The 56043-nt window shown below is 73.5% G+C and carries 53 protein-coding genes and 3 tRNA genes (2 of these 56 only partly in view); 30 read left to right on the forward strand and 26 right to left on the reverse strand.

The window, feature by feature from the left end; all coding sequences use genetic code 11:
• Window positions 1–1034, reverse strand: partial view of an acyltransferase family protein gene (locus HD595_RS33140; RefSeq protein ID WP_253775932.1) — the 5' portion only. 268 nt of this gene lie to the left of the window's left edge; 1034 of the gene's 1302 nt are visible here — the first part of the coding sequence; it begins with the start codon at window positions 1032–1034; the stop codon falls past the left edge of the window.
• Between the two features lie 203 nt (window positions 1035–1237).
• Between HD595_RS33140 and HD595_RS33145 the strand changes: the two genes are divergently transcribed.
• Together HD595_RS33145 and HD595_RS33150 are read left to right on the forward strand one after the other, a co-directional pair.
• Window positions 1238–2488 carry a sensor histidine kinase gene (locus HD595_RS33145; RefSeq protein ID WP_253775934.1) on the forward strand — a complete coding sequence of 417 codons (1251 nt, stop codon included), beginning with the start codon at window positions 1238–1240 and terminating at the stop codon, window positions 2486–2488.
• Window positions 2479–3126 carry a response regulator transcription factor gene (locus tag HD595_RS33150; protein ID WP_253775936.1) on the forward strand — a complete coding sequence of 216 codons (648 nt, stop codon included), beginning with the start codon at window positions 2479–2481 and terminating at the stop codon, window positions 3124–3126. Before HD595_RS33145 ends, HD595_RS33150 begins: the two co-directional genes overlap by 10 nt.
• Before the next feature lie 143 nt (window positions 3127–3269).
• On the opposite strand, the gene mihF is transcribed toward HD595_RS33150, so the two are convergent.
• Entirely contained in the window at window positions 3270–3575 is a 306-nt protein-coding gene (gene mihF, locus HD595_RS33155; protein ID WP_175594632.1) for an integration host factor, actinobacterial type, read from the reverse strand.
• A 722-nt stretch (window positions 3576–4297) separates the two neighbouring features.
• The gene (locus HD595_RS46280; protein WP_301309671.1) at window positions 4298–5617 is read right to left on the reverse strand and encodes an ROK family transcriptional regulator; all 1320 of its coding nucleotides are present in this window, start codon (window positions 5615–5617) and stop codon (window positions 4298–4300) included.
• Window positions 5618–5935: 318 nt separating this feature from the next.
• Here HD595_RS46280 and HD595_RS33170 point away from each other — a divergent pair, with 318 nt between their 5' ends.
• The 12 genes from HD595_RS33170 to HD595_RS33225 all read left to right on the forward strand — a co-directional run bounded on the left by HD595_RS33170 (window position 5936) and on the right by HD595_RS33225 (window position 18681).
• Window positions 5936–7246 (forward strand): MFS transporter, encoded by a 1311-nt coding sequence (locus HD595_RS33170; protein ID WP_253775938.1) that lies wholly within the window; start codon window positions 5936–5938, stop codon window positions 7244–7246.
• Between the two features lie 459 nt (window positions 7247–7705).
• Window positions 7706–8833, forward strand: a complete 1128-nt coding sequence (locus HD595_RS33175) for a LacI family DNA-binding transcriptional regulator (RefSeq protein WP_253775941.1) — start codon at window positions 7706–7708, stop codon at window positions 8831–8833.
• On the forward strand, window positions 8830–9750 hold the full coding sequence (locus HD595_RS33180; RefSeq protein ID WP_253775943.1) for a carbohydrate ABC transporter permease: 921 nt from the start codon (window positions 8830–8832) through the stop codon (window positions 9748–9750). Before HD595_RS33175 ends, HD595_RS33180 begins: the two co-directional genes overlap by 4 nt.
• Window positions 9747–10598, forward strand: a complete 852-nt coding sequence (locus HD595_RS33185; RefSeq protein WP_253775945.1) for a carbohydrate ABC transporter permease — start codon at window positions 9747–9749, stop codon at window positions 10596–10598. The genes HD595_RS33180 and HD595_RS33185 overlap by 4 nt, the downstream gene beginning before the upstream one ends.
• Window positions 10599–10610: 12 nt before the next feature.
• Window positions 10611–11924, forward strand: a complete 1314-nt coding sequence (locus tag HD595_RS33190) for an ABC transporter substrate-binding protein (protein WP_253775947.1) — start codon at window positions 10611–10613, stop codon at window positions 11922–11924.
• Window positions 11921–13180, forward strand: coding sequence for an ADP-ribosylglycohydrolase family protein (locus HD595_RS33195; protein WP_253775949.1), 1260 nt, complete (start codon window positions 11921–11923; stop codon window positions 13178–13180). Before HD595_RS33190 ends, HD595_RS33195 begins: the two co-directional genes overlap by 4 nt.
• Before the next feature lie 6 nt (window positions 13181–13186).
• Complete coding sequence (locus HD595_RS33200) at window positions 13187–14158, forward strand: ADP-ribosylglycohydrolase family protein (protein ID WP_253775951.1); 972 nt, start codon at window positions 13187–13189, stop codon at window positions 14156–14158.
• Window positions 14155–15354, forward strand: coding sequence for an ADP-ribosylglycohydrolase family protein (locus HD595_RS33205; RefSeq protein WP_253775953.1), 1200 nt, complete (start codon window positions 14155–14157; stop codon window positions 15352–15354). Before HD595_RS33200 ends, HD595_RS33205 begins: the two co-directional genes overlap by 4 nt.
• Window positions 15351–16697, forward strand: a complete 1347-nt coding sequence (locus HD595_RS33210) for an ADP-ribosylglycohydrolase family protein (protein WP_253775955.1) — start codon at window positions 15351–15353, stop codon at window positions 16695–16697. Before HD595_RS33205 ends, HD595_RS33210 begins: the two co-directional genes overlap by 4 nt.
• On the forward strand, window positions 16694–17575 hold the full coding sequence (gene rbsK, locus HD595_RS33215; RefSeq protein ID WP_253775957.1) for a ribokinase: 882 nt from the start codon (window positions 16694–16696) through the stop codon (window positions 17573–17575). The genes HD595_RS33210 and rbsK overlap by 4 nt, the downstream gene beginning before the upstream one ends.
• Before the next feature lie 37 nt (window positions 17576–17612).
• A complete protein-coding gene (locus HD595_RS33220) occupies window positions 17613–18329 on the forward strand; it encodes a polysaccharide deacetylase family protein (RefSeq protein ID WP_253775959.1) in 717 nt (238 codons plus the stop codon).
• Between the two features lie 58 nt (window positions 18330–18387).
• Window positions 18388–18681, forward strand: coding sequence for a hypothetical protein (locus HD595_RS33225; RefSeq protein WP_253775961.1), 294 nt, complete (start codon window positions 18388–18390; stop codon window positions 18679–18681).
• A 21-nt stretch (window positions 18682–18702) separates the two neighbouring features.
• On the opposite strand, the gene pyrF is transcribed toward HD595_RS33225, so the two are convergent.
• Together pyrF and HD595_RS33235 are read right to left on the reverse strand one after the other, a co-directional pair.
• Complete coding sequence (pyrF, locus tag HD595_RS33230) at window positions 18703–19554, reverse strand: orotidine-5'-phosphate decarboxylase (protein WP_253775963.1); 852 nt, start codon at window positions 19552–19554, stop codon at window positions 18703–18705.
• A gap of 95 nt (window positions 19555–19649) precedes the next feature.
• A complete protein-coding gene (locus HD595_RS33235) occupies window positions 19650–20048 on the reverse strand; it encodes a dihydrodipicolinate synthase family protein (protein WP_253775965.1) in 399 nt (132 codons plus the stop codon).
• 104 nt (window positions 20049–20152) lie between these two features.
• On the opposite strand from HD595_RS33235, the gene HD595_RS33240 reads away from it, so the two are divergent.
• A complete protein-coding gene (locus HD595_RS33240) occupies window positions 20153–20629 on the forward strand; it encodes a DUF2283 domain-containing protein (protein WP_253775967.1) in 477 nt (158 codons plus the stop codon).
• 22 nt (window positions 20630–20651) lie between these two features.
• Here HD595_RS33240 and HD595_RS33245 read toward each other — a convergent pair whose 3' ends face one another.
• Window positions 20652–21023 carry a hypothetical protein gene (locus tag HD595_RS33245; RefSeq protein WP_253775969.1) on the reverse strand — a complete coding sequence of 124 codons (372 nt, stop codon included), beginning with the start codon at window positions 21021–21023 and terminating at the stop codon, window positions 20652–20654.
• Between the two features lie 137 nt (window positions 21024–21160).
• Between HD595_RS33245 and HD595_RS33250 the strand changes: the two genes are divergently transcribed.
• From HD595_RS33250 to HD595_RS33265, 4 genes are read left to right on the forward strand one after another with little or no spacing between them, the layout of a single operon-like run.
• Complete coding sequence (locus HD595_RS33250; protein WP_253775971.1) at window positions 21161–22057, forward strand: ABC transporter ATP-binding protein; 897 nt, start codon at window positions 21161–21163, stop codon at window positions 22055–22057.
• Window positions 22057–22794, forward strand: a complete 738-nt coding sequence (locus HD595_RS33255) for an ABC transporter permease (protein ID WP_253775973.1) — start codon at window positions 22057–22059, stop codon at window positions 22792–22794. The genes HD595_RS33250 and HD595_RS33255 overlap by 1 nt, the downstream gene beginning before the upstream one ends.
• Complete coding sequence (locus HD595_RS33260) at window positions 22791–24002, forward strand: sensor histidine kinase (RefSeq protein ID WP_253775975.1); 1212 nt, start codon at window positions 22791–22793, stop codon at window positions 24000–24002. The genes HD595_RS33255 and HD595_RS33260 overlap by 4 nt, the downstream gene beginning before the upstream one ends.
• Complete coding sequence (locus tag HD595_RS33265; protein WP_253775977.1) at window positions 23999–24604, forward strand: response regulator transcription factor; 606 nt, start codon at window positions 23999–24001, stop codon at window positions 24602–24604. Before HD595_RS33260 ends, HD595_RS33265 begins: the two co-directional genes overlap by 4 nt.
• Before the next feature lie 70 nt (window positions 24605–24674).
• On the opposite strand, the gene HD595_RS33270 is transcribed toward HD595_RS33265, so the two are convergent.
• The 3 genes from HD595_RS33270 to HD595_RS33280 all read right to left on the reverse strand — a co-directional run bounded on the left by HD595_RS33270 (window position 24675) and on the right by HD595_RS33280 (window position 27985).
• Entirely contained in the window at window positions 24675–26675 is a 2001-nt protein-coding gene (locus tag HD595_RS33270) for a glycoside hydrolase family 71 protein (protein ID WP_253775979.1), read from the reverse strand.
• Window positions 26676–26797: 122 nt separating this feature from the next.
• Window positions 26798–27130 carry a winged helix-turn-helix transcriptional regulator gene (locus HD595_RS33275; RefSeq protein ID WP_253775981.1) on the reverse strand — a complete coding sequence of 111 codons (333 nt, stop codon included), beginning with the start codon at window positions 27128–27130 and terminating at the stop codon, window positions 26798–26800.
• A gap of 24 nt (window positions 27131–27154) precedes the next feature.
• The gene (locus HD595_RS33280) at window positions 27155–27985 is read right to left on the reverse strand and encodes a maleylpyruvate isomerase family mycothiol-dependent enzyme (RefSeq protein WP_253775983.1); all 831 of its coding nucleotides are present in this window, start codon (window positions 27983–27985) and stop codon (window positions 27155–27157) included.
• Window positions 27986–28080: 95 nt separating this feature from the next.
• On the opposite strand from HD595_RS33280, the gene HD595_RS33285 reads away from it, so the two are divergent.
• Window positions 28081–28728, forward strand: a complete 648-nt coding sequence (locus tag HD595_RS33285) for an NADPH-dependent F420 reductase (RefSeq protein WP_253775985.1) — start codon at window positions 28081–28083, stop codon at window positions 28726–28728.
• 5 nt (window positions 28729–28733) lie between these two features.
• Here the strand turns inward: HD595_RS33285 and HD595_RS33290 are convergent, their stop codons facing one another.
• A complete protein-coding gene (locus HD595_RS33290) occupies window positions 28734–29393 on the reverse strand; it encodes an endonuclease V (protein ID WP_253775987.1) in 660 nt (219 codons plus the stop codon).
• Window positions 29394–29449: 56 nt separating this feature from the next.
• Here HD595_RS33290 and HD595_RS33295 point away from each other — a divergent pair, with 56 nt between their 5' ends.
• Window positions 29450–30190, forward strand: a complete 741-nt coding sequence (locus HD595_RS33295; protein WP_253775989.1) for a sulfite exporter TauE/SafE family protein — start codon at window positions 29450–29452, stop codon at window positions 30188–30190.
• 128 nt (window positions 30191–30318) lie between these two features.
• On the opposite strand, the gene HD595_RS33300 is transcribed toward HD595_RS33295, so the two are convergent.
• From HD595_RS33300 to HD595_RS33325, 6 genes are all read right to left on the reverse strand, one after another.
• Window positions 30319–31008, reverse strand: coding sequence for a type 1 glutamine amidotransferase (locus HD595_RS33300; protein ID WP_253775991.1), 690 nt, complete (start codon window positions 31006–31008; stop codon window positions 30319–30321).
• 54 nt (window positions 31009–31062) lie between these two features.
• On the reverse strand, window positions 31063–31908 hold the full coding sequence (locus HD595_RS33305; RefSeq protein WP_253775993.1) for a bifunctional 5,10-methylenetetrahydrofolate dehydrogenase/5,10-methenyltetrahydrofolate cyclohydrolase: 846 nt from the start codon (window positions 31906–31908) through the stop codon (window positions 31063–31065).
• Window positions 31905–32510: a cyclodeaminase/cyclohydrolase family protein gene (locus HD595_RS33310; RefSeq protein WP_253775995.1), complete on the reverse strand. Its 606-nt coding sequence runs from the start codon at window positions 32508–32510 to the stop codon at window positions 31905–31907. Before HD595_RS33310 ends, HD595_RS33305 begins: the two co-directional genes overlap by 4 nt.
• A gap of 72 nt (window positions 32511–32582) precedes the next feature.
• Entirely contained in the window at window positions 32583–33218 is a 636-nt protein-coding gene (locus tag HD595_RS33315) for a hypothetical protein (protein ID WP_253775997.1), read from the reverse strand.
• Window positions 33219–33255: 37 nt separating this feature from the next.
• The gene (locus HD595_RS33320) at window positions 33256–34260 is read right to left on the reverse strand and encodes a LacI family DNA-binding transcriptional regulator (protein WP_253775999.1); all 1005 of its coding nucleotides are present in this window, start codon (window positions 34258–34260) and stop codon (window positions 33256–33258) included.
• The gene (locus HD595_RS33325; RefSeq protein WP_253776001.1) at window positions 34248–35603 is read right to left on the reverse strand and encodes a rhamnulokinase; all 1356 of its coding nucleotides are present in this window, start codon (window positions 35601–35603) and stop codon (window positions 34248–34250) included. The genes HD595_RS33320 and HD595_RS33325 overlap by 13 nt, the downstream gene beginning before the upstream one ends.
• Window positions 35604–35724: 121 nt before the next feature.
• On the opposite strand from HD595_RS33325, the gene HD595_RS33330 reads away from it, so the two are divergent.
• From HD595_RS33330 to HD595_RS33365, 8 genes are all read left to right on the forward strand, one after another.
• Entirely contained in the window at window positions 35725–37221 is a 1497-nt protein-coding gene (locus HD595_RS33330) for a sugar ABC transporter ATP-binding protein (RefSeq protein WP_253776003.1), read from the forward strand.
• 66 nt (window positions 37222–37287) lie between these two features.
• A complete protein-coding gene (locus tag HD595_RS33335) occupies window positions 37288–38316 on the forward strand; it encodes an ABC transporter permease (protein ID WP_253776005.1) in 1029 nt (342 codons plus the stop codon).
• Window positions 38313–39269, forward strand: a complete 957-nt coding sequence (locus HD595_RS33340) for an ABC transporter permease (protein ID WP_253776007.1) — start codon at window positions 38313–38315, stop codon at window positions 39267–39269. The genes HD595_RS33335 and HD595_RS33340 overlap by 4 nt, the downstream gene beginning before the upstream one ends.
• Window positions 39266–40339, forward strand: coding sequence for a rhamnose ABC transporter substrate-binding protein (gene rhaS / locus HD595_RS33345; protein ID WP_253776009.1), 1074 nt, complete (start codon window positions 39266–39268; stop codon window positions 40337–40339). The genes HD595_RS33340 and rhaS overlap by 4 nt, the downstream gene beginning before the upstream one ends.
• Before the next feature lie 94 nt (window positions 40340–40433).
• Window positions 40434–40745, forward strand: coding sequence for an L-rhamnose mutarotase (locus HD595_RS33350; RefSeq protein WP_253776012.1), 312 nt, complete (start codon window positions 40434–40436; stop codon window positions 40743–40745).
• A 28-nt stretch (window positions 40746–40773) separates the two neighbouring features.
• A complete protein-coding gene (gene rhaI / locus HD595_RS33355; RefSeq protein WP_253776014.1) occupies window positions 40774–41919 on the forward strand; it encodes an L-rhamnose isomerase in 1146 nt (381 codons plus the stop codon).
• Window positions 41919–43958: a bifunctional aldolase/short-chain dehydrogenase gene (locus tag HD595_RS33360; RefSeq protein WP_253776016.1), complete on the forward strand. Its 2040-nt coding sequence runs from the start codon at window positions 41919–41921 to the stop codon at window positions 43956–43958. Before rhaI ends, HD595_RS33360 begins: the two co-directional genes overlap by 1 nt.
• 155 nt (window positions 43959–44113) lie before the next feature.
• Complete coding sequence (locus HD595_RS33365; protein ID WP_253776018.1) at window positions 44114–45529, forward strand: L-fucose/L-arabinose isomerase family protein; 1416 nt, start codon at window positions 44114–44116, stop codon at window positions 45527–45529.
• Window positions 45530–45653: 124 nt separating this feature from the next.
• Here the strand turns inward: HD595_RS33365 and HD595_RS33370 are convergent, their stop codons facing one another.
• From HD595_RS33370 to HD595_RS33385, 4 genes are all read right to left on the reverse strand, one after another.
• On the reverse strand, window positions 45654–46427 hold the full coding sequence (locus HD595_RS33370) for a chitosanase (RefSeq protein ID WP_308211290.1): 774 nt from the start codon (window positions 46425–46427) through the stop codon (window positions 45654–45656).
• Between the two features lie 103 nt (window positions 46428–46530).
• Window positions 46531–47175 carry an FMN reductase gene (locus HD595_RS33375; RefSeq protein WP_253776020.1) on the reverse strand — a complete coding sequence of 215 codons (645 nt, stop codon included), beginning with the start codon at window positions 47173–47175 and terminating at the stop codon, window positions 46531–46533.
• Between the two features lie 84 nt (window positions 47176–47259).
• The gene (locus HD595_RS33380; RefSeq protein ID WP_253781395.1) at window positions 47260–48384 is read right to left on the reverse strand and encodes an LLM class flavin-dependent oxidoreductase; all 1125 of its coding nucleotides are present in this window, start codon (window positions 48382–48384) and stop codon (window positions 47260–47262) included.
• A 266-nt stretch (window positions 48385–48650) separates the two neighbouring features.
• Window positions 48651–49316, reverse strand: a complete 666-nt coding sequence (locus tag HD595_RS33385) for a Rossmann-fold NAD(P)-binding domain-containing protein (RefSeq protein WP_253776022.1) — start codon at window positions 49314–49316, stop codon at window positions 48651–48653.
• Window positions 49317–49895: 579 nt separating this feature from the next.
• On the opposite strand from HD595_RS33385, the gene HD595_RS33390 reads away from it, so the two are divergent.
• On the forward strand, window positions 49896–50597 hold the full coding sequence (locus HD595_RS33390; protein ID WP_253776024.1) for a hypothetical protein: 702 nt from the start codon (window positions 49896–49898) through the stop codon (window positions 50595–50597).
• A gap of 656 nt (window positions 50598–51253) precedes the next feature.
• Here HD595_RS33390 and HD595_RS33395 read toward each other — a convergent pair.
• From HD595_RS33395 to HD595_RS33420, 6 genes are all read right to left on the reverse strand, one after another.
• Window positions 51254–53080 (reverse strand): ABC transporter ATP-binding protein, encoded by a 1827-nt coding sequence (locus HD595_RS33395; RefSeq protein ID WP_253776026.1) that lies wholly within the window; start codon window positions 53078–53080, stop codon window positions 51254–51256.
• Complete coding sequence (locus HD595_RS33400) at window positions 53080–55179, reverse strand: ABC transporter ATP-binding protein (protein WP_253776028.1); 2100 nt, start codon at window positions 55177–55179, stop codon at window positions 53080–53082. Before HD595_RS33400 ends, HD595_RS33395 begins: the two co-directional genes overlap by 1 nt.
• A gap of 223 nt (window positions 55180–55402) precedes the next feature.
• Window positions 55403–55477: transfer RNA gene (locus tag HD595_RS33405), tRNA-Val, on the reverse strand.
• A 7-nt stretch (window positions 55478–55484) separates the two neighbouring features.
• Window positions 55485–55555, reverse strand: a tRNA-Cys gene (locus tag HD595_RS33410).
• 15 nt (window positions 55556–55570) lie between these two features.
• Window positions 55571–55642 (reverse strand) — tRNA-Gly (locus HD595_RS33415).
• A gap of 34 nt (window positions 55643–55676) precedes the next feature.
• On the reverse strand, window positions 55677–56043 hold the 3' portion of the coding sequence (locus HD595_RS33420) for a hypothetical protein (RefSeq protein WP_253776030.1). Its footprint extends 104 nt past the window's final position; the window shows 367 of its 471 coding nt (coding positions 105–471); the start codon falls outside the window, past its right edge — the gene reads right to left on this strand; the stop codon is at window positions 55677–55679.

Raw genomic sequence — 56043 nt, forward strand, 5'->3', positions numbered from 1 at the left:
CCGAACCAGAACGGCCACCCGGCGAACCACCCCGCACCGCCCGGCGCCGGCGTGTCCACGCCCAGCCCCACCACGACCACCCCGGTCACCACGAACAGCGCCGGCATGTGCCACAGGTACACCGTCATGATCCGCGGCCCCGCCCAGGCCAGCGGTCCGTCCAGCGGCAGCCGCAGGATCCGCCCGCGCAGCAGCAGGGCCAGCCCCACCTGCCCGAACGCCACGGCCAGCATGGCCAGCGTCGGGGGAGCCATGTTCGACATCTCGGCGCCGGGCAGGCCGATCATGCTGCCCGGGTACGGCCCCGCCCACACCAGCAGCGCCGCGGCCCCGAACCCGCCGGCCGCCATGACGCCCGGCCGGGTCAGCCGCCCCTCCGCGTACAGCAGGCCGAGCTGGTGGACCGCCAGCCACACGAACACGATGTTGAGGTAGCCCAGCGCGTCGAGGCCCGTGGAGAAGCGGGCGACGTCCGTCAGCACCGCACCGGCGGCCAGCGCCGCCGGGACCCGCCCGCCGTACCGCTCGTGCAGGCGGGCCATCAGCGGCGTGGTCGTCACGGCGACGACGTAGACGGCGAGGAACCACAGGAGCTGGCCGGTCAGCCGCGCGCCCGTCTCCAGCGGCTGGGCCGGCACGCCGAGCGCGGCGAGGGCGTGCGGGAGCGGGATCCACACGGCCGCCAGCGGCAGCAGCGGCCAGGCCAGCCGCCGCAGCCGGGCCGCCAGCCACCGCGGCGCGTCGTGCCGGGCGCGGCCGAAGCTGATCGCGTTCGCGGCGCCGCCCGCGAAGAACACCAGCGGCATCACCTGGCTGAGCCACGTGACCACCCACACCCCGGGCGTGGCCAGCGCGTTGCCCGTCGTCAGGGTCGTCCCGTCGAAGGCGAGCACGGGGATCGTCCAGTGCTGCAACACCACCAGCGCGATGCCCAGGACGCGCAGCACGTCGATGAACGGGTCCCGGGCGACGCGCGGCGGGGCGGCCGCGGCGGGGACGCCGGGCGGCGCCGGACGGTCGAGGAGGACGGTCATGGGGGAGAGCCTCGATTCAACGGCTTCGTCGGGAAGCTCGGGAGGGGATGTCCCCAGCCTCCCGGCGCGGCCGTCCCGGCACATTCCCGCGGGCCGCCGAATCGGGGTCAAGATCGCACCACCGGCCGGGGTAGGGCAGGCCCTACCCCGGTATGCCTGCGCACCGGGTCGAACCGGGGCGAGGCGCGGCATACCGTTGCGGCATGCGCTCCCTCATGAGGCGTGTCCTGCTCGACACGCGTTACACGCTCGTGGGCTTCCCCACGACGGTCATCGGCTTCGCGATCCTGGTCTCCGGGTTCGCCGCCGGGCTGGGCACCGCGGTCGTGTGGATCGGCGTGCCGATCCTGGCCGGCGTCCTCATGATCGCGCGCGGGTTCGCCGACGCCGAGCGCGGCTGGCTGTCCGACGTCCTGCGCCGCCCGCCCGTACGACCCCGTTACAAGCCCGCGCCCGAGGGGGCCGGCCGGTTCCGCCGGCTGATCAACCCGATCACCAGCGGCCAGTCCTGGCTCGACCTGCTGCACGGCATCCTGAACCTGCCGATGGCGGTCATCAGCTTCGTCATCACCGTGGTGTTCTGGGCGCTGCCCATCCTCGGCCTGACCTACCCCATCTACGGCGTCGTGACCTCGCGCATCCCGGGCGGCGACCAGGAGCTGCCCGAGCTGCTCGGCCTCGGCAGCGGCTACGGCGTCAACGTCGTCTTCAACGTGTCGCTCGGCCTGCTGGGGCTGCTGATCCTGCCGGTCATGGTGCGCGGGGCCGCGCTGATCCGCGCCGGAATGGGCCGGGCGCTGCTGACGGGCGTCGCCGAGCTGCAGGAACGCATCGACGATCTCGCCGAGGGCCGCGCGGCCGCGGTCTCCGCCGAGGCCAACGCGCTGCGCAAGCTGGAGCGCGACATCCACGACGGCCCCCAGCAGCGCCTGGTGTCGCTGGCCATGGAGCTGTCCCGCGCGCAGCGGCAGATGGCCCGGGACCCGGAGGCCGCCCAGGCCACGATCAGCTCCGCGATCACCGCCACCCGCGAGACGCTCGACGAGCTGCGCGCCCTGTCGCGCGGGATCGCGCCGCCCATCCTGTCCGACCGCGGCCTCGCGCCCGCGCTGGCCGCCCTCGCGAGCCGCTGCACGGTGCCCGTGGAGCTGGACGTGCAGGTCGTCGGCCGCTTCCAGGCCGCCGTCGAGAACGCGATCTACTTCGTCGTCGCCGAGACCATGACGAACGTCGCCAAGCACAGCCGCGCCACCGTCTGCACCGTCCAGCTCACCCGCACCGGGAACGTCCTCATGCTGACGATCGGGGATGATGGAGTCGGCGGCGCACACGTCGCCAAGGGACACGGTCTCGCCGGGCTCGCCGACCGGCTCCGCGCGGTCGACGGGGAGTTCACGGTCAGCTCGCCCGACGGCGGGCCGACAGTGATCGTGGCGGAGGTGCCGTGCGCGTAGTGGTGGCCGATGACGCGGTCCTGATCAGGGAGGGCCTGGTCAGGCTGCTGGAGGAGTTCGGCTGTGAGGTGGTGGCCACCGTGGGCGACGGCGAGGCCCTCGTCGCGGCGGTGGAGGAGCACCGGCCGGACGTGTCGGTGGTGGACGTGCGGATGCCGCCGTCGTTCACCGACGAGGGGCTGCGCGCCGCCGTCGAGGCCCGCAAGCGGGTGCCGGGGACGCCGGTGCTCATCCTGTCGCAGTACGTCGAGGTGTCGTACGCCGACGACCTGCTGGCCGACGCCCGGGGCGCGGTCGGCTACCTGCTGAAGGACCGGGTCGTGGACGTCGACGAGTTCCTGGAGGGCCTGCGGCGGGTGGCCGCGGGCGGCACCGTGTTCGATCCTCAGGTGGTGTCGCAGCTGATGGTGCGCAGGCGCAAGAACGACCCGCTGGCCCAGCTCACGCCGCGCGAGCGGGAGGTGCTGGGGCTCATGGCCGAGGGCAGGTCCAACCCGGCCATCGGGCGGCAGCTCGTGATCAGCGACGGGGCGGTGGAGAAGCACATCAGGAGCATCTTCAGCAAGCTCGGCCTCTACGCCGACGACAGCGACCAGCACCGGCGCGTGCTCGCCGTCCTGACCTACCTGCGCTCCTGACCCGCGCTCCCCGAGGTCCGGCGGGTGAGGGGGAGGTTCTTGGGGGGTCTGCGGGGGGTTCCGGGGCCGGGCGGCCGGCCGGCCCGCGCGGCGGACCCGCGCGGACCAGGCCACCCGGTCTCCAGGACCCGGCCACCCGGTGTCTAGCCGAGCGCCTCGACCAGCTTCTTGCGCTGCTGGGCGCCCAGGCCGCCGAGGCGGCGCTTCTCGTCGACGCCCGCCTCCTCCATCAGCGCGGTGGCCTTGGCCGGGCCGACACCCTTGACCGCGCGCAGCGCCTGCGACACCTTGATCTTCTTGGCGATGTCGTCGTCGCGCTCAAGGAGCTGCGAGAACGTCATCTCGCCGGCCTTGACCTTGGCCAGCAGGGCGGTGCGCGCCGCGCGGGCCTCGGCCGCCTTCTCCAGAGCCGCCTTGCGCTGCTCGGGGGTGAGAGTGGGAAGTGCCATCTCTGTCTCCTCGGGGAGTTAAACGTTCGGGGTTCTGTTACCCGTAGTGCAGTGGCTAATCATGGCGGATACCAGCGGTTCTTGGTGCGGAAAGCGTCCGCTCAGGGCGTGCGCCGCGCCCGCGCGGCCGCCTCGGCGGGTGACGCGGCCCCGCGCGGGGAGCGGGGACGGCTGGAGGGGCGCCGCCGTTGGGCACGCTCCCGCGGCGTCGTCGCGTGGGCTGGGAAAACGGCTTCCGGCCAGGGCGTGAACGGCCTCGCCGGCGGCCCGGGCGGGCCCGCCGCCGTGACCGGGGCGACGGCGCCGTCCGGCCGGCGCGCGGGCGCGGTCCCGGCCGCGTGCCGCTCACCGCGCGGGGGCCGATGAAAGCCCAGGTGGCGGCCTATGTCGGCGTTCTTGGCGGGACGGGGGCGTCCGCGCTCCCGCGCCCTCTCGGACGCGGCCGGTCCGCACGGGTCTCGGGTCCCTCTCTCGGGGCCCCTCCGGTCGCGAGCCGCTCCGCCGGACGCCGCCTCCCCTCGGGGCCGCCGGCTGACGGGGACGGCCTCACGGGCGGGCCGGGGAGGAAACGCTGGTAGATCACCGGGCAGGCGCCGGATTACGGTCGGTGGCGGCGTTTCACCCGTCTCGCGTGTTTTGCATCACATTCTGATTTTCGGGCGTGTCGCGGCCACTTTTCCGGCGCCGACCATGCGCTACGGGCGCCGGAACGCGGCCAGAGCTCAGGTGTGGGCGCGGCGCCACTGGTCCACGGCGTCCACCGTGAGGAAGGCGTCGAAGACCGACTCCATGGCGCCGATCAGCGAACCGCGCCACCCGAGGGCCGAGGGCGCGAGCCGGGGCGGCCTTTCCCGGCGGATCGCCATCAGGCCGCGCTCGAACCGCTCCGTGAGCTGCGGCAGCGCCAGCCGGTGCAGGTCCACGCCGAACCCCGACAGCGTCACCACCTCCGGGTCGTGCGCGTTCACCAGGGCGGAGACGCCGCGGCCGAGCGCCTCCGCGCAGGACGTCACGGCCCGCACCGCGCCTTCGTCGCCCACCGTGGCGGCGGAGAGCAGGCGCTCGGCGTGGTCGCGGCCCCGCCCGCCGCCGTGGGTGAGGCCGAGGTGGCGCAGCAGGGCGTTGGTGCCCACCTCCTGCCCCCAGCACCCGTACGCCCCGCACATGCAGGGCGCGTCGCCGCCGATGAGCGGCATGTGGCCGAACTCGGCGCCGACCCCGGTCGCCCCGGCCAGCGGGCGGCCGTCCACGATCAGCGTTCCGCCGAGGTCGAAGTCGACGTGCAGGTGCAGCCCCACGGCGACGCCGCGCAACTCGCCCCGCCGGGCCTCGGCCAGCCCGGCGAACGCCGTGTCGTTGCCCACGACCAGCGGCCGGGGCAGGGCATGCCGGGAAGGCGGCCGGGGTTCGAGGGCCTGGGAGGCGGGGATCCGGGGCGGTGCCTGGGGCTCGGGGGCCTGGGACGCGGGGATCCGGGGCGGCGCCTGGAGTTCGGGGGCCTGGGGGAGGGCCAGCAGGCCGGGGACGTCCACCGAGCTCCAGCGCAGGTGCGCGATGTCGACGAGCCCGCCGGGGCGCACCGGGCCCGCCAGCGCCACGCCGGTGCCCACCACCCGGGGGGCCAGCCGTTCGAGATGGCCGCGCAGCGCCGCGCCGAGGGGGACGAGCGCGCCCTCGGGCGTCCCGTCGTGCGGACGCACCTCCAGGACGGTGGCGCGCCCGCCCAGCTCGCACGCCGCGACCTCCCAGGCGTCCTCCCGCACGTCGACCGCCAGGGCGATCGGACCGCGCGGGTGCGGACCCGGGACCTGCGTGGGCCTGCCCCGACCGTGCTCGGGCGCCGGCTCCTCGTGCAGCAGCCCGCTCTCGGCCAGCTCCCCGACCAGCACCGACGCGGTGCCCCTGGCCAGGCCGAGGTCGCGGGTGAGCTGGGAGCGGGTCAGGGACGCGCCGCAGTCGTGCACCGCCCGCAGCAGCCGCGCCCGGTTGTGGGCCCGCAACGCCCCGCTGGTCGTCGCCCCCGCCTCGTGCTCCGCTCGCATCTCCGGCGCTCCCTTCCCTCCGCGCGGCGCCATCGCCGCACCCTCCGCCGCCCACACGTCTCCGCCGCGCGCCATCGCGCACACGGCTCCGCCGCGCACCGTATGCCGCGCGCACTCTGTCGCTCGCACGCCGCCGCGTCCGCACCCGTGCGCCGCCGGCACGCCACACCCTGCACCACGGCAGTGCCGCACGCCCGCGCGGGCTGGGCCGGGCGGGCGCACCGGCGCGCCACACCTCTGCGCCACACCTGCGCCCAGGAGGGCCCCACCGGGGTCCCGCCGTTGTGCCGTCCCCACACCCTTGATTATGCTCTAGCCGTGAACATAAGTCTTGCGGTGGCGCGTCGTGCCCGGATCGCGGTGTTCGGCTACTTCTTCCTGGCGGGGTTCGTGATGGGCCTGTGGGCGGCCGGCCTGCCGTCCCTCAACGACCGGCTCGACCTCGGACCGGGGCGGCTCGGCAGCGTGCTGCTGCTGATCTCCGGTGGCGCGCTGGTGTCCATGCTGGTCACCGGCCCGCTCGTGGACCGGTGGAGCAGCCGGGCCGTGTGCTGGGTGTCCGGCCCGCTGTCGGCGGCGGTGCTGCTGGGGCCGGCCCTCGCCCCCGGATATCTGTGGCTGGCCGTGCTGGCCGTGGTGTTCGGCATGGGGCTCGGGGTGACGGAGGTGGCCATGAACACCCACTCCGTCGAGGTCGAGCACGCCTACGGGCGGCCGATCATCTCCGCGTTCCACGGCACGTGGAGCCTGGGCGGCGCGGCCGGCGGCGGGCTGACGGCGCTGGCGCTGCAGACGGGGCTGGACGCGCAGGTGCTGCTCGTGGCGGCGGCGGTGGTCGTGCCGTTCGTGTACGTGCCGTTCGCGCTGCGGCTGCTTCCGTCCCGCCGGTCGCGGGACGTCCCCTCCGGCGCGGACGGCCAGGGCGGCGCGGCGGGCGCGGCGGGTGCTGCGGGCACGGATCAGGCGGTGGACGCGCGACAGGGCGACGGGGCTCCGGGCGGCCCGGTGCGGCGTGGCGGGCCCGGGCTGCGGTGGGGGCTGGTGGCGATGCTCGGGCTGGCCGCGTTCGCCGGGCACCTGAGCGAGGGGGCTGCCATCGACTGGGCCGCCCTGCACGCCCGCTGGGTGCTCGGCACCGATCCGGCCGCCGCGCCCATCGCGTACACGATCTTCTCCGTCGCCATGACCACCGTCCGGCTGCTCGGCGACCCGATCCGCGGCCGGCTCGGCTCCGTGCGCACGATCCAGCTCGCCGGCCTGCTCGCCACCTGCGGCTACCTTCTCGTGCTCGTGTCGCCGCTGGTGGGCGACGCGGCGCGGGTGGCGTGCGCGTGGACGGGATGGGCGCTGGCCGGGGTGGGGCTGGCCACGGTGGTGCCGGTCATCTTCAGCGCCGTGGGCGCCGCCGGCGGCCAGGTCGGGCGGGCGCTGTCGCTGGTGACCGCGTTCGGCTACAGCGGGATGCTGGTGGGGCCCGCCGTGCTGGGGTACGTGGCCGAGCAGTCGTCGCTGCCGGTCGCGCTGATCGTCCCGGCCGTGCTCGCGGCCGTCGTCGCGCTCGCCGGGGCCCCCGCCATCCGCTCCCTGTCGAGGGAGCACCCGCGGGTCGAGGTTCCCGTCCGTTCGTGACGTCTCCGCCGCGGCGGGCTCTTCCGAAGCCTCCTTCATGGCTTTTACGGCCGGCACGGGAGGGCCCACCCGCCGCCCGTGGCCGGTGACCTTCCAGGGGCACGCTCCTCCGCCTCACCGCTGACCCGCCGTGACGCGCGCCAAGTCACCGGGGCCGTGGCACCCGCGCGCGCCGGGACCGGCCCCGCGACCGGGCCCGCGACCGGCCCCGCGACGCCGGGGCCGGGGCTGTGGCCCGCGTGCGTTTGGGGGCGGCGTCCTGACGCGGGCACCCGTCCCGTGCCCGTTTCATGACCGTTTCCCGGCCGAAAGCCGCCCCCGGTCGCGCCCGTTATACCGTTGACCTGGTGTTATGTGATCGTGACTTGACCCGCATGGTGCCTCCAGGTTTCATGTCCGAAACACCGTAAACGTTTACAGACTCTTGCCGGAAACGTTGACGAACGCGGAAGGACGACCTTGGCACAGGGACCCACGATCACCACGATCGCCGAGCGCGCGGGCGTGTCCATCGCCTCCGTCTCGCGGGTGCTGAACGGCCTGCCCACCCGGCAGGAGACCGTGCGCAAGGTGATGGCGGCGGCCGAGGAGCTGGGCTACGTGCGCAACGCCGTGGCCCGGTCGCTGAAGTCGCGGCGCACGCATCAGGTGGCGTTCGCCATGGCCGACGTCGGCAACCCGGCGTACCTGGCCATGCTGCGCGAGATCCAGCCGGTGCTCAAGGCCGCCGGCTACCGCCTCGTGCTGCACTCCACCGGCGCCGTCGTCGCCGACGAGATCGACGTGCTGCACAGCCTCGGCGAACGCTACGTCGACGGCATGATCATGGTGCCGCTGCGCGTGACCGAGGCGCACCTGCAGATGCTGGGGGCCGCCCGCGCGCCCGTCGTCGTCATCGGCTCCGTGCCCGAGGGCACGCCCGTCGACAACGTGCGGGCCGACTCCCGCACCGGCGTGCGCCTGGCCGTCGACCACCTGCACGCGCTCGGCCGCCGCCGCATCGCGCTGGTCAACGGCCCGACCGACACCGTGCCCGGCGCGGCCCGCGGCGCCGCCTACCGCGAGGCGCTGGCCGAGCGGGGCCTGCCGTACGACGAGGAGCTGGTGGAGATCGGCGACTTCTACCGGGCGGAGGGGGCCCGCGCGGTCGCGGCCCTGCTCAACCGGGTGTCCGACGTCGACGCGCTGATGTGCGCCAACGACCTCATCGCGCTGGGCGCGCTCGACGTGCTGCGCGCGGCGGGCAAGCGGGTGCCGGAGGACGTGGCGGTGGTCGGCATGGACGACACGGACCTCGCCGCGGCCTCGTGGCCGTCGCTCACCAGCGTCTCGCTCGGGTCCGCCGAGCGCGGCCGGGTCGCCGCCGAGCTGCTGCTCGACCGGCTCCAGGACGGCGAGCACGAGCCCCGCGTGGTGACCGTGCCGCCCCGCCTGGTGGTGCGCGCCTCCACGACGCCCGAGCCGCCGGCCGTACGCGACGTCACCCAGGCAGCCGTACGGGATGTCACCCACGCGGTCGGACCGGCGGACACGCAGAGCAGGAGCACGGAAGGCACGGAAGGCACGGAAGGAGGGGGCACGTCATGACGGCGACCGCGACCAGGCCAGCGCCGCCCACCCCGCCCGCGCGGCACGCGCGGCGCAGGAGGTTCTCGCGGCAGACCCGCGAGATGTGGGTGCTCATGCTGCCCGCGCTCGTGCCGGTCCTGCTGTTCAGCGTGGGCCCGCTGCTGTACGGCATCGCGCTCGCGTTCACCGACGCGCGCAACACCCGCAACCACGAGACGAGCTTCGTCGGCCTGGAGAACCTCGGCGACCTGCTGACCGCCGAGGACTTCTGGTCGTCGTTCCGGATCGGCATGATCTGGGCGGTCTCGGTGACGGGCCTGCAGTTCCTCGCCGCTCTCGGCCTGGCGCTGCTGCTCAACCAGGACCTCAGGTTCAGGGGCGTGGCCCGGGTCCTCGCGGTGGTGCCGTGGGCCATGCCGCCGGTGGTCATCGGCCTGATGTGGAAGCTCGTCTACCACCCCGACGCGGGCATCCTGAACAGCGTGCTCGGCACGCACGTCAACTGGCTGGCCGACTTCTCGCTCGCGCTGCCGGCGATCATCGTGGTCGGCGTCTGGACCGGCATGCCGCAGACGACCGTCGTCCTGCTGGCCGGGCTCCAGAACGTCCCCAGGGAGCTGTACGAGGCCGTCGAGGTGGACGGCGCGGGCCGCTGGCGCAAGTTCTGGAACATCACGCTGCCGCAGCTCAAGCCGGTCATCGTGGCCATCACCTCGCTCGACTTCGTGTGGAACATCAACCAGTTCGGCCTGGTCTACGTGCTCACCCAGGGCGGGCCGGGCGGCCAGACGCGGCTGCCGATGCTGTTCGCCTACGAGGAGGCGTTCCGGTACCGGTTCGCCGGCTACGCCTCGATGCTCGGCCTCGCGATGGCCGTCGTCGTGCTCGCGGTGCTCGGCCTGTACCTGTGGCGCCAGATGAGGGAGGCCAAGTGACGGTCACCACCCGCGGGAGGTCCGCCGGGCTGCGGCGCGTCCCGCAGTACCTCGCCCTGCTGGCCTACGTCGTCTTCCTGGCCTTCCCCCTGCTCTGGCTGCTGTCCACGGCGCTGAAGACGCCGCGCGAGATGGCGCTGGCCGACCCCACGTGGATCCCGCGCGAGCCGACGCTGGCCAACTTCGCCGACGCGTTCGGCGAGCAGGACCTCGTCGGCGCGGCCACCCGCAGCCTGGTCGTGGCGCTGGCCAGCAGCGTCATCACGGTGGTGATCTCGCTGCCCGCCGCGTACGCGATGGCCCGCTACCGCGGCCTGGTCAACCGGATCGCCATCGGGTGGGTGCTGGTCAGCCAGGTCTTCCCGTTCATCCTGATCATCATCCCGCTCTTCATGATCCTGCGGGACATGGAGCTGGTGAACACCCTGCCCGGCCTGGTGGTCGTGCACGTGACGTTCACGCTGCCGTTCGCGCTGTGGATGCTCCAGGGGTACGTGCGTGCCGTCCCGGCCGAGCTGGAGGAGGCCGCGGCCATGGACGGCGCCGGGCGGATCCGGACCATCGTCGGCGTGGTGGCGCCGCTGCTCGCGCCCGGCGTGGTCGCGACGCTGCTGTTCGCGTTCATCTCGTCGTGGAACGAGTTCCTCTTCGCGCTCGTGATCCTGCAGGACCCCGACGTGATGACGCTCCCCCTGACGCTGGTGCGCTTCACCGGCCCGGAGGGGGTGGCCCGGCTCGGCCCGCTGGCCGCCGCGTCCCTCATGGCGACCATCCCGAGCCTGATCTTTTTCGCAATCATCCAGCGGCGACTGAAGTCCGGCCTGATGGCCGGCGCCGTCAAGGGCTAGTAGGAGGCTCTCATGCGTATGAAGTCCGCTTTGGCGGCGGCAGCGATCGTCGCGCTGGCCGCCGGCTGCGGCAGCGGTGGCGGCGGCGACAAGGGCGGCTCCAAGGCCGAGCCCGGCGAGCCGGTGAAGCTGAACTTCCTCAGCCTGGCCTGGCAGAAGGAGTCGGTCGCCGCCAACAAGCAGATCGTCGACGAGTGGAACAAGGCCAACCCCACCATCCAGGTCACCTACGTCCAGGGTAGCTGGGACAACGTCAACGACCAGCTCGTCACCCAGTTCGCGGGCGGCACCGCGCCGGACGTCATCCACAACGACTCGCCCGCCCTGTCCGGCTTCGCCTCCGACGGCTACCTGCTCGACCTGTCCGACAAGCTGCCCGCCGAGCTGAAGAGCGACATCCCGCAGAAGTCGTGGGACACCGTCACCTTCGACGACGGCAAGGGCAAGCAGGGCGTGTACGGCGTGCCGTTCCTGCAGGAGTCGCAGGTCATCATCGCCAACAAGAAGCTGCTCGACGGCGCCGGCGTGCGGATCCCCACCCCTGACAACCCGTGGACGTGGGACGAGTTCTCCGCGGCCGCCAAGAAGATGACCAAGGGTGGCACCTTCGGCGTCGCCTGGCCGATGAAGTCGCCGGTCAACAAGACCCTCAACCTGGCGCTGAACTTCGGCGGCACCTTCTTCCAGACCACCGACGGCAAGACGACCGTCAAGGTCGGCCCGGAGGAGAAGCAGGTCCTCCAGCGCATCCACGACCAGCTCTACAAGGACAAGTCGGCCGACCCGGCGGCCCTCGGCCAGGGCACGGCCGACCCGCTGCCCGCCTTCTACAGCGGCAAGTTCGCGCTGCTGCCCGCCGGCGTCTACCTGCGCCAGCAGGTCGCCGAGCAGGCGCCGAAGGGCTTCGAGTGGGTGACGCTGCCGCCGCTCAAGGGCACCACCGCCGACCAGGGCGCGGTCTCCCAGACCCTGTCGGTCGCGCAGGACAGCAAGCACCCGGACGAGGCGCTGAAGTTCATCTCGTACTTCCTCAACCCGACCAACCAGGCCAAGCTCGCCAAGGGCGACTGGCTGCTGCCGACCTCCGTCAAGGCCGCCTCCGACCCGTCGATGACGACCAAGGAGAACGGCTGGGACGTGGCCACGGCCTCGGCCAAGAACCTCGTCGTCGCCCCGTTCCTCAAGGTCAACGGGTTCGACGAGTGGAAGAGCAAGGTCGCCACGCCGGCGCTCCAGGAGTACTTCGCCAACAAGATCAGCATTGACGACGTGGCGAAGAAGCTGGTCGACGACGGCAACAAGGTGCTGGAGCGGTACCAGCGGTGACCTCTCGCGCAGCGGTGACCCGTCCCGAGGCGGCCACCCACCGCGACCGGGCCCGGGGGTGCCTGCTCGGCCTCGCGGCCGGCGACGCCCTCGGGGCCCCCGCGGAGAACCTCACCCCCGCCGAGATCCGGCGCCGCTGGGGCCGGCTCACCGAGATCGAGCGCGGCGGCACCGACGACACCGAGTACGCCATCTTCGCCTCCTCCCAGCTCGTCCGGCACGGACACGCCCTCACCTCGGCCGACGTGGCCGCCGCCTACCGGGCCGAGGTGCTGCCGCGGATCACCGGCCCCATGCGCGGGGCCGGGTTCTCCGAGCTGGGGACCGTCGAAGCGCTCCGCCGCGGCCTCGAACCGCCGATGACCGGGCTGGTCCACCAGCACGGCTGGTCGGACGGTCTGGCCATGCGGGCGGCGCCGTATGGGATCTTCTGCCCGGGCGACCCGGCCGAGGCGGCGCGGCTCGTGGAGGAGGACGGGCGGGTCAGCCAGTCGGGCGAGGGTGTCCTGGGCGGGCGCGCCGTCGCGGGCGCCGTGGCCGCCGCCATGGCGGGGCTGCCGCCGCGCGAGGTGGTGGCGGCGGCGCTGTCGGTGGTGCCGGAGGACTCGTGGACGGCCCGCGCCGTCACCCGCGCCGTCACCGTCGTCGACCAGGCCCGGCAGGACCGGCCCGCCGGTCACGACCCGTCCTCCGCGCAGGTGCGGCCGGGAGACGCGCGGGAGCCGGACGACGCCGAGGCGGCGCTGGTGGAGGCGCTGCACGAGGCCGTCGTGGTGCGCCACTACCCGTGGACCGACGTCGCGCCCGAGGCCGTGGCGCTCGCCCTGGCCGCCTACCTCGCCGGTGACGGCGACGTCGAGGCGTCCGTGACGTTCGCCGTGAGCCTGGGCCGCGACGCCGACACCATCGGCGCCATCGCCGGCGCCGTCGCGGGCGCCGGGCGGGGCGAGGGCGGCGTGCCCGCACGGTGGGCCGCCCGCATCGGCCCGGTCGCGGGCACCTGCCTGCCCGTGGTGGCCGGCCGGCACGTCCTGACCGTCGCCGACGAACTCACGGCCGCGGCGAACCACCACCGCCCGACCCCGGAAGCAGGAGACGACTCGCGGGTCTCCGCGGACGCCGTCCCGGAGACAGGCGCGGGCGACGACCGGGCGGACCTCCCGGCGCCCCCGCCGGCGGACCGGGAGACGGGCCCGCGGACGGGTGCACGAGCAGACGGACCGGGCGGCGGAAGCCGTACGGCGAAAGGACAGTAGACGACCATGTCGGGGGACAGAATCCGGGGGGCCTTCGCCGGGCTCGCCGTGGGCGACGCCGTGGGCTGGCCCGCCGGCCGGCACCGCTCCGCCCTGCACGCCCCGTGGAGCCGGCGCCTGCACCGGGAGCTCGACGCGTTCGCCGAGGAGCACCGGGTCACCACCCTGCCCGTGCCGTTCGCGCTGAACCAGCCCGTCGCCCCGCTCGCGCTCGGCCCGTCCGACGACGCCGAGTGGCTGGCCTGGACGGCGCTCACCATCGACCGGCCGCGCGCCGCGGCGTTCCGGGAGCTCCGGGAGCACAGCAAGGACCTGCGGGCGCGCATCTCGGTGGCCACCGCGCTGGACAACCTCGCCCGCGGCGTCGAGCCGCCCGCCAGCGGCCACGACAACCCGCACCACTTCGACGACGCCGCCGCCGTGCGGGCCGTCGCCTTCGGCGCGCTCGGCCGCGACCCCGCCGAGGACGCCCGGGTGACCAACGCCGGCGACGGCGTGCTCGGCGCGCTCGCCATGGCCGCCGCCGTCGCCGCGGCCGTCGCGACCGGCTCGGCGGGCCAGGCCGTCGAGGCGGCGCTGGCCGTCCTGCCCGACGACACCGCCATCGGGCACAACGCGCGCCTGGCGATCGAGACGGCGCGCGCGGCGGGCGACCCGTTCGCCGCCGTGCCCGCGCTCGACGCCGCCCTGCTCGACCACGTCTACAGCTACGCGGTGGGCGCCGCCCAGACGGTGCCCGTCGCGCTGGCGCTGGCCGAGGTGGCGGGCGGCGCTCTCGGCCGGGCCGTGCCCGCCGCCGCCTGCCTGGCGCCGCTGGCCGACTCGGCGCCCGCCCTGACCGGCGCGATCACCGGGGCGTGCGGCGGCTTCGAGGCGATCCCGGAGGGGTGGACCGCCTCGGCCCGCACGCTGGCCGGCTGTTGCCTGCCGCACCTGGCGGGAACAGATCTCATCGAACTCACGGAGGAACTCGTATGACGCCGCTCGCAGATCAGCCCGCAGACCTGCTTACCGACAAGGCGGTGGGCTGTGTGGCGGGCGCGGCGGTCGGCGACGCGCTGGGCGGCGCCACCGAGGGCTGGACGCCCGAGCAGATCACCCAGCGGTACGGGGGGCCGGTCGAGGGCATCGTGCCGCCGTACAACGAGGACTGGCGCAACGCCCGCCCCATCGCCCCGTACCACAAGGGCGACGGCCACATCACCGACGACACCCTGATGACGCACGCGCTCATCCGCGTCTACGAGAAGGTCCAGGGCCACCTGGACGCGTACGCGATGGCCGAGCACCTGGTGCCCGAGCTGATGGGGGAGCGGCGCTGGATCCCCGAGCTGGAGACCGAGGCGCTGCCGCTGCACCGGATCTTCCTCGCCGAGAAGTGGATCGTCGCCCGCCTGCACTACGGCCACGTGGACCCGCGCGAGGCCGGCGTCGGCAACATCGTCAACTGCGGCGCCGCCATGTACGTGGCGCCGGTCGGCGTCGTCAACGCCGGCGACCCCGACGCCGCCTACGCCGAGGCGATCGACCTCACCGGCGCGCACCAGTCCAGCTACGGGCGCGAGGCCGCCGGCGTGATGGCCGCGGCCGTCGCCGAGGCCATGCGCCCGGGCGCCACCCCCGACTCGGTCGTGGCCGCCTGCCTGCGGCTGGCCAAGGACGGCACCCGGGCCGCCATCGAGGCGGTCTGCGAGGCGGCGCGCGGGCTCGGGCACTGGGAGGGCTCGTTCGAGACGCTGCGCGCGGCGATGCGGCCCTACGACACGGTCGCCGACACCTACCGCGACCAGGGGCTCGGGGCGCGCCGGCCGAGCCGGGTGCACAGCATCGAGGAGCTGCCGCTGGCCCTCGCGTTCCTCGTGATCGCCAAGGGCGACTTCCGTGAGACGGTGCTGGGCGGCGTCAACTACGGCCGCGACGCCGACTCGATCGCCTCCATGGGCGGCGCCGTCGCGGGCGCGCTCGGCGGGCTCGCCGCGGTACCGGGGAAGTGGGTCGGCGAGATCGGGCGGGCCAGCCGTACGGACCTGGTCGAGCCGGGGCGGGCGATCGCGCGGGTGGCGCGCCGCGTCCACGCCGACGACCAGGCCCGCCGCCGCGCCCACGAGAACGCCTTCGCCGCCCTGCTCGCCGCGGACGCCTCCGCGAGCGGCGGCGCGGAGGGCGGGGCGTGATCCGGCTCACCTGGGTGCAGCCCGAGGACCTGGTGGGGCACGAGCTGCGCCAGGCCGCCGAGGACGGCCGCGACGTGCGGGAGATCGCCGCCCGGTGGCGGGCGGCCGGCGGCCATGACGCGCCGCCGCGCGCGGGCGCGTCCGAGCCGGGCGCGCTGCGGCTGCGCCCGCTGGCCGAGCGGCTGCTGGACGAGCTGGCGGCGATCCAATCGCCGCTGGACGAGCCCACCGACCTGGACGCGATCATCGCCGCGACCCCCGCCTGGCCCGCCCGCCGCACCGGCACGCCGCCCGGAGCCGTCCCCGCGGTGGACCCGGCGCGGCTGCTCGGCGCCTGGGAAGGGCGGGCCGCCGGGTGCGTGCTCGGCAAGCCCGTCGAGAAGATCCCGCGCGAAGGCGTCCGGGAGATCGCCCAGGCCACCGGCAACTGGCCGATCCGCGGCTGGTTCACGGCGCGGGGCCTGCCCGCCGAGGTGGCCGCCCGCTGGCCCTGGAACCGGCGCAGCGCCGTCAACTCGCTGGCCGAGAACATCGACGGCGTCCCCGAGGACGACGACCTCAACTACCCGCTGCTGGCCCTGACCGTCCTGGAGCGGCACGGCCGCGGCTTCACCACCGACGACGTGGCCAAGCTGTGGCTGGACGAGCTGCCGGCCGGGCGCACGTTCACCGCCGAGCGGGTCGCGTACCGCAACCTGCTGTCCGGCGTCGAGCCGCCCGAGACCGCCACGCACCGCAACCCGTTCCGCGAGTGGATCGGCGCGCTCATCCGGACCGACGTGTACGGCTGGGTCAACCCGGGCGACCCGGCCACGGCCGCCGAGTACGCCTGGCGCGACGCCCGGCTGACGCACACCGCCAACGGCGTCTACGGCGCGATGTTCGCCGCCGCCCTGTGCGCGCAGTCGCTCGTGGCGACCTCCGTGGAGGAGGTGGTGGCCGCCGGCCTGTCGGTGGTCCCGCCCGCCTCGCGGCTGCACGACGCGGTACGGCGGGCCGCCGAGGACGCCGCCTCGGAGCCCGACTTCGAACGCGTCCTCGACCGCCTGCACGAACGGCACGCGGGCCTGCACTGGGTCCACACGATCAACAACGCCGCCCTGGTCGCGGCCGCCCTGGTCCACGGCCGGGGCGACTTCACCGCCTCCATCGCCGGGGCCGTGGCCGGAGGCTGGGACACCGACTCGGCGGGCGCGACCGTCGGCTCGGTGGCGGGGGCGCTGAACGGCGGCGTGCCCGCCCGGTGGAAGATGAGGAACAGCCTGGCCAGCAGCCTGACCGGGTTCGACGGTATCGGGCTGGACGAGCTGGCCCGGCGCACGGGGGAGTTGATGCAGGCATGATCTCGGTGTTCGGCAGCGCGAACATGGACCTGGTCGCGTACGTGGACCAGGCTCCGAAGCGCGGCGAGACGGTCACCGGGCGGATGTTCCGCACCGTGCCCGGCGGCAAGGGCGCGAACCAGGCGATCGCGGCCGCCCGCGCCGGCACCGAGGTCTCCTTCCTCGGCGCGGTCGGTGACGACGCGTTCGGCGCGGAGATCCGCGACACGCTCGCGGTCGCCGGCGTGAACGTCGAGCGTCTGCGCCGGGTGCCGGGCCCCAGCGGCATCGCGCACATCGTCGTGGACGACGACGGCGGCAACTCGATCATCGTGGTGCCCGGCGCGAACGGCCAGGTCACCGCCCCGTCCGAGGAGGAGCGCGCGGTCATCGCGGCCTCCGCGTCGGTGCTGCTCCAGCTTGAACTGCCCATGGAGGCCGTCGTCGGCGCGGCCCGCGCCGCCCGCGAGGCCGGGGTGCCGGCCGTCCTCACCCCGGCGCCCGCGCAGCCGCTGCCGGACGAGCTGCTGGACGCCGTCGCGCTCATCGTCCCGAACGAGCACGAGGCCGCCGCCATCACCGGCGCCGCCGACCCCGGCGAGGCGCTGTCCCGCCTGCTCGAACGAGTCCCGGAGGTCGTGATCACGCTCGGCTCCGAGGGCGCCCTGTACGGCTCGCGCTCGGGCGAGCGGCTGCGCGTGCCGGCCGTCCAGGTGGAGGCGGTGGACACCACGGCGGCGGGCGACACGTTCGTCGGCGCGCTCGCCGTGGCCAGAGCGGAGGGCCGGCCGGCGGAGGAGGCGCTGCGGTTCGCGTCGGCGGCGGCGGCGCTGTCGGTGCAGCGGGAGGGCGCGAGCACGTCCATGCCGAGCCGCGCGGAGATCGACGCCGCCCTCTAGACTGCTCCCCCATGATCATGATCGTGGCGGAGGTCCCATGAGACGACGACGCCGGCTGGTCGTGACGCTGGCGGTGGCGGCCGTGCTCGCGCTGGCCGCCACCGGCCTGTACCGGCTGGTCAACTCGCGGACGTACCAGCTCGCCGGCACGCTGGTGTCGCGATTCGACACACCGGAGAAGGTGGTCGCGCTCACCTTCGACGACGGGCCGGACGAGCACGCCGCCGAGGTGCTGGCCGCCCTCGCCGCCGAGGACGTCCGGGCCACCTTCTACGTCGTCGGCTCCCAGATGGAGAGGTTCCCGAAGGAGGCGGCGGCGCTCGTCGCGGCGGGCCACGAGCTGGGCAACCACACCTACACGCACCGGCGGATGGTCTTCGTCTCGCCGGACACCGTGAAGGACGAGGTGGAGCGGACGAACGCGCTCATCCGCGCCGCCGGGCAGAGCGGCGGCATCACCTTCCGGCCGCCGACGGGCAAGAAGCTCCTGACGCTGCCGATGTACCTGGCCGACCACCACCAGATCACCGTCATGTGGGACGTCGAGCCCGACTCGGGCAAGACGCCGACGGCCCAGGAGATCGTGGCCGAGGTGCGGGCCGAGGTGCGGCCCGGCTCGATCGTCCTGCTGCATCCCTGGTACGGGAGCGGGGCGAACACGCGGGCGGCCATCAGGGGCGTGGTGGCGGCGCTGCGCGCCGAGGGGTACTCGTTCGTCACGGTCTCGGAGATGACGGCCGGGTCGCAGGCGTGATCGCATTCGCCCGGTCCCGGGCGACATCAGCGGGCCCGGGCGGGGCAGGGGAGCGGTCATGAGCGACAAGCACGACGAACGTCCCGACGACCTGCCCGACAGCGTGACCGGCCTCAACGCGGAGAGCGACGTCGTCGCCGAGCGGTCGGGCGCCGGCACGCCGCACACCGGCCGGCCCGTCCCGGCCGACCCGCCCGAGGCCCAGGCCGGCTCCGAGGCCGGCTCCGGGGCCGGCTCCGGGGCTGAGGGCGGGGACACCGATGGGGAAGCCGCCGCTGACGGAGGAGCGGACCGCGGGGGCGAGACCGGCGAGGAGCCGGAGGTCCGCCCGGACGCCGGCCCGACCGGCTGACCGCCGCCCCGGCCTCGGAGCTCAGGGGGTGGACAGGTGGTGGGCGCACTCGTCGCGGTAGCGCAGCGTCCGCTCGCGCACCCGTGCCGGGTCGGCCAGGACGGCGCCGGAGACGGCCGGCACCACCGCGTGCCGTACCGAGGGGAACAGCCGGGCGAGGTCGGCGGGTGAGACGCCGCGGGGGCCGCCGACGCCCGGCACCAGGACGGGCCCGTTGAGCCGGTCCAGCAGATCGGAGCCGAGCGGGTCGGCCGCGCCGGACACCGGCGCGCCGCCGCTCACCGAGCCGCCGCTCACTGAGCCGCCGCCCATTGAGCCCTCGGCCACGACGCCGATCGGTCCGAGCGGTGCCCGGCCCGCGTTGGCCGCCGCCACGCCCGCGAGGACCCGCGCCGCCTCGGCCCGCTCGCCGCGCGTCAGCACGAACACCCCGGCGTCGTTGGCGACGGCCGAGGTGATCGCCCCCTCCAGCGTCCCGAACCCGAAGTACGGGCTGAGCGTCACCGCGTCGGCCGCCAGCGGGCTGCCGTGGTCGAGGTACGCCTCCGCGTAGGCGGCCATGGTGGCGCCGATGTCGCCGCGCCTGGCGTCGAGCACCACCAGCGGCCCGGCCTGGCGCAGGTCGGCCAGCACGGACTCCAGCACGGCGAACCCCCGGCTGCCCCACCGCTCGAAGAACGCCGGCCGCGGCTTGGTCACGGCGACCACGTCGCCCACGGCGTCGGCCACCGTGCGGCTGAAGCGCTCCAGCCCCGCCGGCGAGTCGTCCAGGCCCCACGCGTGCAGCAGCGCCGGGCTCGGGTCGATGCCCACGCACAGCGGCCCGTACTTGTCGAGCCTGGCCCGCAGCCTGGTCCCGAACGGTTCCGTCATCGTCCCGCCCCCCACCCTCGCCGACGTTCGCAGGGTAAACCGGGCCGGAGCGGCCCGGAAAGCGTTGCGACCAGGGCGGTATGGGACGGCGCGGATCAGGTCACATCCAGGCCGTGGACCCGTCCGGGCGGGTACGCGCGGGCCCCGGCGTGCCAGTAGGCGGGCGCGTACGACTCCGCCAGGCCCGCGACCCACAGCAGGCCGTCGCCCGCCCGCGCGCGGGTCGTGGCGAACACGACCGGGTCCGGCACCGAGTGCTTCAGCCCGACGACGTTCGGCGCCCGCTCGGCGAGCCGGGCGATGTCGGCGCCGGTGACCGCCGTGGTGCTGAGGTACGGCAGCACCCCGAGGCCCGGCACGGCGGCGACGGCGACGTTGTACTCGACCCAGCCCCGCGCCGACAGGTACGGCAGCACGGGCTGGTGGATCATGACGGCGTCGGCGCCCGCCTCCCGGGCGAAGCGCGCGTCCGCGATCGCGGTGGCGACGTCCAACCCGACCCCGTACCGTATTCCTCCGCGAGGCAAGGAAACCGTCAGGTGACATGCCATAAACGTCCGCGCGGTACCAGCCGGTCGCCCATGGGTAGATCACCTGCATGTACGAGATCGCTTGCCGGACGCTGACGCTCCGCACCGAGCCGCCGAGCGAGGTCACCGTCAGCGTCGGCGTCCCCGTGGAGGAGCCCACGGGCGACTGGTCGTGCCCGTACCGGATCGACGGGCTGGCCGGATGGGAGCACGAGCGCAAGGTCACCGGCGTCGACGCGCTGGAGGCGGTGGACCTGGCGCTCGCCATGGTCCGCGCCGCGCTGGCCGGCTCGCACGAGGCCAAGGAAGGGCTGCTGAGCTGGGAGGACGAGCCGGACGGCCGGCGGCCCAAGACCGTCTACCTCACCTGGGACAAGGACAGCGACATCGCCTACATCGCGATGAAGCACGAGATCGCGCCCGGGGAGGCCGTGCGCCAGGAGACGGTGGGCGGGGCGGTCCTGGACTACGGGGCCTCGGGCGAGCTGCTGGGCGTCGAGCTGCTGGGCGCGGCGACCCGCCTGCCGTCCGAGATGCGGCTGTGACGCCCCCGGAGGTCCAGGGGGTCTAGGGCCGGCTGCCTCGCGACAGCAGCCACCGCCAGCGCGGCACCTCGAACACGACGGTCGCCACGGCGAGCGCCGACACGACGACCGCCACCGCGATGGGCCAGGCCGCCCACGAGGCGGCCACCGCGGCCACGAGCTGGAGCAGCACGAGCAGGATCGTCACGAACCCCGGCACGGGCACGATCACGTTGCGCTTGTCCCCGGGCGTGGAGAACAGCGTCGGCAGCCCGATCAGCACGATCACCGACAGGATCGCCAGCGGAACGGAGTGCGGAGCGAGGGCCCACGGGGTGGCGACCCAGGCGACCAGTTCGGTGGCGAACCTCAGCGCGGACCCGGCGGGATTGTCCTGGCGGACGGTGTCGGTCACGCGCGCACCTTATCGGCACGCGCCGGATCCGCCGCGACCGGGCCGGGACACCCACGCCTGGGGCATGACAAATGTCAGCGTGAAGGCAGGACGCACGGCACCAGGGACGCGCCCGGGCCGCTCCTAGCGTGGATGTCATGGAGACCACCCCATCCGCCTTCGCCCTGACCGGCGTCGCCAAGCACTTCGGCGACGTGCGGGCGGTCGACGGCCTGAGCGTCACCGCCGCGGCGGGAGGCGCCATCGCCCTGCTCGGCCCCAACGGGGCCGGCAAGTCCACCACCGTGTCGCTGCTGCTCGGCCTGGCCCGGGCCACGTCCGGCACGGTCCGCGTCCTCGGCGGCACCCCCGAGGAGGCCGTCGCCCGCGGCCGCGTCGGCGCCATGCTCCAGCACGGCGAGCTGATGCCCGAGCTGACCATCGGCGAGCTCGTCGGCTTCGTGCGCGGCCTCTACCCCCGGCCGCTGCCCCTGCCGGAGATCCTCGACCTGGCCGACCTCGGCCCCCTCGTCAAGCGGCGCGCCAAGGGATTGTCGGGCGGCCAGGCCCAGCGGGTCAGGTTCGCGCTGGCCGTCGCGGGCGCCCCCGACCTGCTCGTGCTCGACGAGCCGACCGCCGCGATGGACGTCGAGTCGCGGCGGCGCTTCTGGGACGGCATGCGCGCGTACGCCGCGGGCGGCCGTACGGTGCTGTTCGCCACCCACTACCTGGAGGAGGCCGACCAGAACGCCGACCGGGTGCTCGTCATCGCCCGGGGCCGGCTGGCCGCCGACGGCACCCCCGCCGAGATCAAGGCCACGGCGGGCGGGCGGCTCGTCACCTTCCGCCTCGGCGACCAGCCGGCCGCCGGCCTGGACGCCCTGCCGGGCGTCACCTCGGTCGAGATCCGCGACGGCGTGGCCCGGCTGCGCACCGACGATCCCGCCCTCACCACCGCCGCGCTCTACCGCGGCACCACGCTGGAGGTCCACGACCTGGAGGTCTCCGGCGGCCACCTCGAAGACGCCTTCCTCGCCCTCACCCGGGAGTCGTGATGCTCGCCTCGTACGTGCGGCTGGAGATCCTCCGCATGCTCCGCAACCGGCGGTACCTGATCATCGGGATCGGCTTCCCGCTCGTCATCTACCTGCTCAACGCCAACGTCTTCGGCAAGGAGACCACCGGCGACGGCGTCAGCCTCAGCGCGTACGTCATGGTCTCCATGGCCGCCTACGGCGCGATCTCCGGGGCGCTCACCAACACCGCCGGCCCGTGGTCGCAGGAACGCGCCTCGGGCTGGCTGCCGCAGCTCCAGGTCACGCCGCTGCGCGGCTGGATGATCATCGTGGGCAAGATGGCGGGCGCGCTGACGCTGGTCCTGCCCTCGATGCTGCTCGTGTGCCTGGCCGGCGCGCTCACCCAGGGGGTGTCGCTGTCCGCGGGACAGTGGGCGGCGCTGGTGGGGGCGCTGTGGGCCGGGGCCGTGCCGTTCGTCGCGCTGGGGATGATCGCGGGCTCGCTGCTGCGGCCCGACGCCGTCCAGCCCGTCACCCTGATCACCATGCTGGGGCTGGTGATCGTGGGCGGGCTCTGGTTCCCGGTCACCACCATGGGCGCGACCATGCGCTCCATCGCCGAGGCGAGCCCCGCCTACTCCTACGCCGACATGGGCTGGAGCGTCATCGCCGGGCACGGGGTGCCCCTGTCGGACGCGCTCACGACCGCCGGCTGGGCGGCGGCCCTCGGACTGCTCGCCGTCCTCGCCTACCGGCGGGCTACCGTACGCGCATGAGTGTTCCCCCCGAGCCGCCTGACGGCTTCTCGCCCGTCAGGCGGCTGCTGACCGTCTCCGTCGGGCTGGTCTACCTCGTGACGCCCGTGCTGGGGGTGCTGCAGGGGGAGGTCACCGGCACCCGGGCGGTGTGGGCCTGCGTCGCCCTCGTCGTGTTCGTCGCCGGTTACGCCGGGATCGTGCTCAGCCAGCGGACGTTCGGCCGCCCGGGCCGCTGGACGTATCCGCTGCTCGGATTCACCACGCTGCTGGCCGTCGCGCTGCCGCCGGTCTTCGGCACGGGGTGGCTCGCGCTGCCGGTCTACATGAGCGTGGCCTACGCCATGGCGCTGCCGAGGCGGGCGGCCGTGGCCGCCGTCGCCGCCATGGGCGTCACGATCATCGTGCTCGGCCTGGTCACGGACACCGACCCGGTCACCCTGATCATGTTCGTCTTCCAGGTCGCGACCCTGGCGGTGCTGTTCGCCAACGTGCGCAACATCCGGCTGCTGGTGTCCCGGCTGCGCGAGGCCCAGGGGGAGGTGGCCAGGCTCGCGGCCGGCGAGGAGCGCCTGCGCATCGCCCGCGACCTGCACGACCTGCTCGGCCACAGCCTGTCGCTCATCGCCATGAAGGCCGAGCTGGCCGGGCGGCTGGCCGAGGAGTCGCCGCGGGCGCTGCGGGAGATCCGCGACATCGAGGAGGTGGCCCGCCAGGCGCTCGTCGAGGTGCGCGAGGCCGTCACCGGCTACCGGCAGCGGGGGCTGGCCGAGGCGGTCGACGGCGCCCGCGCGGCGCTGGAGTCGGCGGGCACGGAGACGACCGTCCGGCTGACGGGCACGCCGCTGCCGCCCGCGCTCGACGGGCTGCTCGCGTGGGCGGTCCGCGAAGGGGGCACGAATGTGCTGCGCCACTCGGGGGCGCGGCGCTGCGACATCACGGTGACGTACGACGGGGCGGAGGCCACACTGGAGATCATCGACGACGGACGCGGCCAGGCGGGGGCGGCGTACGGGCCGGCCGGAGCGGGGGAGGCGGGGGAGAGGTACGGGCCGGTCGCTGAGGGGGAGGGCAACGGGCTGGCCGGGCTGGCGGAGCGGGTCGCGGCGGCGGGCGGCGCGATGACGGCGGGCCGGGTGCGCGGCGGCTTCCGCCTCGCCGTCCGCGTCCCGGCGGGCGTGACGGCCGTGACGGGCGTCCCCGGCGAGACAGGGGCGGAGCGGACGTGATCAGGATCATCCTGGCCGAGGACCAGGCCATGGTGCGCGGCGCGCTCGTCACCCTGCTCGGCCTGGAGGACGACATCGAGGTGGTCGGCGAGGCCGCCTCCGGGCCCGAGGCGGTGGCCGTGGCGCGGAAGACGGAGCCGGACGTCGCGCTGCTCGACGTCGAGATGCCCGGCGGCGACGGCATCACCGCCGCCGAGGAGATCCGCCGGGTCCTGCCCGGCTGCCGGGTGGTGATCCTGACGACGTTCGGCCGGCCGGGCTACCTGCGCCGGGCGATGGAGGCGGGCGCGGCGGCGTTCCTCGTCAAGGACAGCCCGGCGCGGGAGCTGGCCGCCGCGGTGCGCCGCGTGCGGGCCGGTGAACGGGTCATCGACCCGGGCCTGGCCGCCGCTGCGCTCAGCGCCGGCCCGAACCCGCTGTCCGGCCGGGAGCGGGACGTGCTCGCCGCCGCGGCCGACGGCTCCACGATCGCCGACATCGCCCTCCGCCTCCACCTGTCGGAGGGCACGGTACGCAACTACCTGTCGTCGGCCATCGGCAAGACCCGCACCCGCAACCGCGTCGAGGCCGTCCGCCACGCCCAGGCACAGGGCTGGCTGTAGGGCACCGGACATGCCGGGAGCCGCCCCCGGGAAGGACGGGGCGGCTCCGGCGGCACGGGGAGGAAGGGGCCTAGCGGCCGCTGCTCACCCCGTAGTACTGAAGGGTCTGCGCGTACGGCCGGGCCTTGACCTCGGCCGCCGACACGGACTTGGCGACGACGGCGGTGCCGCGCGCCGCCGACGCCGAGACGGCGCCGGTCGCCAGCGGGAACGTCCTGGCCGACACGCCCGCCGGGGCGGTGTACGTCTGCTTCTGGCCGCCCACCGTGACCGTGACGGGGGTGGACGCGGTCAGCATCGTCAGCACCTCGACCGTGTCACGCGCCGGCGTGCTGCCGGAGCGCAGCTTCATGAGCTTGGTCTGCGCGTACGTCGGCTGCGCCGCGGCCGGCTGGACGCGGTGGGTGAGGTACAGGACGTCGTTCGTCACCTTGGGGCAGCCCAGCTTGAAGCAGGTGAGGTAGTAGGAGCTGATGTCCAGGTACGTCCACCCGTTGTTCGCGGACGGGGCGAACTGGGTGCCCTCGGAGTAGTCGTTCCAGGTGGTGAGCTGGACCCAGTCGGCGCCGCCGTCGATGGCGCCCTTCCAGGTCAGGCGCAGGTTCTCGGTGTTGCCCGCCTCGTCGTAGACGCCCTGGTTCGGGCGGGAGTCCTGGACGGACACCGGCTGCATCCAGATCTTGCCCATGGTGTGGGCGCGGCTGATGTTGGCGGCCAGGCCGGCGTTGGCGGCGGGGTTGCGGTTGCCCCAGTTGGAGAAGCCGTAGCTGATGGAGGCGAAGGCGTCGCGGTTCTTGTTGAAGTCCAGGAACGTCGGCACGAGCGCGACCTTGACGCCGTGCTGGTCCCTCATGGTCGTCATCCAGGCGGACCACCAGGCGGCGGTGCGGTTCTCGGCCTTGAACGGGGCCACGACCAGGCGCCCGTCGCCCAGCTTGTACACCGACGACGACGAGGCGAGCTTGGCCAGCGCCGTCGCGAGGGTGGCGCTGTCGACCGAGGCCAGGCCGTTCATGTCCGGCATCAGGACGACCTTGAAGCCGGGGTCGACGGCGGCGGCCGCCTTGACCAGGTTCTGCACCCGCGTCCAGTTGCTGCTCGACACGGAGAGGATGTCCACGGTGAAGCCGTCCAGGCCGGCCGCGATCGCCTGCCGCACCTCGGTCTTGAGGTCCTCCAGCGCGTACTCGCCGGACAGCGGCGACCTGCCGATCGGGCGGTCGCGCAGCAGGCCGCCGTACGCGGCGTGCTTGCCGTTCTCGCCCTCCGGCTTGAGGTAGTTGCGGGCGTAGTAGTCGCTCGCCGGGGCCTGGTTGTCCAGGGAGATCGGGTACGGCGGGAAGTAGTGGGCGAACACCTTCTTGCCGGAGGCGCGCAGCTTCGCGGTGGAGGCCAGGGCGAACGGCAGCGGGCCGTCCGTGGTCGGGCCGCCCTCGTCGTCCCCGGGGGCGCCCTCCGTGTAGGTGACGGTCAGGCGGGGGCCGTCGCCGGCGGTGGCCTCGGCCGAGTGGAAGACCGCCTGCGCGCCGGCCGTACCGGTGATCGCGAAGGAGTAGGCGCCGTTGCCCGTGAACGCGGCCGAGACGTCGAGCGAGACGTCCGCGCCGGAGGTCAGGCCCTTGGCGGTGGCCAGCGTGGCGCCCAGGGCGGGGCGGTCCGACCAGGTCGTGGTGTCCGTCCAGGCGCCGTTCACCTTGCGCGCCGCCACCGAGCTGTCGGTGGTGCGGGCGGCCTGGAGCTTGAGCGTCAGCGTCACGTCGGAGGCGTTCGCCGGCAGCCCCGCGACCGTGAACCTGACCAGTGCCTGCCGTTCGGCGCCCGCCTTGCCGTCGCAGGTGCTCGGGCAGGCCGACAGCCAGGTGTGGGCCGCGTGCTCCTGCGCGGGGCTGGCCTGGCTGAGGTAGGTGTCCTGGCTCACGTCCACGGTGACGCTCTTGGGCGCGGCCTGGACTCCCCGCGCGCCGGCGACGCCCGGGTCACGGGCCTCGGCGTACGCCTGGGGCGCCGTCCCGGCTGCCGCCCCGGCGACCACCACGACGGCCGCCAGCCACGCGCGTAAACGGTTGGGCATCGAACCTCCACTGATCCACGAACCCGGCTCCGTGATCATGGGCCGGCGCATCAGTGATCAAGAGTGGAGCATGCGTGATCCGGTCGCCCGACTTTCCCGATATTTCGTGGTATTTGATCGATTCAGCGGTCCTGGGCGGCCATCACCTCGTCCACGTGCTCGGCGGCCCACTGCCCGAGCCGCTCGATCGGCTCCAGCAGCGTCACGCCCAGCTCGGTGAGCGCGTACTCCACGCGGGGCGGCGCCTCGGCGTACGCCCGGCGCGTCACCAGCCCGTTGGCCTCCAGGCGGCGCAGCGTCTCGGTGAGCACCTTGGGGCTGATGCCGCCGATCGCCGCCCGCAACTCCCCGGGCCGGCGCGGCCCGTGCCGCAGGCCCCACACGACCACGGCGTTCCAGGTGTTGGCGATCAGGTCGAAGGCCAGCCTGGCCTGGCAGTCGGCGAGGAACTCCATGAACCCTCCCTCGTCAGAGCGGTCTCACGCCACGACGGCCAGCAGTGTGGTCACGGCCTCGGCGAGCGCCGGATCGCCGGTCAGCTCCGCGCGGGCGCGGGCCTGCCCGACCGTGATCCCCCTGCTCGCCAGCCGCCAGAACGTGTCCTGGTCCATGGTGACGCGCGCGGCGGGCCGCGCGTCGCCGGGGTCCAGTGTCCACCGGCCGTCCCGCCGGACCGCGAGCCACCTCCCGCCGGCGGGTCCGGTCACCTCCAGCTCGACGGCCGTGCCCTCCGGCCGCTCCTCCGCGCGCAGCGCCCGCGGCAGGGCCCGGGCGAAGATCTCCAGGACCGGGCGGACGAGCTCGGGGTCGTCGGCCCCGGGGACGCCCACGGCGTCGCGCACCTGCTGCTGGTGCACCCAGAACTCGGTGTACTCGCGGCCGATGTCCAGCCACGCCGGGCTCGGCAGGTCCGTCGCCGCCCAGGACACGTCCAGACCGGCGGGCCCGGCCGGGTCCACGGCCGCCCACATCGCGTCCAGTCGGGGCCCGAGGTGGTCCAGCAGCTCGATCATCAGCCTCGGGCTGAGCTGCCGGGCCGCGCGGACGAACTCCTCGTTGACGCGCGCCAGGTAGGCCGGCAGCGTCTCGTCGCTCGCGAACACCGCGCCGCCGTGCCCGTCGCGGCCGCCCGACAGCCGCCGCGCGTAGTCGTTGAGGACGTGCCCGACGACGTCGTGCACGTCCCAGCCGGGGCAGACCGTCGGCCGCGCCCAGTCCGCCGGCCCCAGCCCGCCGAGCAAATCGAGGAAGGCGCGGCGCTCGCGCGGGAACAGCGGGCGCACGTCGACGGCAGGTCCGAAGATCGTCATTCTCCGACCGTACGCGAAAGGCACCGAATGGTGTGCGACGACCTCCGTACCGTCGTCCTCGTCACCACCACCCCTCCTGACGAACGGAGCACACCATGCGGATCGGCATCCTGGGCGCGGGCGACATGGCCGACGCCCTCGGCACCCGGTGGTTCGGCGCCGGGCACGAGATCATGATCAGTGGCCGCGACCCCGTGCGGACGGCGGCCTCGGCGGCGCGGATGACCGGCGCGGCCGGCGCGTCCCACGGGGCCGTGCTGGCGGGCACGTGGGCGGAGGCGGCCGCGTTCGGCGACGTCGTGATGGCGGCCGTCCGGGAGGCGGGGCTGCGCGACGTGCTCACCGCCGCCGGCCCGGCGCTGCGCGGCAAGCCGCTCATCGACGTGACCAACTCCGCCACGCCGGACTCGTACGACCCGGCGCGTCCGATCGCCCGGATGGCGGCCGACATCACAGGGGCCCACGTGGTGAAGGCGTTCAACCTGGGACACGTGGACGTCTGGCGCATGACGCCACCGGTCTTCGGCGGCCGGCCGCTGGCGGTACCGCTCTGCGGCGACGACCCGGAGGCGCTGGCGAAGGTGCGGGGGCTGGTCGAGGAGCTCGGCTGCACCGCGCTGGACGGCGGCGGCCTCGCCCGTGCCACCCTCCTGGAGGCCACGGCCGCGTTCGTCATCGGCCTCTGGTTCGCCGGCGCCGACGCCCAGGCCATCCTCACCCCGCTGGAGCACGCCGGCCCCTGACCCCGTCAGAGGGGGTGGCGGGCCAGGTGGTCGGCGTGGCGGATGGGCTCCGGGAGCCGGTAACGGGGCGTCAGGCGCAGCACCTGCTCCGTGGCCGTCTCCAGGGAGAGGCGGTGGCCGGGGGAGACGTACACCGGCTTGACCCCCTCCCGGGTGCGGACCGCCCGGCCCACCGTCCGCCCGTCCAGCGTGATCGGCGTCCACGATCCGCGCCCCGGCTCCGGAGGCGCGTGGTCGCCGACGAACGGCGTCTTGCCCACCCCCATCGCCGGAAGTCCCGTCAGCACCCCGAGGTGGCAGGCCAGGCCGAACCCCCGGGGGTGCGCCACCCCGTACCCGTCGCACACCAGCAGCTCCGGCGTGATCCGCAGCCGTTCCAGGGCCTCGACCAGCGCGGGCAGCTCCCGGAACGCGAACAGCCCCGGCACGTACGGGAACCGGGCCTCGCCCTCGGCGGTCACCCGCTCCACCACCTCCAGCGTGGCGGCGTCGAGCACGACCACGGCCGCCCGCACCCGGTCGTCACCGTGGTAGTGGACGTCCAGGCCCGCCACCACGCCGAACGAGGCCGGCCCGGTGAGCTCGACCCGCGGGCGCAGCCGGTCCTGGATGGCCTGTGCCTCCTCGACGGTGGCCGGCCACGGGTGAAGCTGGTTCACGCGCACATGATCAATGTAGCCCCACGCACAGGGACAGAACGGACGGCCCTTAGCATGTCCAGGTGATCGTGGGAGACGTGCTGGGACTTCTCGGCGTCGGGGTGGCGGCCGGGGTCGTCAGCACCGTGGTCAGCCTCGCCTCGATCGTGTCCTATCCCTCGCTGCTGGCCTTCGGCCTGCCGCCGCTCACCGCCAACGTCACCAACACGGTCGCCCTGCTGTTCACCGGCCTCGGCGCGGCGGCCGGCTCGCGGCCCGAGCTGGCCGGGCAGGGCGCGCGGGTGCTCCGGCTCGGCTGGATCGCCGCGCTCGGCGGCGCGGCCGGCGCGGCGCTGCTGCTGCTCACGCCGTCGCGGACGTTCGAGCTGATCGCGCCGTGGCTCATCGCCGGGGCCTCGCTGCTGCTCGTGCGGCCGCCGTCGGCGCGCAAGCACGAGGAGCACGGCGTGCTCGCCCGGGTCGCGCTGTTCGTCGTGGCCGTCTACATCGGCTACTTCGGCGCGGCGGGCGGCATCCTCCTGTTCGCGGTGCTGTCGGCGATGCTCGACCAGGCGCCCGCCCGGACGAACGCGGTCAAGAACGTGGTGTCCGGGCTGGCCAACGCGGTCGCGGCGATCGGGTTCGCGCTGTTCGGGCCCGTGGACTGGGTGGCGGTGGGGCCGCTCGCGGCCGGGTTCCTGCTCGGCGGGTGGATCGGGCCGAAGATCGCCCGGCGGCTGCCGGGGCAGGGCCTGCGCTACCTGGCCGCCGTCTGCGGCCTCGCCGTCGCCGCCAAGCTCGGCTACGAGGCGTACGCCTCCTGAGGCGGCGAGCCTCGCCCGGCCACGAGGCGTACGCCTCCTGAGGCGGCGGGCCTCGTCCGGCTACGAGGTGTGCGCCTCCTGAGGCGGCGGGCCTCGTCCGGCCACGAGGTGCGCGCCTCCTCAGGTGGTCAGCCGCGTTCGGCGACGAGCTTGGCGAAGCGGGTGGCGACCTCGCGCCAGATCGGCGTGGAGATCGGCTCGTCGGCCACCGCCCCCGCGTACACCTCGTCGGGGTCGAAGCCGTCCACCTCCCACGCCCGGATGCGCTCCGGCAGCACCTCGGGGTGGAACTGCACGCCCCACGCCCGCCCGCCCACGCGGAACGCCTGGTACGGGCAGCGTTCGGTCTCGGCGAGCCAGACCGCGTCCGGCGGCAGGGCGGTGATCGCGTCCACGTGGTGCTCGATGGCGGGCACCACCGGCGGCAGCCCGTGGAACAGCGGGTCGCTCGCCGTCTCGGGCCGCAGCGTGACGGGGACGCTGCCGTTCTCCGGGGCGCCCGCGTCGCCGGTCACCTCGCCGCCCGCCACCTCGGCGAGCATCTGCCCGCCCAGGCAGATGCCGAGGTACGGCACCTGACCGGCCACGGCCTCGGCCACCAGCCCGCGCGTGGGCGCCAGCCACGGCGCCCGGTCGTCCTCGCCGGGCAGGTAGCCGCCACCCATCATGATCATCGCGTCGTGGCGCAGCTCCGCGGGCACGGGCGCGCCGTCGTAGGCGTGGACGACGTCGAGCCGCAGCCCCATGTCCTCCAGCCAGCCGCCGAGCCGGCCGGGGCCGCCGCTCCTGCTGTTCTGCACGATCAGGACGTCACGCATCAGGCGTCTTCACCTTCCGGCGGGTGCGGGGGGTCGTCGTCGAGGAGGGAACGGTCACGTCAGCCCGGCCGCGGTGACGGTGTGGCGCAGCAGCAGGGCCGTCGTCACCGGCCCCACCCCGCCGGGCACCGGCGTGAGCGCCCCGGCCCGGCCGATGACCGCGTCGAAGTCGACGTCGCCGGTCAGGCCGCCGTCGGCCGTCGGGTTGGTGCCGACGTCGATCACGACCGCCCCGGGCGCCACGTGCTCCGCGCCGATCAGCCCGGCCCGGCCCACGGCCGCGACCAGCACCTCGGCGGTGGAGGTCACCGCGGCCAGGTCGCGGGTGCGGGAGTGGCAGACGGTCACGGTGGCGTGCCGGTCGAGCAGCAGGTGCGCCAGCGGCTTGCCCACGACGGTGGACCGGCCGACCACGACCGCCCGGGCGCCCTTCAGGGTGACGCCGTGCCGGTCGAGCAGCGCCATCACCGCGGCGGCCGTGGCCGGCGCGAACGCGGGCAGGCCGGCGGCCAGCCGGCCGAGCGACAGCGGGTTGGCGCCGTCGACGTCCTTGGCCGGGTCGATCGAGGCGGCCAGTTCCTGCGCGGACACGCCCTCGGGCAGCGGGGTCTGCAGCATGACGCCGTGCACCCCGGGGTCGGCGCTGAGCCGTTCGAGCGTGGCCCGGATGCCCTCCGCCTGGGCGGCCGGGCCCAGATCCACGATGTCGCAGGCGACGCCCGCTCCGGCGGCGGCCTTGGCGATGGAGCGCACGTACCACAGGGTCGCCTCGTCGCCGGTGGCGACGACGACGGCCAGGCGCGGCGTCGTCCCGGAGGACCGCACCAGCCCGGCGATCTCCTCCTTGATCGCCGCGGCGGTCTCCCGGCCGCGCAGCTCCACCCCGAGAGAATCAGTCATCGGGCCAGCCCCTTCCGCACGGCCGCCGTCACCCGCTCGGCCCGGGCGACGGCGTCGTCCACGCCCGCCAGCCGCTCGCGCAGCCCCTCCAGCACCCGCTCGTCCCGGATGCCGCCCATGTTGACCTCGACGTTGACCCGCGCCGTGGTCAGCGCGGCCCGGGCCGCCTCCGCGGCGGCGGCCACGTCGGTGACGACGTTGGGGTTGCCGATCGGCAGCAGCGTCTCGCAGAGCTCCACCAGGCGCGCGGCCGTCCCGGCGACCCGGGCGGGCGGCTCGGCCGCGCCGGCCAGGGCGGCGGCGATGGCCGCGCTCCGCTCCTCGCCCTTGGGCAGCCGGTACGCCTGCGTCACGGCCGTGAAGGCCGCCGCGTCCTCGGCGGCGAGGTCCAGGGCCCGCTCGCGCAGCGTGTCGGTCTCGGCGGTCACCGCGGCGACGGTCTCGGCGTGCCCGGCGTACCGGTCGCCGGTGGTGTACCGGGCCACCATGCCGAGCAGGGCCGCCGCCTGCGCCGCGTGCAGGGCCGCGGTGGCGCCGCCGCCCGGCGCGGGTTCGCGGGCGGCCAGCCGGTCGAGGAAGCCGCCGATCTCCATGTCGCGCATGGGCGGCATTCTGCCAGCCCGCCCCGCCGGACCGGGCGGCGGATCACCGTCAGGCGGGTGACGTCGGGCGGGTCAGTCGCGGTGCATCGGCCGCGTCGTGTCGTCGGGCACCTGCCCCTGTCCGTACGAAGGCGACGACCCGTACGACGGCGCCGACCCGTACGAAGGCGACGAGCCGTAGGAGGACGACGAGCCCCCGTACCCCTGCGACGCCCCGTACTGCGGCGCACCGTGATCCGGCGAGCCCTGCCCCTGCGAGACCTGTCCCCGCGGCCCGTACCCCGGCGTCAGCGCCGCCGGCCGCGGCCCCCGCCAGCGCGAGGGGAACGCCGACGAGACCAGCAGCACGAACCCGAGGAGCAGGAACACCCCCGTCAGCCCCAGCGTGAGATAGCCGTTGCGCACCCAGCCCGGGATGAGGGCGTCCGGCACGACCGGCCCCGACATGATCTCGATGAACGGCAGCACGCCCAGCACGACGAACATGATCCCGCCGAGCAACGAGGCGATGGGCGACATCCGCGAGGCGGCGAGGACGGCCACCAGCGCGCCGGCGGCGGCGATCAGGGCCAGGCCGGTCCAGGAGATCACGAAGTTGTGGAAGCTGCGGTTGACCTCGGTGACGCCGTACATGAGCATCACGGCGATCAACGGCGGCAGGACGATCCCCGCGACCACTCCGAGCACATGACGCACACCGTTGGACATGACGCCCCAACCCCCGTCATCTGGTCAGGGCTCCAACCTACCGCGTGGATTCCCGCACCACGAGATCCGGCTGGAACATGATCTGCTGGTGCGCGTGCGTGTCGGGGTTGTCGCACTCGTCCAGCAGCAGCTCCGTGGCCACCCGGCCGAGCTGGTAGGTGGGCTGGCGGATCGACGACAGCGACACGGTCGAGGCCGAGGCGAAGTCGATGTCGTCGTACCCGATCAGCGACACGTCGTCCGGCACCCGCACCCCCGCCTGGAGCAGCCCCCGCAGCATGCCGAGCGCCAGCAGGTCGTTGGCGCAGAACACCGCGTCGGGCAGGGCGTCGTCGGCCAGCAGCTTCTCGGCCGCCTGCTGGCCGGCCTTGGCGGTCATCGCCGGCATCGCGATCTCGCGCAGCTCCGCCGGGTCGCGCCCGGCCGCGGCGAGGGCCTGCTCGGCGCCGCGCCGCCGGTCCTGGCACTGCCGGATGGCCGCGGGCCCGGTCACGTAGCCGATGCGCCCGGCCCCGCCGCGCAGCAGGTGGCCGACCGCCATGGCGCCGCCGGTCACGTCGTTGACCGCGACCGCGCACTGGCTGGAGCGCTCGGCCGGGTGGTCGACGAGCACGACGGCGATGTCCCGCTCGCGCAGCCGTTCCAGCCGGCCCGGGTCCTCGTCGGACGGCGTGATGAGCACGCCGCGCACCCGCTGCTCGGCGAAGACCAGCAGGTTGCGCTCCTCCTTCAGCCGGCTGCCCGAGGAGTTGCCGAGGATGACCGCGTAGCCGCGCTCGCTGGCCATGTCCTCCACGCCGGCGGCGACGTCGGTGAAGAACGGGTTGCCGATGTCGATCACCGACAGCCCGATCGTGCGGCTGTGACCGGCCCGCAGCGTGGACGCCGAGCCGTGCCGGACGAATCCCAGCTCCCGGATGGCGGCCTCGACCCGCACGCGGGTGCCGCCCGCGACCTTCTCGGGCCGGTTGAGCACGTTGGACACCGTGCCGGGCGACACGCCCGCCCGGGCCGCGACGTCCTTGATGCTCACTGTGGCCATTCACGCCCCCGGGGCTCGTAGGTGCGCACGTCCGCGCTCCGCCGTACCAGATCCCGCATCTCGGCCAGGTCGCCGACCAGGCCGCGGGCCCGCGCCTGCACCAGCGCGTTGCCGAGGGCGGCCGCCTCGACCGGGCCCGCCACCACCGGCAGCCCCGTCGCCTCGGCGGTGAGCCGGCACAGCAACGCGTTGCGCGAGCCGCCGCCGACCAGGTGGACGACCTCGACGGGCCGCCCGCTGAGGCGGGCCGCGTCGTCGACGGCCCTGCCGTAGGCGAGGGCGAGGCTCTGCAGGATGCATCGTACGGCCTGCGCCCTTCCCTCCGGCGGTCGCTGCCCCGTGCGCGCGCAGTAGGCGCCGATGCGGGCCGGCATGTCGCCCGGCGGCAGGAACGACGGGTCGTCCGGGTCGATGACCGCCTCGACGCGGACCTTCCCGGCCTCGGCCAGCAGCGCCTCCAGGTCGGGGTGGTCCCAGACGCGCAGGCACTCCTGCAGGATCCACAGGCCCATGACGTTGCGCAGGTAGCGGACGGTGCCGTCCACGCCGGTCTCGTTGGTGAAGTTGGCCAGGCGGCTCTCCTCGGTGAGCACGGGCTCGGGCAGCTCGACGCCGACCAGCGACCAGGTGCCGCACGAGATGTAGGCGAAGTGCGGGCCCGCGGCGGGCACGGCGACCACGGCGGAGGCGGTGTCGTGCGAGGCGACCTGGGTGACGACGGTGGAGTAGCCCAGCTCGGCGGCCACGTCGTCGCGCACGGGGCCGGACGCGGCGTCGGTGATGGGCGGCAGGATCCGGCGGGGCAGGCCGAGCCGGTCGACGAGGTCCCACGCCCAGTCGCGGCGGGTCACGTCGTACAGGCCGGTGGTGGAGGCGTTGGTGCGCTCGGCGCCGATCCGGCCGGTCAGCCAGTAGCCGATCAGGTCCGGGATCATCAGCAGGGTCTCGGCGCCGTCGAGCCGCTCGCGCAGGAGCTGGTTCACGGTGGTGAACGGCAGGAACTGCAGCCCCGTCACCTCGTACGGGTCGATCCGCTCGGTGATGTCCGCCGTGCGCGAGTCGCGGTAGTGGACCGGGTTGCCGATCAGGCGGCCCGCGGCGTCGAACAGGCCGTAGTCCACGGCCCAGGAGTCGATGCCGGCCGACTCGGCGGGGCCCGCCTTGCGCAGGCCGTCGAGCACGCCCTGGTGGAGGGCGAGGATGTCCCAGTGCAGGGTCCCGGCGACCCGTACGGGCCGGTTGGGGAAGCGGTGCGCCTCGGTGAGCTCGATCGCGCCGGGGGTGATGTCGGCGATCATCACGCGCCCGCTCGACGCGCCCAGGTCCACAGCGGTGAATCGCATGGCCCGATTAAAACGTATCAATCACAATGGCGCCATAGCGGAGCATGCCCATTGACGCTCGCAGGCGCAACGCCTAGATTCCGGGAACATCGTGTTAAAACGTTTGTCGCGCGGAGGCTGTATGAGCGCTCACCCCACGCTCGCGCTCGCCGGCGTCAGCAAGTCCTTCGGCGCCGTCCGGGCGCTGCGGGACGTCTCCATCGAGCTGTACGCGGGAGAGGCCCACGCCCTCGCCGGCGAGAACGGCGCGGGCAAGTCCACGCTCGTCAAGACGCTCGCCGGGGTCCACCGCCCCGACCAGGGCATGATCCTGCTCGACGGCGAGCCCGTCGTCTTCACCGGCCCCGCCGACGCCCAGCGGGCCGGCGTCGCCGTCATCTACCAGGAGCCCACCCTCTTCCCCGACCTGTCCGTCGCCGAGAACATCTTCATGGGCCGCCAGCCCCGGCGCTCGCTCGGCCGCATCGACCGCGCCGCCATGCGCGCGGCCACCCGCGAGCTGTTCGGCCGCCTCGGCGTCGACCTCGACCCCGGCCGCCCCACGCGCGGCCTGTCCATCGCCGACCAGCAGCTCGTCGAGATCGCCAAGGCGCTCTCCCGCGACGCCCGCGTCCTGGTCATGGACGAGCCGACCGCCGCGCTGTCCGGTGCCGAGACGGCCCGGCTGTTCTCCGTGGTCGAGGCGCTGCGCGAGCACGGCTGCGCGGTCCTGTTCATCTCCCACCGGCTCGACGAGATCTTCGCCCTCTGCCAGCGCGTCACCACCCTGCGGGACGGCCAGGGGATCGCCAGCGAGCCCGTCGCCGGACTCACCCACGACGACCTGGTGCGCCGCATGGTGGGCCGCGACCTCGGCGCGCTCTACCCCAAGCAGGACGCGGCCCTCGGCGACGTCGCGCTCAGGGTCGAGCGGCTGACCCGCGAGGGCGTCTTCACCGACGTCTCCTTCGAGGTGCGCCGCGGCGAGATCGTCGCCCTGGCCGGGCTGGTCGGCGCCGGCCGCAGCGAGGTCGCCCGCGCGATCTTCGGCATCGACCGGTGGGACGCCGGGACCGTCACCGTGGCCGGCCGCGACCTGCCGCCCGGCAGCCCCACCGCCGCCATGGGCGCCGGCCTCGCCCTCGTCCCCGAGGACCGCCGCCAGCAGGGCCTGGTCATGGAGATGTCGATCGAGCGCAACATCGGCCTGACCGGCCTGCGCTCCCTGCGGCGCGGCGTGACCATCTCGCGGCGGGCCGAGCGCGACCGGGCGGCGGACTGGGCGGCGCGGCTGCGGCTGAAGTTCGCCCGGCTCGGCGACGGCGTCGGCGTGCTGTCCGGCGGCAACCAGCAGAAGGTCGTGCTCGCCAAGTGGCTGGCCACGGAGCCGTCCGTGCTCGTCGTGGACGAGCCGACGCGCGGCATCGACGTGGGCACCAAGGCGGAGGTCCACCGGCTGCTGTCGGAGCTGGCCGGGCAGGGCATCGCCGTCCTGATGATCTCCTCCGACCTGCCCGAGGTGCTCGGCATGGCCGACCGGGTGCTCGTCATGCGCGAGGGCCGGCTGACCGCCGAGATCCCGCGCGCCGAGGCCACCGAGGAGAGCGTGATGCACGCCGCCACGAGGAGGGCCGCATGACCGCCGCGAGGAGGACCGCCGTGAGGGGGGCCGCATGACCGCGACCGCCGCCACGAGGGGAGTGGCATGACCGCGACCGCCGCGCCGCCGGGCCGGGAGGTCGGGGCGCGCGGCGCCCGCGCCCTGGTGGACCTCGTCTTCCGCGCCCGCGAGCTGAGCCTGCTCGCCGCCCTGGCCGTGCTCGTCGCCGTGACCGCCGGGGTCAACGGCAACTTCCTGTCCGGCCAGGGCGTCGAGGACATCCTGCTCAACACCGCGATCCTCGCCCTGCTGGCCGTCGGCCAGTCGGTCGTGGTGATCACCCGCAACATCGACCTGTCGGTGGGCTCCGTGGTCGGGCTGGTCGCGTTCGTCACCGGCGACGTGCTGGCCCGCGGCGCCGGCCTCGTGCCCGCCGTGCTGCTCGGCGTCGCCATCGGCGCCGCCTGCGGCCTGGTCAACGGCCTGCTGGTGAGCTTCTGCCGGGTGCCCGCCCTCGTCGTCACGCTCGGCACGCTGTACGTCATCCAGGGCCTCGACCACTACATCGCCCACGGCAGGCAGATCAACGCCGTGGACCTGCCGCCCGCGCTGCTCGCCCTGGGTAACGGGGCGGTGCTCGGCGTGCCGTACCTGCCGCTCGTCACGCTGGCGGTCATGCTCGCGGTGGGGGCGTACCTGCGCGCCTACCCGAGCGGCCGGGAGTTCTACGCGATCGGCTCCAGCCCCGAGGCGGCCCGCCTGGCCGGCGTGCCGGTGCGGCGGCGCGTCCTCGCCGCCTACCTGCTCAGCGGGGGCCTGGCCGGGCTCGCCGGGGTGCTGTGGCTGGCCCGGTTCGGCACGGTGGTCGGCGACTCGGCCAACGGCTGGGAGCTGCTCGTGGTCAGCGCCGTCGTCGTCGGCGGCGTGGCCATCACCGGAGGGGTCGGCAGCGTGTACGGCGCCGCGCTCGGCGCGCTGCTGCTGACCACGATCGGCAGCGCGCTGGTCGTGCTCCGGGTCAACCCGTTCTGGCAGCAGGCCATCACCGGCGCGCTGCTGCTGCTGGCCATCAGCGTCGACCGGGTGCTCGCGGTCCGGGTCGCCCGCCTGCTGCGGAAGGGAGGCCGCCGATGACCCGGGTGCTGCGCTGGGACGTGCTGGTCGGCGCGCTGCTGGTCGCGGTGTTCGCCACGGGCTCGCTGACCGTGCCCGGCTTCGCAACCACCGGCAACCTGTCGTTCGCGCTGGGCGACCTCGGCGAGATCGCGCTCATCGCGCTGGCCATGACCCTGCTCGTGGTGGCGGCCGAGGTGGACCTGTCGGTCGCGTCCGTGCTGGGCCTGTCCAGCGCGCTGGTCGGCGCCCTGTGGGACGGCGGCCTGGCCATCGAGACGATCATCCCGCTGGTCGTGCTCGTCGGCGCGGTGTGCGGCCTGGTCAACGGGCTGCTCGTGACCCGGCTCGGCCTGCCGTCGCTCGCCGTCACGATCGGCACGCTGGCCCTCTACCGGGGCCTGGCGTACGTGGTGCTCGGCGACCAGGCCGTCGCCCAGTTCCCGCCCGCCTACACCGCGCTCGCCGTGGGCGACGTGCCCGGCACGCCCGTGCCGTACCCCGTCGCCCTGTTCGTGCTGCTGGCCGCCGTCACCGGCGTCGTCCTGCACGCCACCGGCTTCGGCCGCGCCCTGTACGCCATCGGCGCCCAGGAGCAGGCCGCGTTCTTCGCCGGCATCCGGGTCAAGCGGATCAAGCTGCTGCTGTTCGTGCTGTCCGGCACCGTCGCCGCGTTCGCCGGGGTGGTCTTCACCCTGCGCTACGGCTCGGCCCGCGCCGACAACGGCCTCGGCGTCGAGCTGGCCGTCATCGCCGCCGTGCTGCTCGGCGGCGTCGACTTCGACGGGGGCAAGGGCACCCTCGGCGGCGTCATCGCCGGCGTTCTGCTCATCGGGCTCCTGCGCAACCTGCTCATGCTCGGCGACGTCTCCACCGAGATCCAGTCGATCGTCACCGGGCTCCTCCTCATCGTGTCGGTGCTCACCCCCCGCCTCGTCTCCGTGGTCAGGCCCGCCCTGAAAGGAACCCCATGACCCCGATGCGCCTCACCGCCGCCGCAACCCTGCTGGCGCTGGCCGTCGCCGCGTGCGGCGGCACCACCAAGTCGAGCGTCACCTCCGCCCCCGCGCCGGCCCCCGCCGCCTCCTCGGCCGCCGCCAAGGCCGACCCGAACGCCCCCCTCAAGGAGGGCCTGAAGCTGGCCTTCCTCCCCAAGCAGATCAACAACCCGTACGAGACCATCGTCGACAACGCCGGCATCGAGGCCGCCAAGGAGTTCAAGGGCGAGGCCAAGGAGGTCGGACCGTCCGACGCGTCCGCCTCCTCCCAGATCTCCTACATCAACACCCTGACCCAGCAGGGCCACGACGCGATCCTCATCGCCGCCAACGACGCCAACGCCGTGTGCGGCCCCCTCCAGCAGGCCCGCGCCAAGGGCATCAAGATCGTCTCGTACGACTCCGACGCCGCCCCCGAGTGCCGCGACCTGTTCATCAACCAGGCCAGCTCCGAGGAGGTCGGCCGCAGCCAGGTCCGGCTCCTCGCCGACCTGATCGGTAGGAAGGGCGAGATCGCCATCCTGTCGGCCACGGCCAACGCCACGAACCAGAACACCTGGATCACCTACATGAAGGACGAGCTGACCAAGCCCGACTACAAGGACATGAAGCTCGTCAAGGTGGCCTACGGCGACGACGACGACCAGAAGTCGTTCACCGAGACCCAGGGCCTGCTCCAGGCGTACCCGAACCTCAAGGGCATCATCTCGCCCACCACCGTCGGCGTCTCGGCCGCGGCCCGCTACATCTCCGGCTCCAAGTACAAGGGCAGGATCACGCTGACCGGCCTCGGCACCCCGAACCAGATGCGGCAGTTCGTCAAGGACGGCACGGTCGAGAAGTTCGCCCTGTGGAACCCCAAGGACCTCGGCTACCTCGCCTCCTACGCGGCGGCGGCCCTGGTCTCCGGCCAGATCACCGGCGCCCAGGGCGAGACGTTCAAGGCCGGCAAGCTCGGCGAGCGCACGATCGGCGCGAACGGCGAGGTCATCCTCGGCCCGCCGTTCACCTTCGACGCCGCCAACATCGACCAGTTCGACTTCTAGGGGCTCCAGCCAGGACCGCTCGACCCGGTCCCCGCCGTCCGGCGGGGACCTCACCACGACAAGACCCAGCGATGTGAAGGCGAGGGAGGGCGGCATGCAGCGCGTGTGCTTCCTGCTGAGGGTGCGCGAGGACCGTCTCGACGAGTACCGCGAGCGGCACCGGGCCGTGTGGCCGGACATGCTCGACGCCCTGCGGACGGCCGGGTGGGGCAACTACTCGTTGTTCCTGCGCGAGGACGGCCTACTCGTCGGCTACCTGGAGACCGACGACTTCGAGGCCGCCCGCAAGCGGATGGCCGAGACGGACGTCAACGACAGGTGGCAGGCCGAGATGGCGCCGTTCTTCGAGACGGGCCGGGCGGACGAGGCGTTCGCGCCGCTGGAGGAAGTGTTCCACCTTGACTGAGTCAGGACAGAGTGAATCGGGGAAGGCATTGATCAAGGAAGAGCTGCGCCGGCAGCGCATCGAGACGCCGTCCTGGGCGTACGGCAACTCCGGCACCAGGTTCAAGGTGTTCGCCCAGCAGGGCGTGCCGCGCGACCCGTACGAGAAGCTGGCGGACGCCGCGCAGGTGCACCTCCACACCGGCGTCGCGCCGACCGTGGCCCTGCACATCCCCTGGGACAAGGTCGACGACTACGCCGACCTCGCCCGGCACGCCGCCGACCTGGGCGTGGCCATCGGCGCCGTCAACTCCAACGTCTTCCAGGACGACGACTACAAGCTGGGCAGCGTCACCCACCCCGACCCGGCGGTGCGCCGGAAGGCGCTGGGCCACCTGCTGGAGTGCGTGGACATCATGGACCAGACCGGGTCCGACACGCTCAAGCTGTGGTTCTCCGACGGCACCAACTACCCCGGCCAGGACGACATCCGCGCCCGCCAGGACCGCCTGGCCGAGGCCCTGGCCGCCGTCTACGAGCGGCTCGGCGAGGGGCAGCGCTTCCTGCTGGAGTACAAGCTGTTCGAGCCGGCCTTCTACATGACCGACCTGCCCGACTGGGGCGCCGCGTACGCCCACTGCCTCAAGCTTGGCCCGAAGGCGCAGGTCGTCGTCGACACCGGCCACCACGCGCCCGGCACCAACATCGAGTTCATCGTGGCGTTCCTGCTGCGCGAGGGGAAGCTCGGCGGCTTCGACTTCAACTCCCGCTTCTACGCCGACGACGACCTCATGGTGGGCGCCGCCGACCCGTTCCAGCTCTTCCGGATCATGTACGAGGTGATCCGCGGCGGCGGCTACACCGGCGAGACCGCGTTCATGCTCGACCAGTGCCACAACATCGAGCCCAAGATCCCCGGCCAGATCCGGTCGGTCATGAACGTGCAGGAGGCGACCGCCAAGGCCCTCCTCGTGGACCGTGACGCGCTGGCCGCCGCCCAGCGCGGGGGCGACGTGCTCGGCGCCAACGCCGCGCTCATGGACGCCTACAACACCGACGTCCGCCCCCTGCTCGCCGAGCTGCGCGAGGAGATGGGGCTGGACCCGGACCCCATGGCCGCCTACGCCAGGTCCGGCTACTTCGAGAAGATCGCCGCCGAGAGGGTCGGCGGCGCGCAGGCAGGGTGGGGAGCCTGATGCAGGCCGTACGGGAACTGCTCGAACGAGCACACGCGCTGGGCGCCGACCCGCGCAACACCAACTACGCCGGGGGCAACGCCTCCGCCAAGGGCAGCCAGACCGACCCGGTGACGGGCGAGCCGGTCGAGCTGATGTGGGTGAAGGGGTCCGGGGGCGACCTCGGCACCCTCACCGCCGCCGGCCTCGCCGTGCTGCGGCTCGACCGGCTGCGCGCGCTGACCGGCGTCTACCCGGGGCCGGAGCGCGAGGACGAGATGGTCGCCGCGTTCGACTACTGCCTGCACGGCAAGGGCGGCGCCGCGCCGTCCATCGACACCGCCATGCACGGCCTCGTGGACGCCGCCCACGTCGACCACCTGCACCCCGACTCCGGCATCGCGATCGCCACCGCCGCCGACGGCCCCGAGCTGACCACGCGGATCTTCGGCGACCGGGTCGTGTGGGTGCCGTGGCGGCGGCCCGGCTTCCAGCTCGGCCTCGACATCGCCGCCGTCAAGGAGGCCAACCCGCGGGCCATCGGCTGCGTCCTCGGCGGGCACGGCATCACCGCCTGGGGCGCCACCAGCGACGAGTGCCAGGCCAACTCCCTGGAGATCATCCGCACCGCCGAGCGGTACATCGCCGAGCACGGCCGCCCCGACCCGTTCGGCCCCGTGATCCACGAGCCGCTGTCCGAGGACGCCCGCCGCCGCCGCGCCGCCGAGCTGTTCCCGGTGGTCCGCGGGCTGGCCAGCACGGACGCCCGCCAGGTCGGCCACTACACCGACTCGCCCGAGGTGCTCGACTTCCTCGCCCGCGCCGAGCACCCGAGACTCGCCGCGCTCGGCACGTCCTGCCCGGACCACTTCCTGCGCACCAAGGTCGCGCCGCTCGTGCTCGACCTCGCGCCGGACGTCCCGCTGGAGGAGGCCGTGGCCCGCCTGCGCGAGCTGCACGCCGCCTACCGCGAGGAGTACGCCGCCTACTACGCCCGCCACGCCACCCCCGACTCGCCGCCCATGCGCGGCGCGGACCCGGCGATCGTGCTGGTGCCCGGCGTCGGCATGTTCAGCTTCGGCAAGGACAAGCAGACCGCGCGCGTGGCCGGCGAGTTCTACGTCAACGCGATCAACGTGATGCGCGGCGCCGAGGCCCTGTCCCGCTACCAGCCGATCGACGAGTCGGAGAAGTTCCGCATCGAGTACTGGGAGCTGGAGGAGGCCAAGCTGCGGCGCATGCCCGCGCCCAAGCCGCTGGCCGGCCGGATCGCCCTGGTCACCGGCGGCGGCTCCGGCATCGGCGCCGCCACCGCGCGCCGCCTGGCCGCCGAGGGCGCGTGCGTGGTCGTCGCCGACCGCGACGTGGCCGCCGCCGGCAAGGTCGCCGCCGAGCTCGGCGCCAAGGCGCTGCGCCCCGAGGACGTGGCGATCGCCGCCGAGGCCGACGTCACCTCCGAGGAGCAGGTCGCCGAGGCCGTACGGCAGGCGGTCCTCGCCTTCGGCGGCGTCGACCTGGTCGTCAACAACGCTGGCCTGTCGCTGTCGCGCTCCCTGCTGGAGACCACGCTCGCCGACTGGGACCTCCAGCACGACGTCATGGCCCGCGGCTCGTTCCTCGTCTCCCGCGAGGCCGCCCGCGTGCTCGTCGACCAGGGCATGGGCGGTGACATCGTCTACATCTCCTCGAAGAACGCCGTCTTCGCCGGGCCCAACAACGTCGCCTACGGCGCCGCCAAGGCCGACCAGGCGCACCAGGTGCGGCTGCTCGCCGCCGAGCTCGGCCAGCACGGCGTGCGCGTGAACGGCATCAACCCCGACGGCGTCGTGCGCGGCTCCGGCATCTTCGCCTCCGGCTGGGGCGCCAACCGCGCGGCCGTGTACGGGGTGGAGGAGGAGCGGCTCGGCGAGTTCTACGCCCAGCGGACGCTGCTCAAGCGGGAGGTGCTGCCCGAGCACGTGGCGGCGGCCGTCTTCGCGCTCACCGGCGGGGACCTGGCGCAGACCACCGGCCTGCACATCCCGGTCGACGCCGGCGTGGCGGCCGCGTTCCTCCGCTAGCCGTCCTCGTCTCCCTGGTGACGCGCGTAGCCGTCCTCGTCTCCCTGGAGACGCGCGGTGCCGCCGGCGGTCATCCTCCGCCGGCGGCACCGTCTTCCCTCTGTCCCCGCACCCCTGCTACCCCGAGAACCGGCTCCAAACCTCAGGAGGCAACGATGCCGCTCGAAAGGACAACCGCACCCCGGACCAAGGTCGGGCTCGTCGCCGGCGGGCTCGGCGCGTACTGGCCGCAGTTCCCCGACCTGCTTCCCCAGCTCAAGCGGTCGTCCGCGCGCGTGTCGGAGCGGATGGGGGAGCTCGGCTGCGAGGTGGTGGACGTCGGCTTCATCTCCGACGCCCAGGAGGGCGCGGTCGCCGCCGAACGGCTGCGCGAGGCCGGCTGCGACCTCATCGTCGGCTTCCTCACCACCTACATGACCGCCACCATGCTGCTGCCGATCGCGCAGCGCAGCGGCGCGCCGGTGCTGCTCATCAACCTGCAGCCCACCGAGTCCATGGACCACGACACCTTCGACACCGGCCAGTGGCTGGCCTACTGCGGCGCCTGCCCGCTGCCGGAGATGGCCAACACGTTCACGCGCGCCGGCATCCCGTTCCGGTCCGTGTCCGGCTACCTGGAGGACCCGCGCGCCTGGGAGCGTATCGAGCGATGGGTCAAGGCCGCCGGCGTGCGCGCCGCCCTGCGCAAGGGCCGCCACGGGCTGATGGGCCACCTCTACCCGGGCATGCTGGACGTCTCCACCGACCTCACGCTCGTGCCGGTCAACTTCGGCGGCCACGTCGAGGTCCTGGAGTTCGACGACCTGCGCGTCCGCGTGGAGAAGGTGGGCGACGCCGAGGTCAAGGAGCGCATCGGGCTGGCCCGCGAGGTGTTCGAGCTGGCCGACACGGTCGTGCCCGAGGACTTCGAGTGGGCCGCCCGCGTCTCCCTCGGCCTCGACCGGCTGGTCGAGGACTTCGACCTGGACAGCCTCGCCTACTACCACCGCGGGCTCGACGGCGAGATCCACGAGCGGCTCGGCGCCGGCATGATCCTCGGCGCGTCGCTGCTCACGGCCCGCGGCGTCCCGGCCGCCGGCGAGTACGAGCTGCGCACCTCCCTCGCCATGCTGATCATGGACCGGCTCGGCGCGGGCGGCTCGTTCACCGAGCTGCAGGCCCTGGACTTCCTGCGCGGCCACGTCGAGATGGGCCACGACGGGCCCGCCCACCTGGCCATCAGCGCCCGCCGCCCGCTGCTACGCGGCCTCGGCGTCTTCCACGGCAAGCGCGGCTGGGGCGTCTCGGTCGAGTTCGACGTGGCGCACGGGCCGGTGACGGCGTTCGGGCTCATCCAGCGGCGCGACGGGCGCTTCGCGTTCGTCGCCTCCGAGGGCGTGACCGTGGACGGCCCGCACCTGAAGATCGGCAACACGACGTCGCGGGTGGACTTCGGCCGCGACCCGGGGGAGTGGACGGACGCCTGGAGCGCCTCCGGCATCTCCCACCACTGGGCCCTCGGCACCGGTCACCGGATCGGCGAGCTGAAGGCGCTGGCGGACCTGCTGGACGTGGAGCTGGTGCAGATCTGAGCCCCGTCTGATTCCTGGCGGGTGCCTGTGCAGCGGGCGGGCCGGCCCTCCTCGACGCCGTGCTGCTGCTCATGAGGAAACGCCGGGCGCCCGGCCGCGCGAGGGGGACGGCCGGGCGGGCCGGTCACTTCTTGATCGTGTAGCTGTCGCCGTACACCTTCCAGGTGAGCGGCGGGTCGAGGTCGAGGTTGCCCTTCTTGAGGAAGACCCGCTGCTCGGTGTCCACGCGGCTGGTGTCCTCGTGGGCCTCCTCAGCCTTCATGGCCGCCTTGCGGGCGTCCAGGAACGCGTTGAGGTACGCCGTCTCGTCGCCGCCCTGCGCGGGGGTCTTGGCCTTGGCCATGGCCGACTTCCGGATGCCGCCGAAGCTCACCTTGTCGTCGCCCGGCCCGTGCATGACGATGGCGTCGTAGTAGGCGAACTGGCCGAGCGCCCGCAGGCCGTCGCTCTTGGCCTGCTTGACGGCGGGGTCGAAGTAGACGCGGTCGCGCTCGTCGTTCTGGGCCTGCTGGAAGACGGCGTCCTTGGCCGCGGTCTTCCAGTCCTTGGTGAAGTTCGGGTCGAGGCCCTTGTGGGAGTCGCTGCCGTCGACCTTGCGCAGCGCGGGGAGGTACTTGGCGAGGACGTTGCCGGGCTTGCGCTCGGTGTAGAGCTCGACGAGCTGGAGCATGTCGTGGGTGCCGGAGCAGAAGCCGATGATGCCGCCGGTGTAGCCGCGGCCGTCGTCGATGTCCTCGATGTAGCCGTACTGGGCCTTCCAGTCGAGCGAGGAGTTCTCCGCGCTGGACACCAGCTGCATGGCGATGTCCTTCTTGTGCGGATCGGTGAGATCGACGGGCGCCTGCAGGGACAGCGCGAGCACGGGCGCCAGGACGGGGGCGAGGAGAGTGGTTAACACATGAGCTCCTGTGAGCCGAGGTTCGTTAGGAAGCCTTCCTAACGAACTGGACTCACAGGAGTCAAGCGAAATGCCGAATCCGGTGGAATCCGCGTATGTCCGGTCAGGGGCGCAGCGCCGCGAGCTGCTGCTCGAACGGGACGACCTCCTCGACCTCTCCGGCGGCCTTCTCCGGGGGCTTCTCCGGAGTCCGGCAGGGACGTCCGGACACGAGCGCGGCCAGCTCGCCGGCCGCGCGCCCGATCCGCTCGCCCAGCCCGTCGGTGAACGCGTCGCCCCCGCCGCCCCAGTCCTCCGAGGCGGCGTAGACGGCCGTCGGCACCACGACGGCCCGCAGGTACGCGAACAGGGGCCGCATCGCGTGCTCCAGCGCCAGCGAGTGCCGGGCCGTGCCGCCCGTGGCGGCGATCAGCACCGGCTTGCCCGCCAGCGCGTCCGGCTCGACGACGTCGAAGAACGACTTGAACAGGCCGCTGTAGGAGGCGGTGAACACGGGCGTGACCGCGACGAGCCCGTCGGCCTGGGTGACGGCCTCGATGGCCGCGCGCAGCCGGGCGCCGGGGAAACCGGTGACGAAGGCGTTGGCGACGTCCACGGCCAGGTCGCGCAGCTCCACCACGCGCACCTCCACCGGCTCCCGGCCGTCATCGGTCTCCAGGTGGCGGCGGGCGGCCTCCAGCAGGCGGTCGGCCAGCAGCCGGGTCGAGGACGGCTCGCTGAGCCCGGCCGAGACGGCGACGAGCTTCATGGTCACACTCCTGTTCGGTGTCGTCGGGGGGTCTGGGGGGTGTTCGGACGATCCGGTCAGACGATGGCGGTCGGACGGTGGCGGTCAGACGGTGGGGGAGGTCTCGGCCGCCGCCGCGGTCGCGGTCGCGGTCGCCGTGGCCGCCGCCGCCGTCAGCGAGGCGTGGGTGGGCGCGTCGGGCACCTGCGCCGGGCGGTCCTTGGCCAGCTCGCGGCGCAGCACCGGCACGACCTCCTCACCGAGGATGTCGAGCTGCTCCAGGACGGTCTTCAGCGGCAGCCCGGCGTGGTCCATGAGGAACAGCTGGCGCTGGTAGTCGCCGAAGTACTCGCGGAAGGTCAGCGTGCGGTCGATGACCTGCTGCGGGCTGCCGACCGTGAGCGGCGTCTCGGCCATGAAGTCCTCCAGCGACGGCCCGTGCCCGTACACCGGGGCGTTGTCGAAGTACGGGCGGAACTCGCGGACCGCGTCCTGGGAGTTCTTGCGCATGAACACCTGCCCGCCGAGGCCCACGATCGCCTGCTCCGGCGTGCCGTGGCCGTAGTGGGCGTAGCGCTGCCGGTAGAGGGTGATCAGGCGGATGAAGTGCTCCTTCGGCCAGAAGATGTTGTTGGCGAAGAAGCCGTCGCCGTAGTAGGCGGCCTGCTCGGCGATCTCCGGGCTGCGGATCGAGCCGTGCCACACGAACGGCGGCACCCCGTCGAGCGGGCGCGGCGTGGAGGTGAAGCCCTGCAGCGGCGTGCGGAAACGGCCCTCCCAGTCCACCACGTCCTCGCGCCAGAGCTTGTGCAGCAGCGCGTAGTTCTCGATGGCCAGCGGGATGCCCTGGCGGATGTCCTGGCCGAACCACGGGTAGACCGGGCCGGTGTTGCCGCGGCCCAGCATGAGGTCCACCCGGCCGTCGGCCAGGTGCTGCAGCATGGCGAAGTCCTCGGCGATCTTGACCGGGTCGTTGGTCGTGATCAGCGTCGTGGCCGTGGACAGCACGAGCCGCTCGGTCCGCGCCGCGATGTAGCCGAGCATCGTGGTCGGCGAGGACGGCACGAACGGCGGGTTGTGGTGCTCGCCGGTCGCGAACACGTCCAGGCCGACCTCCTCGGCCTTCAGGGCGATGGCCACCATCGCCTTGATGCGCTCACCCTCGGTCGGGGTGCGGCCCGTGGTCGGGTCCATGGTCACGTCGCCGACGCTGAAGACGCCGAACTGCATCTTAGTCACCACCAATGACAGTTGAAACTTGAACAGCTACCTCAGCGCAACGGCGCCCCGGCTTATTCCACCATGATCGTGAGCCGGGGGCGCCGTGCGCGTGTGGGGCCTGAGACGGCTGCGTGGGGGAGGCGGGTCAACGCCGAGCACCTTCTGAGGAGGGTCCCCGAGCGCAGGGAAGACGCAGAAGGCAGCAGAGCAACAGGGGAGACGAGAGCCGGCTAGGCGCGGGCGCTGAAGTCAGGCGGGCGCGGGCTCACGTCAGGCTAGGCGCGGGCCGCCGCCAGCGCGTTGATCGCCGCCGGGTCGAGGATCCGCTCAGGGGCGCCGTGCTCCGCCACCGTGATCATGGCCTGGCCGATCCGTTCCGTCGTCGTCACACTCGTCGCGAACACCCGCCTCAGAATCGGGTACAGCGGCGCCGTCACCACGTACGCCAGCCGATACCACCGCGTCCGCGACGTCGCCCCATGGACCGGCTGGATGTAGCCGGGCCGGAACATGTACGCCTCCAGCGGCAGCTCCAGCAGCGCCTCCTCGGTGGCCCCCTTCACCCGCGCCCACATCGCCCGTCCGCCCGCGTCGGTGCCCGCTCCCGACACGTACACGAACGTCGAGCCGGGATTGAGCCGCGCCAGCGTGGTGCCGGCGGCCAGCGTGTACCCGTACGTGACATGCCGGTACTCGTCCTCACCCATGCCCGCCGAGGAGACGCCGAGGCAGAAGAAGCACGCGTCATGGCCGGCCAACTCGCCCTCGATCGGCGTGAGGTCCAGCAGATCGGCGTGCACGACCTCGCGCAGCTTCGGGTGCGAACGACCGGTGGGTGTCCGGCCCACCGTGAGCACGGCCTCCACCCGGTCGTCGAGCAGGCACTCCCGCAGCACGCCCTGCCCGACCATGCCGGTCGCACCGAAGACGATCACTTTCATCCGGGCTCCGTTCGCGCGGGATACCACCCGCTCCCCCCGATCATCCCAGCCTTTCCACCCCACAGACACTAAAGCCCCAGGGGAGGAGCCAGGCCCGCCCCGCCCCGCTCTGGCCCAGCGGCAGCAGACCCACATGCCCCGCCTTGGCACAGGAACAGCGGGCCGGCCGCCCCACTCTGGCCGAGGGGCAGCAGGCGCCTGCCCAGCCTTGGCACAAGGACAGCAGGCCCCCATGCCCAAGCGTTGGTGCAGGGGCACGCGCGCATGCCCGGGCTTCGGGATCAGTAGGGGTCGTGGTGCGGAACCCGACACAGGGGTGCCCGGTTCATGACCCTCTGGATCGGCAGGGGCCCATCCCCGGCGCAAACAGTCCCGCGAACCTTGTCCCGGCCTGGTACGGCAGGAGAGTGCAACCCTGGCATAGGCAGTGTTGTATGCCCCTGTCCCCAGGCCATGCCCCATGTCCCCGACCGATTCAGGAAGGCGGCGCGACCCCCTGCCGGTGGCAGGTAAATACGGCCGGATCCGGCCTGTGCGCAGCCCATCCCCGTGACCGGTCTTCTCGCTCATCATGGGCCCATGTCACCCGAGGCGATTCACCAGCAGCAGCGGCTCGCCGAACCCCCCGAGACCGCCCCCGAACCTCACCCCGACCTCACCGCGCCCACCGGCGACCAGGACGCGGGCGCCGCCCACCGCCGCCGCGGCGCCCGCGTCCTGGTCGCCGCCCTGGCCGCCGTCGCGCTGGCCGCCGGCGGCGTCGCCGTCTTCCAGTACGTCGGCGCCCACGGCCCCCGCCCCGCGGACGGCGGCACGCCGCCCTGGCCCATCCCCGCCGACCCGCTGCCCGGCATCCGGGCCGCCGGTCTGACCCACGGCCCGATGGGCCACGCCGAGCACTACCACGCCCACCTCAGCGTCTTCGTGGACGGCGACAAGGTCGAGGTGCCGGCCGACATCGGCATCGTGGACGAGGAGATGTCGCCCCTGCACACCCACGACGACCGGGGCGTCATCCACGTCGAGCCGCACACCAAGGGCGAGGTCTTCACCCTCGGCCAGCTCTTCAAGCAGTGGGGCGTCACGCTGTCGGCGAGCCAGATCGGCTCCCTCAAGGCCGGCGCCGGCCGCACCCTGACCGCCGAGGTGAACGGCGTCCCGGTCACGGGCGACCCCGCCGCCATCGTGGTCAAGGCGCACGAGCAGATCTCCCTCGTGTACGGCAAGCCGGACCCGTCGTTCAAGGCCCCCGCGTCCTTCACCTTCAAGCCGGACGAGTGACCGGCCCAGCCTTCCGGAGGAGTGATCCCCGCCCAACTCTCCCGGACGAGTGGCCGGCGCAGCCCTCGGACGGAGTGGCCGGCCCGGCTCTCCCGGACGAGTGACCCGATCCCAGCCCGCGTGGCAGGACGATGACAGCCCTTCCCGGACGGTGGCCGCTGCTCACATCCTGCTCTTCCACGACATCCCAGCCGCCGAGACGCTCTGACCTGCGACGTCTCGATCGAACGGGGCGCGCAGGACGCATTCTGGCCCGCGACGTCTGGATCGGGCGGGGCGCGCAGGACGCATTCTGACCCGGGACGTCTCGATCGAATGGGGCGCGCAGCGGTATTTCACCGATCATGTGACAGATCGTCGTACGCCTCGCAGGGATTCTGGGTCGCTCCTGGTCCGTGGTTCACCGGCCGGCGTCGCGGGGGTGCGGGGGCCGGCAGGCCCCCGCCTGGGGGTCGAAGGGGGCGAAGCCCCCTGGGGAGCACGCCTGAACGCCAACGCGCGAAGCGCGCCTCCTTGTGAAGACCTTCTTGTGAAGACCTTGCCCTTACGTCCAACGCGCGAAGCGCGCCCTCTTGTGAAGACCTTGCCCTTACGTCCAACGCGCGAAGCGCGCCCTCTTGCGAAGACCTTGCCCCTATGCCCCTCCCGTGCTGCGCTCAGGCCTGGGCCGCGACCGGGACGAACCCCGTGCCCGCCCGGTAGTGCGGCGACTGGTGGCGGAAGTAGGTGTTGTACACCTCGCAGTACCGCCCCCCGCGCGCCAGCAGCGTCGCGTGGTCGCCCTCCTCGACGATCCGGCCGTGGTCGAGGACGATGATCCGGTCGACGTGCTCGATCGTGGACAGCCGGTGCGCGATGACGATCGACGTACGGCCGGCCAGCACCACGTCGAGGCCCTCCTGGATCTGCGCCTCCGTGAGCGGGTCGACGCTGGCCGTGGCCTCGTCCAGCACCACGATCGCCGGGTCCTGCACCAGCAGCCGGGCCAGCGCCACGAGCTGCCGCTGGCCCATGGACAGCGCCCGCCCGTGCTCGCCCACGTCCGTGGCCAGCCCGTGGGGCAGGGCCTCGATCCAGTCGCCGCCGCCGACCGCCGTCGCGGCGGCCAGCACCTCCTCGTCGGTCGCCTCGGGCCTCGGGTAGCGGATGTTGTCGGCCACCGTGCCGCTGAACAGGAACGGCGCCTGCGGCACCGCGCCGATCTGCCTGCGGTACGCGCCGAGCTCCAGCGTGCGGATGTCGTGGCCGTCGACCAGCAGGCGGCCCTCCTGGAACTCGTAGAACCGGGTGATCAGCTTGCTCAGCGTGGACTTGCCGGCGCCCGTGTGGCCGACCAGCGCCACCGTCTCGCCCGCCTCAATGACCAGGTCGAAGTCGCGCAGCACCGGGGCGGCCGGGTCGTAGCCGAAGGTGACCCGGTCGAACTCGATGCGTCCCGCCACCCGGCCGACGTCGCGGGAGTCGCTCTGCACCACCCGCGGTGGCGCGTCGATGAGCGCGAACACCCGCTCCGACGCCGAGAGCCCCTGCTGGAACTGCGACCAGAACGCGGCGATGGACGTCAGCGGGAACCAGAACAGCGCGACCCCCTGCAGGAACAGGTACCAGTCGCCCGCCGACAGCCGCCCGCCGAGCACGGCCGTGCCGCCCAGCTGCGTCAGGGCGACCGTCGCCAGCCCCGCCACCAGGAACAGCACCGGGAAGATCGACGAGAACACGAACCCCTGTCCCAGCGTCACCTTGTAGCTCTGCTGGTTGATCGGCTGGAACTCGTCGTAGACCTGCCGCTCCTGCCGGAAGTTCTTGGCCACGGCGATGCCGCCCATGGTCTCCTGCAGGTTGGCGTTGACGCGGCTCAGCGACCGCTGCGCCCGGCGCGTGCTGGTCCGGGCGATCCGCCGGAACAGCAGCGCGATGCCCACCACGACGGGCACCACGAGCAGCGTCAGCAGCGCCAGCTCGACGCTGCGCAGGAACAGCAGCACCGTCACCAGCCCCACCATGAGGATCTGGCTGATCAGGTCCATCGTCAGCGTGGAGACCGTGGCGAAGTCGTCGGTGTCGGAGGTCACCCGGCTGACGATCCGGCCCGACGGCGTCTCGTCGTAGAAGGACAGGTCGCGCTGGAGCACCGCGTCGAACGCGTCCTCACGCAGGCGCAGCACGACGTCGCCGGTGATCCGCGAGCTCTGCCACTGGCGGACGAAGTTGAACACCCAGCCGAGCCCGCCCGCCAGCAGCAGGCCGAGCGTGAGCCGCCAGCCGGTCTCGGCGATGGTGCCGTTCTGGATCTCGTCGAGGCCCCAGCTCGCCACCAGCGGCATGGCGGCCTGGCTCGCGGAGCCCAGCACGATCATGGTGGCGACCAGCACCATCGCCCCGAGCTTCGGCCGGAAGTACGACAGGATGCGGCGCAGCAGCTCGCGGTCGCCGTACGTGCGGTCGTAGTCCTCGGCGTCGAGGCCGTCCATGATGAAGCCCATCAGCGCACCCCTCCCTGCTCGCCGGCCGCCATCGCCTGACCCGCCTCCTCCAGATCCGCGTCCCGTGGATCCGCGTCTCGCGGGTCTACGGTTCGCGGGTCTACGGCTCGGGGCTCCTCGTCCTGCGGGTCCCCGTCTCGTAGATCCCCGTCTCGTGGATCCCCGTCCTCGCCGCCGTCGAGGCCGCCACGGTCACGGTTCGTTGGGACGCCGATCCCGTTCCGGCCCACGCCGAGTGCGTCCTGACCGTCGTCAAGCGCGTCCCGGTCGTCGTCGCCCAGCGCCTGGCGGTCGTCGGTGAGGGCGTCGCGGGCGTCGTCCAGGTCGACCTCGTCGTAGTGGGAGAAGATCCGCCGGTAGAGGCGGCTGCGGGCGATCAGCTCGTCGTGCGTGCCGTAGTCGGCCAGCTCGCCGCGTCGCAGCAGCAGCACCTTGTCGGCCCAGCGGATCTGGGACAGACGGTGCGTGATGAGCAGCGTGGTGCGCCCCTCCTGGATGCGGCCGATAGCCTGCTGGATCCTGTCCTCGGTGGCGGAGTCGATGGCGCTCGTCGAGTCGTCCAGGACGAGGATCGCCGGGTCGGTCAGCAGGGCCCGCGCGATGGCCAGCCGCTGGCGCTGCCCGCCCGACAGCGTGACGCCCCGCTCGCCGATGACCGTGTCGTAGCCGTCGGACAGCTCGCCGATGAACTCGGCCGCCTGCGCGTCCTCCGCCGCCCGCACCACGGCCTCGCGGTCGGCCCGCTGGCCCAGGCTGAAGGCGATGTTCTCGGCCACCGACCGCGAGAACAGCACGATGTCCTGCTCGATCGTGGAGATCTGGGAGCGCAGCGAGTCGAGGTCCCAGTCGCGGACGTCGACCCCGTCGATGAGGATGCGGCCCGCGGTGACGTCGTAGATGCGGGGGACGAGCTTGGTGAGCGTGCTCTTGCCGGAGCCCGTCTCGCCGACGACGGCCACGGTCTCGCCCGGCCGCACGGTGAACGACACGCCCCGCAGCGCCGGCTCGCCCTCGCCGTAGCCGAAGGTGACGTCCTCGAAGACGATCTCGCCGCTGATCGGCGCGGTGTGGCCGTCGGCGCGCTGCGCCAGCTCGCTCTCGGACGTCATGATGTCGAGGATCCGGCGCGAGGAGACGATGCCGATCTGCACCAGCGAGAACGTGAAGATCGAGATCTGCGTGGGGAAGCCGAGCATGGCCATGAGCCCCATGAACGCGACCAGGTCGCCGGTGCTGATCACCCCGGAGCCGTGCAGGGCCAGGCCGTGCCACAGCGCCCCCGCCATCGCGCACGCGAACAGCAGCGTCGGCAGGTAGCGGGCCTGCACCAGGCCGTTGTGGGCGAAGGAGTCGCGGTAGCGGCGCGCGTACGAACGGAAGCGCCGGCGCTCCTGCTCCTCCTGCGCCGTCACCTTGATCACCTCGATGCCCCGCACCGCCTGGCTGAGCGTGGCGTTGAGGTCGCCGAACTCCTCGCGCATGCGGGTCGCCACGGGGTTGAGCCGCCGCATGTAGTGCCAGAGCGCCGCCACGAACACCACGGCGAAGATCCCCGGCACGAGCAGCAGCCGCGGGTTGACCGCCCCGATGAAGAACAGCGGCACGATGCCGGTGAGCCCGGAGTCGACGATGAGGTCGAGGCCCGGGGTGACCATGGTGGAGAGCTGCCGGATGTCGTTGGCCGCGCGGGCCATGAGGTCGCCCACCCGCTGCCGGTTGTGGAACGTCTGGCTCTTGCCCAGCAGGCTCACGTAGAGCTCGTCGCGGGCGTCGCGTTCGAGCCGCTTGGCCAGCACCTCGCTCGACATCCGGGCGACCAGGTCGAACACCCCGCGCGCCAGCACGATCGCGCCCAGCGCCAGCGCGATCAGCCGCAGCGCCTCCGCGGGCTCGCCCCGCTCGCCCAGCACGGCGTCGAACGCGTCGCCGGTCAGGGACGGCACGGTCGCGTTGAGCACCACCATGACCAGCGACCCGCCGAGGAAGCCGGCGAGGTGCAGGGGCTGGCGGCGCAGGTGGGACCACAGCCAGCGGACGGGGCCGCGACGGTCGTGGCGCGGGCCGGAGACGGAGAACTCCGGCGTGCTGATGGAGGTCACGGCCAAGCTCCCCGAGGCGGCAGGCGGATGGGTATCGAACCTGCTTTCTATCACCCGCCGCCGACAGATTCCCATCGCATTTTCGGGGCGGCCGAGCCCGGCGGCGCCCCGCCCGGACACGTCACGCCACGCCACGGAGGGCCGGAGACGCCGCACCCCGCCGCGAGACAGCCGAGGCTCTGAGAAACACGAAACCCCAGGTCGGATGACCTGGGGTGAGGTGTGGTGGACGATACTGGGATTGAACCAGTGACCTCTTCCGTGTCAGGGAAGCGCTCTCCCGCTGAGCTAATCGTCCGTTGCCGAGGTGGAGACGGGATTTGAACCCGTGTAGACGGCTTTGCAGGCCGCTGCCTCGCCTCTCGGCCACTCCACCGAGCCGGAAGCTCCGAGCGGAAGACGGGATTCGAACCCGCGACCCTCACCTTGGCAAGGTGATGCTCTACCACTGAGCCACTTCCGCGTCGCCGTCGCTGTGTTGCGGTGACGAGAGAACTCTAGCGAATCCTGGCCGAGTCCCCAAACCGGAGGTCGCCGACCTGCTCCGCGTACCAGTCGACGCCGGCGACGTGCTCGGCGATCTGGCGCAGCGTCCAGTTGGGGTCGCGGGGGACGTCCCAGGCGTCGGGGACGGTCGCGTAGCGGTTGACGTACGACTGGGCGAGGCGGGGCCAGCGGGAGCGCGCCTCGGCGAGGTCCAGCTCGGTGAAGCGGGCCCAGTCGGCGTCCAGCGTCACCATCCGGCCGTGCCAGGCGTCGGGCGCGGGCGTGGCGCCGGCGAGCAGCGCCTCCACCTCGGCGAGGTGGTCGATCAGGTGGTCCTGGATGCGGCGGGCCGCCTTGGCGGGGGTCCACAGGTTGGCG

Origin of the sequence: Nonomuraea roseoviolacea subsp. carminata, assembly GCF_024172185.1 — a bacterium.
GTDB classification, from domain to species: Bacteria; Actinomycetota; Actinomycetes; order Streptosporangiales; family Streptosporangiaceae; genus Nonomuraea; species Nonomuraea roseoviolacea.

Bases quoted from the DNA above. Each gene is read 5' to 3' on its own strand.
- HD595_RS33365 (WP_253776018.1), top strand. From the start codon at position 44,114: ATGCCGCTCGAAAGGACAACCGCACCCCGGACCAAGGTCGGGCTCGTC.
- HD595_RS46280 (WP_301309671.1), bottom strand. From the start codon at position 5,617: ATGCGAGCGGAGCACGAGGCGGGGGCGACGACCAGCGGGGCGTTGCGG.
- HD595_RS33200 (WP_253775951.1), top strand. From the start codon at position 13,187: ATGTCGGGGGACAGAATCCGGGGGGCCTTCGCCGGGCTCGCCGTGGGC.
- HD595_RS33335 (WP_253776005.1), top strand. From the start codon at position 37,288: ATGACCGCGACCGCCGCGCCGCCGGGCCGGGAGGTCGGGGCGCGCGGC.
- HD595_RS33300 (WP_253775991.1), bottom strand. From the start codon at position 31,008: ATGCGTGACGTCCTGATCGTGCAGAACAGCAGGAGCGGCGGCCCCGGC.
- HD595_RS33190 (WP_253775947.1), top strand. From the start codon at position 10,611: ATGCGTATGAAGTCCGCTTTGGCGGCGGCAGCGATCGTCGCGCTGGCC.
- HD595_RS33145 (WP_253775934.1), top strand. From the start codon at position 1,238: ATGCGCTCCCTCATGAGGCGTGTCCTGCTCGACACGCGTTACACGCTC.
- HD595_RS33315 (WP_253775997.1), bottom strand. From the start codon at position 33,218: ATGTCCAACGGTGTGCGTCATGTGCTCGGAGTGGTCGCGGGGATCGTC.
- HD595_RS33360 (WP_253776016.1), top strand. From the start codon at position 41,919: ATGCAGGCCGTACGGGAACTGCTCGAACGAGCACACGCGCTGGGCGCC.
- HD595_RS33320 (WP_253775999.1), bottom strand. From the start codon at position 34,260: ATGGCCACAGTGAGCATCAAGGACGTCGCGGCCCGGGCGGGCGTGTCG.
- HD595_RS33350 (WP_253776012.1), top strand. From the start codon at position 40,434: ATGCAGCGCGTGTGCTTCCTGCTGAGGGTGCGCGAGGACCGTCTCGAC.
- HD595_RS33330 (WP_253776003.1), top strand. From the start codon at position 35,725: ATGAGCGCTCACCCCACGCTCGCGCTCGCCGGCGTCAGCAAGTCCTTC.
- HD595_RS33255 (WP_253775973.1), top strand. From the start codon at position 22,057: ATGCTCGCCTCGTACGTGCGGCTGGAGATCCTCCGCATGCTCCGCAAC.
- rhaS (WP_253776009.1), top strand. From the start codon at position 39,266: ATGACCCCGATGCGCCTCACCGCCGCCGCAACCCTGCTGGCGCTGGCC.
- HD595_RS33205 (WP_253775953.1), top strand. From the start codon at position 14,155: ATGACGCCGCTCGCAGATCAGCCCGCAGACCTGCTTACCGACAAGGCG.
- HD595_RS33305 (WP_253775993.1), bottom strand. From the start codon at position 31,908: ATGACTGATTCTCTCGGGGTGGAGCTGCGCGGCCGGGAGACCGCCGCG.
- HD595_RS33375 (WP_253776020.1), bottom strand. From the start codon at position 47,175: ATGAAGCTCGTCGCCGTCTCGGCCGGGCTCAGCGAGCCGTCCTCGACC.
- HD595_RS33240 (WP_253775967.1), top strand. From the start codon at position 20,153: ATGTACGAGATCGCTTGCCGGACGCTGACGCTCCGCACCGAGCCGCCG.
- HD595_RS33260 (WP_253775975.1), top strand. From the start codon at position 22,791: ATGAGTGTTCCCCCCGAGCCGCCTGACGGCTTCTCGCCCGTCAGGCGG.
- HD595_RS33390 (WP_253776024.1), top strand. From the start codon at position 49,896: ATGTCACCCGAGGCGATTCACCAGCAGCAGCGGCTCGCCGAACCCCCC.
- HD595_RS33385 (WP_253776022.1), bottom strand. From the start codon at position 49,316: ATGAAAGTGATCGTCTTCGGTGCGACCGGCATGGTCGGGCAGGGCGTG.
- HD595_RS33280 (WP_253775983.1), bottom strand. From the start codon at position 27,985: ATGACGATCTTCGGACCTGCCGTCGACGTGCGCCCGCTGTTCCCGCGC.
- pyrF (WP_253775963.1), bottom strand. From the start codon at position 19,554: ATGACGGAACCGTTCGGGACCAGGCTGCGGGCCAGGCTCGACAAGTAC.
- HD595_RS33310 (WP_253775995.1), bottom strand. From the start codon at position 32,510: ATGCGCGACATGGAGATCGGCGGCTTCCTCGACCGGCTGGCCGCCCGC.
- rbsK (WP_253775957.1), top strand. From the start codon at position 16,694: ATGATCTCGGTGTTCGGCAGCGCGAACATGGACCTGGTCGCGTACGTG.
- HD595_RS33180 (WP_253775943.1), top strand. From the start codon at position 8,830: ATGACGGCGACCGCGACCAGGCCAGCGCCGCCCACCCCGCCCGCGCGG.
- mihF (WP_175594632.1), bottom strand. From the start codon at position 3,575: ATGGCACTTCCCACTCTCACCCCCGAGCAGCGCAAGGCGGCTCTGGAG.
- HD595_RS33285 (WP_253775985.1), top strand. From the start codon at position 28,081: ATGCGGATCGGCATCCTGGGCGCGGGCGACATGGCCGACGCCCTCGGC.
- HD595_RS33225 (WP_253775961.1), top strand. From the start codon at position 18,388: ATGAGCGACAAGCACGACGAACGTCCCGACGACCTGCCCGACAGCGTG.
- HD595_RS33275 (WP_253775981.1), bottom strand. From the start codon at position 27,130: ATGGAGTTCCTCGCCGACTGCCAGGCCAGGCTGGCCTTCGACCTGATC.
- HD595_RS33340 (WP_253776007.1), top strand. From the start codon at position 38,313: ATGACCCGGGTGCTGCGCTGGGACGTGCTGGTCGGCGCGCTGCTGGTC.
- HD595_RS33270 (WP_253775979.1), bottom strand. From the start codon at position 26,675: ATGCCCAACCGTTTACGCGCGTGGCTGGCGGCCGTCGTGGTGGTCGCC.
- HD595_RS33395 (WP_253776026.1), bottom strand. From the start codon at position 53,080: ATGGGCTTCATCATGGACGGCCTCGACGCCGAGGACTACGACCGCACG.
- HD595_RS33220 (WP_253775959.1), top strand. From the start codon at position 17,613: ATGAGACGACGACGCCGGCTGGTCGTGACGCTGGCGGTGGCGGCCGTG.
- HD595_RS33325 (WP_253776001.1), bottom strand. From the start codon at position 35,603: ATGCGATTCACCGCTGTGGACCTGGGCGCGTCGAGCGGGCGCGTGATG.
- HD595_RS33250 (WP_253775971.1), top strand. From the start codon at position 21,161: ATGGAGACCACCCCATCCGCCTTCGCCCTGACCGGCGTCGCCAAGCAC.
- HD595_RS33380 (WP_253781395.1), bottom strand. From the start codon at position 48,384: ATGCAGTTCGGCGTCTTCAGCGTCGGCGACGTGACCATGGACCCGACC.